The 57,671-nt window shown below is 38.7% G+C and carries 56 protein-coding genes (2 of these 56 cut by a window edge); 29 read left to right on the top strand and 27 right to left on the bottom strand.

Going from position 1 to position 57,671, the window contains the following annotated elements; translation table 11 throughout:
• The 4 genes in view from OC25_RS14965 to OC25_RS14950 are tightly spaced (at most 34 nt apart) and all read left to right on the top strand, a layout consistent with a single transcriptional unit that may run on beyond the window.
• Positions 1-1,299 carry the final stretch of a TonB-dependent receptor domain-containing protein gene (locus OC25_RS14965; protein WP_082018609.1) on the top strand. 1,482 nt of this gene lie to the left of the window's left edge, so only the last 1,299 of its 2,781 coding nucleotides appear in the window; its start codon lies off the left edge, out of view; it ends in the stop codon at positions 1,297-1,299.
• A gap of 5 nt (positions 1,300-1,304) precedes the next feature.
• On the top strand, positions 1,305-2,636 hold the full coding sequence (locus OC25_RS14960; RefSeq protein WP_052266231.1) for a DUF4876 domain-containing protein: 1,332 nt from the start codon (positions 1,305-1,307) through the stop codon (positions 2,634-2,636).
• A 34-nt stretch (positions 2,637-2,670) separates the two neighbouring features.
• Positions 2,671-4,224, top strand: a complete 1,554-nt coding sequence (locus OC25_RS14955) for a DUF6850 family outer membrane beta-barrel protein (RefSeq protein ID WP_039477506.1) — start codon at positions 2,671-2,673, stop codon at positions 4,222-4,224.
• A 3-nt stretch (positions 4,225-4,227) separates the two neighbouring features.
• Entirely contained in the window at positions 4,228-5,367 is a 1,140-nt protein-coding gene (locus tag OC25_RS14950; RefSeq protein ID WP_039477505.1) for a cytochrome-c peroxidase, read from the top strand.
• A gap of 690 nt (positions 5,368-6,057) precedes the next feature.
• Here the strand turns inward: OC25_RS14950 and murI are convergent.
• The 13 genes from murI to ubiE all read right to left on the bottom strand — a co-directional run bounded on the left by murI (position 6,058) and on the right by ubiE (position 18,250).
• Positions 6,058-6,876 carry a glutamate racemase gene (gene murI / locus OC25_RS14945; protein WP_039477503.1) on the bottom strand — a complete coding sequence of 273 codons (819 nt, stop codon included), beginning with the start codon at positions 6,874-6,876 and terminating at the stop codon, positions 6,058-6,060.
• A 322-nt stretch (positions 6,877-7,198) separates the two neighbouring features.
• Complete coding sequence (locus OC25_RS14940; RefSeq protein ID WP_039477502.1) at positions 7,199-7,777, bottom strand: OmpH/Skp family outer membrane protein; 579 nt, start codon at positions 7,775-7,777, stop codon at positions 7,199-7,201.
• Between the two features lie 66 nt (positions 7,778-7,843).
• Positions 7,844-8,374, bottom strand: a complete 531-nt coding sequence (locus tag OC25_RS14935; protein ID WP_039477501.1) for an OmpH/Skp family outer membrane protein — start codon at positions 8,372-8,374, stop codon at positions 7,844-7,846.
• Between the two features lie 104 nt (positions 8,375-8,478).
• Positions 8,479-11,019 (bottom strand): outer membrane protein assembly factor BamA, encoded by a 2,541-nt coding sequence (gene bamA, locus OC25_RS14930; RefSeq protein WP_039477644.1) that lies wholly within the window; start codon positions 11,017-11,019, stop codon positions 8,479-8,481.
• A gap of 149 nt (positions 11,020-11,168) precedes the next feature.
• The gene (locus OC25_RS14925) at positions 11,169-11,909 is read right to left on the bottom strand and encodes an undecaprenyl pyrophosphate synthase (protein ID WP_039477495.1); all 741 of its coding nucleotides are present in this window, start codon (positions 11,907-11,909) and stop codon (positions 11,169-11,171) included.
• A 19-nt stretch (positions 11,910-11,928) separates the two neighbouring features.
• Complete coding sequence (gene porG / locus OC25_RS14920; RefSeq protein WP_039477492.1) at positions 11,929-12,735, bottom strand: type IX secretion system protein PorG; 807 nt, start codon at positions 12,733-12,735, stop codon at positions 11,929-11,931.
• A gap of 2 nt (positions 12,736-12,737) precedes the next feature.
• The gene (locus OC25_RS14915; RefSeq protein WP_039477489.1) at positions 12,738-13,619 is read right to left on the bottom strand and encodes an NAD kinase; all 882 of its coding nucleotides are present in this window, start codon (positions 13,617-13,619) and stop codon (positions 12,738-12,740) included.
• A 9-nt stretch (positions 13,620-13,628) separates the two neighbouring features.
• Entirely contained in the window at positions 13,629-14,291 is a 663-nt protein-coding gene (locus OC25_RS14910; protein ID WP_039477487.1) for a CBS domain-containing protein, read from the bottom strand.
• Entirely contained in the window at positions 14,291-15,055 is a 765-nt protein-coding gene (locus OC25_RS14905; protein ID WP_039477485.1) for an alpha/beta fold hydrolase, read from the bottom strand. Before OC25_RS14905 ends, OC25_RS14910 begins: the two co-directional genes overlap by 1 nt.
• Before the next feature lie 196 nt (positions 15,056-15,251).
• A complete protein-coding gene (locus tag OC25_RS14900) occupies positions 15,252-15,698 on the bottom strand; it encodes a GatB/YqeY domain-containing protein (protein WP_039477478.1) in 447 nt (148 codons plus the stop codon).
• Positions 15,699-15,873: 175 nt separating this feature from the next.
• Positions 15,874-16,632: an SDR family oxidoreductase gene (locus tag OC25_RS14895; protein ID WP_039477477.1), complete on the bottom strand. Its 759-nt coding sequence runs from the start codon at positions 16,630-16,632 to the stop codon at positions 15,874-15,876.
• Positions 16,633-16,724: 92 nt separating this feature from the next.
• A complete protein-coding gene (porT, locus tag OC25_RS14890) occupies positions 16,725-17,522 on the bottom strand; it encodes a type IX secretion/gliding motility protein PorT/SprT (RefSeq protein WP_039477475.1) in 798 nt (265 codons plus the stop codon).
• Positions 17,519-18,250 (bottom strand): bifunctional demethylmenaquinone methyltransferase/2-methoxy-6-polyprenyl-1,4-benzoquinol methylase UbiE, encoded by a 732-nt coding sequence (gene ubiE / locus OC25_RS14885; RefSeq protein ID WP_209435599.1) that lies wholly within the window; start codon positions 18,248-18,250, stop codon positions 17,519-17,521. The genes porT and ubiE overlap by 4 nt, the downstream gene beginning before the upstream one ends.
• A 153-nt stretch (positions 18,251-18,403) precedes the next feature.
• On the opposite strand from ubiE, the gene yihA reads away from it, so the two are divergent.
• The 3 genes from yihA (at position 18,404) to OC25_RS14870 (ending at position 21,795) form a co-directional block, all read left to right on the top strand.
• Positions 18,404-19,027, top strand: coding sequence for a ribosome biogenesis GTP-binding protein YihA/YsxC (gene yihA / locus OC25_RS14880; protein ID WP_039477472.1), 624 nt, complete (start codon positions 18,404-18,406; stop codon positions 19,025-19,027).
• Between the two features lie 110 nt (positions 19,028-19,137).
• Entirely contained in the window at positions 19,138-19,995 is an 858-nt protein-coding gene (locus OC25_RS14875) for a UbiA-like polyprenyltransferase (RefSeq protein ID WP_039477471.1), read from the top strand.
• A gap of 93 nt (positions 19,996-20,088) precedes the next feature.
• Positions 20,089-21,795, top strand: coding sequence for a M3 family oligoendopeptidase (locus tag OC25_RS14870; RefSeq protein WP_039477470.1), 1,707 nt, complete (start codon positions 20,089-20,091; stop codon positions 21,793-21,795).
• Positions 21,796-21,914: 119 nt separating this feature from the next.
• On the opposite strand, the gene OC25_RS14865 is transcribed toward OC25_RS14870, so the two are convergent.
• Positions 21,915-23,135, bottom strand: a complete 1,221-nt coding sequence (locus tag OC25_RS14865; protein ID WP_039477469.1) for an MFS transporter — start codon at positions 23,133-23,135, stop codon at positions 21,915-21,917.
• 295 nt (positions 23,136-23,430) lie between these two features.
• On the opposite strand from OC25_RS14865, the gene OC25_RS14860 reads away from it, so the two are divergent.
• Entirely contained in the window at positions 23,431-25,380 is a 1,950-nt protein-coding gene (locus OC25_RS14860; RefSeq protein WP_039477468.1) for an amino acid permease, read from the top strand.
• 1 nt (position 25,381) lies between these two features.
• Entirely contained in the window at positions 25,382-25,927 is a 546-nt protein-coding gene (locus OC25_RS14855; RefSeq protein WP_039477626.1) for a transposase, read from the top strand.
• A 57-nt stretch (positions 25,928-25,984) separates the two neighbouring features.
• Here OC25_RS14855 and OC25_RS27940 read toward each other — a convergent pair whose 3' ends face one another.
• Together OC25_RS27940 and OC25_RS14850 are read right to left on the bottom strand one after the other, a co-directional pair.
• Positions 25,985-26,143: a hypothetical protein gene (locus tag OC25_RS27940; RefSeq protein ID WP_156131484.1), complete on the bottom strand. Its 159-nt coding sequence runs from the start codon at positions 26,141-26,143 to the stop codon at positions 25,985-25,987.
• Complete coding sequence (locus OC25_RS14850) at positions 26,143-28,122, bottom strand: KUP/HAK/KT family potassium transporter (protein ID WP_039477466.1); 1,980 nt, start codon at positions 28,120-28,122, stop codon at positions 26,143-26,145. The genes OC25_RS27940 and OC25_RS14850 overlap by 1 nt, the downstream gene beginning before the upstream one ends.
• 180 nt (positions 28,123-28,302) lie before the next feature.
• Here OC25_RS14850 and OC25_RS14845 point away from each other — a divergent pair, with 180 nt between their 5' ends.
• The 9 genes from OC25_RS14845 (at position 28,303) to OC25_RS14800 (ending at position 35,682) form a co-directional block, all read left to right on the top strand.
• Positions 28,303-28,833 (top strand): T9SS type A sorting domain-containing protein, encoded by a 531-nt coding sequence (locus tag OC25_RS14845; RefSeq protein ID WP_244154715.1) that lies wholly within the window; start codon positions 28,303-28,305, stop codon positions 28,831-28,833.
• 74 nt (positions 28,834-28,907) lie between these two features.
• Positions 28,908-29,519: a fumarylacetoacetate hydrolase family protein gene (locus OC25_RS14840; protein ID WP_039477460.1), complete on the top strand. Its 612-nt coding sequence runs from the start codon at positions 28,908-28,910 to the stop codon at positions 29,517-29,519.
• A gap of 3 nt (positions 29,520-29,522) precedes the next feature.
• The gene (locus OC25_RS14835) at positions 29,523-31,250 is read left to right on the top strand and encodes a M23 family metallopeptidase (protein WP_039477459.1); all 1,728 of its coding nucleotides are present in this window, start codon (positions 29,523-29,525) and stop codon (positions 31,248-31,250) included.
• A 253-nt stretch (positions 31,251-31,503) separates the two neighbouring features.
• Entirely contained in the window at positions 31,504-31,968 is a 465-nt protein-coding gene (gene bcp, locus OC25_RS14825) for a thioredoxin-dependent thiol peroxidase (RefSeq protein WP_039477456.1), read from the top strand.
• A gap of 57 nt (positions 31,969-32,025) precedes the next feature.
• Positions 32,026-32,871, top strand: coding sequence for a transketolase (locus OC25_RS14820; RefSeq protein ID WP_039477455.1), 846 nt, complete (start codon positions 32,026-32,028; stop codon positions 32,869-32,871).
• Positions 32,872-32,943: 72 nt separating this feature from the next.
• On the top strand, positions 32,944-33,900 hold the full coding sequence (locus tag OC25_RS14815) for a transketolase family protein (RefSeq protein WP_039477453.1): 957 nt from the start codon (positions 32,944-32,946) through the stop codon (positions 33,898-33,900).
• Positions 33,901-33,992: 92 nt separating this feature from the next.
• Positions 33,993-34,553, top strand: coding sequence for an RNA polymerase sigma factor (locus tag OC25_RS14810; RefSeq protein WP_039477452.1), 561 nt, complete (start codon positions 33,993-33,995; stop codon positions 34,551-34,553).
• 33 nt (positions 34,554-34,586) lie between these two features.
• Complete coding sequence (locus tag OC25_RS26965; protein ID WP_052266230.1) at positions 34,587-35,234, top strand: hypothetical protein; 648 nt, start codon at positions 34,587-34,589, stop codon at positions 35,232-35,234.
• A gap of 7 nt (positions 35,235-35,241) precedes the next feature.
• On the top strand, positions 35,242-35,682 hold the full coding sequence (locus OC25_RS14800) for a hypothetical protein (protein WP_039477451.1): 441 nt from the start codon (positions 35,242-35,244) through the stop codon (positions 35,680-35,682).
• Positions 35,683-35,771: 89 nt separating this feature from the next.
• Here the strand turns inward: OC25_RS14800 and OC25_RS14795 are convergent, their stop codons facing one another.
• From OC25_RS14795 to OC25_RS14780, 4 genes are all read right to left on the bottom strand, one after another.
• Entirely contained in the window at positions 35,772-36,794 is a 1,023-nt protein-coding gene (locus OC25_RS14795) for a BF3164 family lipoprotein (RefSeq protein ID WP_039477450.1), read from the bottom strand.
• Positions 36,791-37,372, bottom strand: a complete 582-nt coding sequence (locus OC25_RS14790) for a hypothetical protein (protein WP_039477449.1) — start codon at positions 37,370-37,372, stop codon at positions 36,791-36,793. Before OC25_RS14790 ends, OC25_RS14795 begins: the two co-directional genes overlap by 4 nt.
• A gap of 8 nt (positions 37,373-37,380) precedes the next feature.
• Positions 37,381-39,741 carry a TonB-dependent receptor domain-containing protein gene (locus OC25_RS14785; RefSeq protein WP_039477448.1) on the bottom strand — a complete coding sequence of 787 codons (2,361 nt, stop codon included), beginning with the start codon at positions 39,739-39,741 and terminating at the stop codon, positions 37,381-37,383.
• 117 nt (positions 39,742-39,858) lie between these two features.
• A complete protein-coding gene (locus tag OC25_RS14780) occupies positions 39,859-40,068 on the bottom strand; it encodes a hypothetical protein (RefSeq protein ID WP_039477444.1) in 210 nt (69 codons plus the stop codon).
• A 291-nt stretch (positions 40,069-40,359) separates the two neighbouring features.
• Here OC25_RS14780 and OC25_RS14775 point away from each other — a divergent pair, with 291 nt between their 5' ends.
• The 5 genes from OC25_RS14775 (at position 40,360) to OC25_RS14755 (ending at position 45,022) form a co-directional block, all read left to right on the top strand.
• The gene (locus OC25_RS14775) at positions 40,360-41,082 is read left to right on the top strand and encodes a LytR/AlgR family response regulator transcription factor (RefSeq protein WP_052266229.1); all 723 of its coding nucleotides are present in this window, start codon (positions 40,360-40,362) and stop codon (positions 41,080-41,082) included.
• Between the two features lie 17 nt (positions 41,083-41,099).
• Positions 41,100-42,299, top strand: a complete 1,200-nt coding sequence (locus OC25_RS14770) for an aspartate aminotransferase family protein (RefSeq protein ID WP_039477440.1) — start codon at positions 41,100-41,102, stop codon at positions 42,297-42,299.
• 52 nt (positions 42,300-42,351) lie between these two features.
• Entirely contained in the window at positions 42,352-43,029 is a 678-nt protein-coding gene (locus tag OC25_RS14765; RefSeq protein WP_039477619.1) for a response regulator transcription factor, read from the top strand.
• A gap of 99 nt (positions 43,030-43,128) precedes the next feature.
• On the top strand, positions 43,129-44,451 hold the full coding sequence (locus OC25_RS14760; protein ID WP_052266228.1) for a sensor histidine kinase: 1,323 nt from the start codon (positions 43,129-43,131) through the stop codon (positions 44,449-44,451).
• A 103-nt stretch (positions 44,452-44,554) separates the two neighbouring features.
• The gene (locus OC25_RS14755; protein ID WP_039477439.1) at positions 44,555-45,022 is read left to right on the top strand and encodes a hypothetical protein; all 468 of its coding nucleotides are present in this window, start codon (positions 44,555-44,557) and stop codon (positions 45,020-45,022) included.
• Positions 45,023-45,145: 123 nt separating this feature from the next.
• On the opposite strand, the gene OC25_RS14750 is transcribed toward OC25_RS14755, so the two are convergent.
• The 3 genes from OC25_RS14750 to panB all read right to left on the bottom strand — a co-directional run bounded on the left by OC25_RS14750 (position 45,146) and on the right by panB (position 47,257).
• Positions 45,146-45,571 (bottom strand): hypothetical protein, encoded by a 426-nt coding sequence (locus OC25_RS14750; protein WP_039477437.1) that lies wholly within the window; start codon positions 45,569-45,571, stop codon positions 45,146-45,148.
• A gap of 85 nt (positions 45,572-45,656) precedes the next feature.
• The gene (locus OC25_RS14745) at positions 45,657-46,343 is read right to left on the bottom strand and encodes an RluA family pseudouridine synthase (RefSeq protein ID WP_039477435.1); all 687 of its coding nucleotides are present in this window, start codon (positions 46,341-46,343) and stop codon (positions 45,657-45,659) included.
• Between the two features lie 98 nt (positions 46,344-46,441).
• Positions 46,442-47,257: a 3-methyl-2-oxobutanoate hydroxymethyltransferase gene (gene panB, locus OC25_RS14740; protein WP_039477433.1), complete on the bottom strand. Its 816-nt coding sequence runs from the start codon at positions 47,255-47,257 to the stop codon at positions 46,442-46,444.
• Positions 47,258-47,579: 322 nt separating this feature from the next.
• Here panB and carA point away from each other — a divergent pair, with 322 nt between their 5' ends.
• The 5 genes from carA to OC25_RS14715 all read left to right on the top strand — a co-directional run bounded on the left by carA (position 47,580) and on the right by OC25_RS14715 (position 52,660).
• On the top strand, positions 47,580-48,692 hold the full coding sequence (gene carA / locus OC25_RS14735) for a glutamine-hydrolyzing carbamoyl-phosphate synthase small subunit (protein ID WP_039477431.1): 1,113 nt from the start codon (positions 47,580-47,582) through the stop codon (positions 48,690-48,692).
• A gap of 209 nt (positions 48,693-48,901) precedes the next feature.
• A complete protein-coding gene (locus OC25_RS14730) occupies positions 48,902-49,666 on the top strand; it encodes an ABC transporter ATP-binding protein (RefSeq protein ID WP_039477429.1) in 765 nt (254 codons plus the stop codon).
• A gap of 66 nt (positions 49,667-49,732) precedes the next feature.
• Positions 49,733-50,848: an ABC transporter permease gene (locus OC25_RS14725; protein ID WP_052266227.1), complete on the top strand. Its 1,116-nt coding sequence runs from the start codon at positions 49,733-49,735 to the stop codon at positions 50,846-50,848.
• A gap of 118 nt (positions 50,849-50,966) precedes the next feature.
• The gene (locus OC25_RS14720) at positions 50,967-51,923 is read left to right on the top strand and encodes a Fic family protein (protein WP_039477613.1); all 957 of its coding nucleotides are present in this window, start codon (positions 50,967-50,969) and stop codon (positions 51,921-51,923) included.
• A gap of 56 nt (positions 51,924-51,979) precedes the next feature.
• Entirely contained in the window at positions 51,980-52,660 is a 681-nt protein-coding gene (locus OC25_RS14715) for an XAC2610-related protein (protein WP_156131483.1), read from the top strand.
• Between the two features lie 28 nt (positions 52,661-52,688).
• Here the strand turns inward: OC25_RS14715 and OC25_RS14710 are convergent, their stop codons facing one another.
• From OC25_RS14710 to kbl, 4 genes are all read right to left on the bottom strand, one after another.
• Complete coding sequence (locus OC25_RS14710; protein WP_039477424.1) at positions 52,689-53,264, bottom strand: TetR/AcrR family transcriptional regulator; 576 nt, start codon at positions 53,262-53,264, stop codon at positions 52,689-52,691.
• 1 nt (position 53,265) lies between these two features.
• Positions 53,266-53,673 carry a Rieske (2Fe-2S) protein gene (locus OC25_RS14705; protein WP_039477422.1) on the bottom strand — a complete coding sequence of 136 codons (408 nt, stop codon included), beginning with the start codon at positions 53,671-53,673 and terminating at the stop codon, positions 53,266-53,268.
• A gap of 3 nt (positions 53,674-53,676) precedes the next feature.
• Positions 53,677-54,717, bottom strand: a complete 1,041-nt coding sequence (gene pheS / locus OC25_RS14700; RefSeq protein ID WP_039477421.1) for a phenylalanine--tRNA ligase subunit alpha — start codon at positions 54,715-54,717, stop codon at positions 53,677-53,679.
• Positions 54,718-54,864: 147 nt separating this feature from the next.
• Positions 54,865-56,052, bottom strand: a complete 1,188-nt coding sequence (gene kbl, locus OC25_RS14695; protein ID WP_039477419.1) for a glycine C-acetyltransferase — start codon at positions 56,050-56,052, stop codon at positions 54,865-54,867.
• Positions 56,053-56,301: 249 nt separating this feature from the next.
• On the opposite strand from kbl, the gene OC25_RS14690 reads away from it, so the two are divergent.
• Positions 56,302-57,671, top strand: the 5' portion of a protein-coding gene (locus tag OC25_RS14690; RefSeq protein WP_039477417.1) for a DUF5686 and carboxypeptidase regulatory-like domain-containing protein. 1,078 nt of this gene lie beyond the right edge of the window; 1,370 of the gene's 2,448 nt are visible here — the first part of the coding sequence; its start codon is at positions 56,302-56,304; its stop codon lies off the right edge, out of view.

Raw genomic sequence — 57,671 nt, 5'->3', positions numbered from 1 at the left:
AAGGGGCTGGGGCAAACCATCGACCCAAATGAACCCAGAAGTGGTGCTAAAGTAGCAAGTACTTCATTAGGCACTAAAAGTTCGGAACGCTTTTATGATTTCCGTCTGGCAATTGCTCAAAAGGATATTGGCTTTTATGTTGAAGATCTCTTTACTGCCTCTCTGCTTGGAAAACCTTTGAATGTAAGGGCTGGCGTCCGGTCTGATATCCAAAATGGCTATGCTTCGTTCTCTCCGCGAACAAATATGAACTATGAGTTAAGTAAAACTTTTAGATTGGGGTTCGCTTATGGTCTATCGTATAAATCTCCGGGACTGGCTCAACGTTATCCAGGACCTACATTTTTCGAAATTCCACTATTAAATGCTTATAATGGAAAAGTTAACGAGAGTACCTATCTGGTTTATGTTGAAAGATATGATCCTACAAATATTGGTTTAAAACCAGCCAAAAGTGAAAGCATTGAGCTATCGGCACAAATTAAAATACACAAATTCAACCTCTCTGTTTCAGCTTATAATAAAAAATCAAGAAACGGCATTTCAACTGTTCAAAATTTGCAAACTATTGATTTGCCCACCTACACTGCTACAATAAACCCCGGAGCAAAACCAACCATTACACAGAATGGTACTAAGCCTTATGCCATTAACTATTTTACGTTTAAGAATGACCTCTCTTCAGATAATCAGGGTTTCGAAGTAATTTTAAACACTCCGGAATTAAAGGCCATAAAAACCTCGTTTAATTTAAGTGGTGGTCTCTTCCGGACGGCTTATGGGGCTATAGCGAATACCTTAAGCAATAAAATTCCAAGCACCATTCCAACCGATCCAAACTATGCCTATATTGGGGTTTATGAGCCGATCAGCAAAAAGGCATACTATAGTAATGGCCGGGTTACCAGTGTTACCCATATCCCGAAATTAAGTCTTGTGGTTTCTTTTGTAGCAGAATTTGATCTTTTAAACAAAACTATCAGTAACGCCAGTTCAAGGATACCTATTGGTTATTACAACAGGTTTAATCAATATACTGCAATTACGAATTTCGATAAAAACAATGCATCTTATGGCCACCTGTATATTACTCCTGAGGAACAGGCAGAGAATGATCTCCCGCGTATTATCTCCAACTACCACTTAAGTATTGCCAAAGAAATCAAGAAACGTTTCAAGTTTGCCTTTAACGTTTATAATGTGTTTAACCACCGCCCCTATTACATTACCACATCCGGCACTTACAAATATCCCAACAGCAGCCCAACATTTGGCGCAGAATTATCGATTAAACTTTAAAAGATATGAGAAAATTATTATTTCTATTATTATCAGCAGCAACGATCTTAACGGCCTGTAAAAAATACCAGGGTGATGCTACCGGAATACATCCGGTAAAGTTCCAGGTTATCGCCTCATACGCATCAGAAGATTTAGGGAAATTACTACCTAAAGCTAAAATTGTGATAACTTTTAAAAGTGCTAAAAACAATCTCATTCAACAATACATTACCAAAAGCGACGGTACAGTTTCACTCGATTCGATTTCTCCGGGTGTTTATGATATATCAGCATCAATTAAAATCCAACCTGCTGAATACACAGCTTTAACGGGCGAGAAGGTAGATAAAGAAATTGTTTTTAACGCTTCAGAAAAATCGCGGGCCATTACCATCGAAGATCAGCAGCATATTGAGCTAAAACTGATTTCTGGATCAACTGGTCCGTGGGTAATTAAGCAGATTTATTACGCTGGCTCTAATACAACAACCGGGGCATCATTCCGTGATCAGTTTATCGAAATTTATAACAATTCTGATTCGGTGCTCTATGCAGATAGTTTGTATGTAGCGGAAGCTTTGGGGATTCAAAACTTTACTTCAACCAACATCTACAGGCAAAATAATGGACAATATGATTGGAGCAAATCGCAGGATATGCCTACAACTATCGACGCAAATAACAATTATATATACACCAGAGCATTGGTTATGATTCCAGGAACAGGCAAACAATACCCTGTTAAACCTGGAGAAAGTATAGTTTTGGCTCAAACAGCGCTTAATCATAAAGCACCTTTTACCGGTTCTGATGGAAAAACCATTACTGTGCGCGACCCTTCTTTAACCGTTGATTTGAGCGGTGCAGATTTTGAAGCCTATTATGCTCCTTTTCTGGCTAAACCACTAGCTTCAGACATCGATAACCCGAGTGTGCCAAATGTTGATGTACTATCTTATAACGGTACCGACCTCATTTTTGATAATCCAGGTAGAATGGGTTATGTCATATTCAAAAACAAAGGAACGGTAGATATTAGAAAATTACCTCAGTATCCTTACCCAACGCTTGCTCCACCAGCAGCAAGCACTGATAAATATTATCAAATCCCTATTGATTTTATCATCGATGGTGTAGAAGTACAACCAAGCAGCGCAGCATCGCGAGTGCCTAAAAAACTCGGAGCCACACTTGATGCATTATATACCTATGCTCCCAATGGGGCATACTCTTCACAATCTGTAATCCGGAAAACAGAAGCCATTGTAAACGGAAGAAGGATTTTGAAAGATACAAACAATTCTGCTGAGGATTTCGACTATTTACCACTTGCAGCGCCAAGGGCATTTAAATAACCTTTAAGCTGTAGATATACCGAATAAAATAAAAATGAAGCATACTATACTATACATACTTTTAGTTTTTAGTACTGTTACAGTACGTAGTCAAACAAGAGACACCACGGGTATCAGCACCAGAAACAAATTGTTTTCTGCTGATTCTACCCTTCTGAGTGCCTACGATTTTGCTAAATTGAGCCCTTTTTACCTTAAAAATCTAATGCCTGTAACTTATAACAATTTACGGCTTGGCTATAATTATGAACAAGGGCATTTGAGAAAAGCTCAGGATGCCACAAAACTGAATAATGCCTTTCTGAGTACGGAAGGTATTTCACAGCTCAAATCCGTAAGTATATGGGGACAATTTTCTTATAACCGAACAGTTGAAGACAGCGTGGCTTTTGCGCATCAGACCCGAAATAATCTTGCTAATCCTTATTATTTTGGTTCTGTACGAAATGTTAGTTACCAAAGAACCGTTTATAGCCTGAAAACATTGGCGAGTAAAAATTTACTTGGTAAAAATCTTCCTGTTGGATTAGGTGCCGATTACAGAATTGGCGATCACTATTCGACTAACGATCCCAGAGGAGAAATAAGTGACTATCAGTTTAACCTGATTGGTTCTCTTGGATATCACCTCACTGATCATTTAGCAATTGGTGCAGCCTACCGCGTTGGATATGGTTTGGAAAAAGCGAATGTTGCTTATAAAAACAACAGCCTTAACCAAGGTAGGGTTAGTCCGGAATTTACTAATTATCTGATTAATGGTTACGGGGAGCCGGGCGAATATAACGAAAACAGAACAGTACAAAATAATCAGAAAAGAAATGGATTGGATGCTTACCTGACTTTTGAAAATGATGTTTTGGGTAGTTTTAATTTTCTTTACCAAACGGTTAAAGACAATCAGAAATTCGATTACCGAACCGGTGATGGCATAACGGAGTATACAAAATTCCACTTAACAAGTGAAAATTACCGGCTCTTCTGGTTGAAAAAAGGAAAGACCAACAAATTTAGTGCAGATTTAGCCTATTCCAGAAATGACGGCGACAACTATTTAAATGTTTATCTCGCTAATAGCTATTTGTATAAAAACAATACTATCGCAGCAAAAGGCTATTTCTCGTTAATTAAGGATCAAATCACCCATAATTTTGGCTTAGGTTTAAGTAAATACGAAGAACGTAAGCAAGACGGTATTGCCGGAAATGATATTAGATTTAACCAGCTAAATTACTCGCTTAGCTATGGTATAAACCACCAGAATAAAAACAACCATAATTGGGGCTTCAGCTTAACTGGTTTATACAATCAGTACCTTGATTCAGACTTTAGTGTATTGTTGGCTAATGAAGGTGTATTCACCAGAAATGTAATTTACTACGACTACGCTTACAATACAGCTTCGAAATTTGGCGCTAACCTATCTGGAGATTACAGTATCCCTATGTTTAAACAAATTCAGGCAGGTATTAAAGTTGCCCTTACTTACTGGAGAAGAGAAGATTTAAAAGATTTTGGACGGGCATTAACAAATACCCCCGGCAAAGACCGTTTTTCTTCCAATATCAGCTTAAACCTGTATTTTTAACCCATGAATAAAATTTTTGCCCTTCTTGCTCTTGCCCTCACCGGATTAATCTTATTTTCTTTTCAATCGGCTAATTTTAATAACGATGATGAGTTGAGTATTGATAGTCTGCGCAAAGTTTATTCAAAACCAACCAGCGAGTGGCCTAAACCTACGGTAGATGCAGGTGCGGTATTTCAGGAACTGGGCGAACTTCCACCCTCCCCTGTCGATTTAAAGAATGATTCGGTTAAAAAGGTGGTTGAGCTGGGTAAGATTTTATTTTTCGATCCGCGTTTGTCGGGTTCGAACCAGATTTCGTGCTCGAGCTGCCATGCGCCAGATTTGCACTGGACAGATGGCCGACAGGTTTCCATTGGTCACGATCATTTGGCCAATATCCGCAATGCACCTTCTTTAGAGAATGTTTGGTTTTACAAGCGCCTGTTTTGGGATGGCCGCGCCAACAGCCTCGAGGAGCAAGCCGGTAGTCCGGTGGCGGCACATAACGAGATGCACCAGGACATGAAAGTTTTGCCTAAAAAGCTGAGTAAGATTAAAGGCTACCAACCTTACTTTACGGCCGCATTTGGCTCCAAAGAAATTACCAATAAACGCATTTTCGAAAGCCTGGCAACCTTTCAGCGCAGCATTGTAAGCAGAAGAACCCCTTTCGACCGTTTTCTGGCCAAAGATAAAAAAGCACTTACCGATCAGCAATTGGTGGGTTTGCATTTGTTCCGCACCAAAGCGCGTTGTATCAATTGCCATAATGGTCCGTTTTTTACCGATAACGAGTTCCATAACGATGGTTTAACTTATTATGGCCGTAAATACGAAGATTTAGGCTTGTACAACGTAACTAAAAAGGCCGAAGATGTGGGTAAGTTTAAAACCCCGGGCTTGAGGAACGTGATGAAAACCGCCCCATGGTTTCACAACGGTTTATTCCCCGATATGGATGGTGTAATGAACATGTACAATGTGGGCATGCCGGTACAAAGGGTAAAACCAGAGCAGGTAAACGATCCGCTTTTGCCTAAAAACGATAAGCTGTTAAAAGGCTTAAAGCTAAGCATTGCCGAAAAAGATGCTGTTGTAGCTTTTTTAGAAGCATTGTCATCGCCAACGGTATTGGTTAGGGTTGAGCAGTTACCGCAATAGTTAGTTGGCAGTTATCAGTTTGCAATTGACAGTTGGCGGTTCTCAGTTAATCAATTAAAACAATTAACCAGTTAATCCCTCCAGTTTGCAATTGACAGTTGGCGGTTCTCAGTTAATCAATTAAAACAATTAACCAGTTAACCCTTCCAGTTTGCAATTGACAGTTGGCGGTTCTCAGTTAACCAATTTAAACAATTAACCAGTTAACCCTTCCAGTTTGCAATTGACAGTTGGCGGTTCTCAGTTAACCAATTTAAACAATTAACCAGTTAACCATTTAGATGGGAGTTGGAAGTTTGGAGCTTGGAGTGAGCTAACGAAATAGCCTAAATCCATATTTTACTTTGAAAGCTTCCTGCAGTGTGCAGCAACCAATCAAAGTTACTTTGAAACCTTCCTGCAGTGTGCAGCGACAAATCAAAGTTACTTTGAAACCTTCCTGCAGCGTGCAGCGACAAATCAAAGTTACTTTGAAACCTCCCTGCAGTGTGCAGCGACAAATCAAAGTAAAAAGTCTGGAGTTTGGCGTTTAGCGTGTTTTAACCAATTAAACCTGAAGAACCTATAAAAAAGATTGCTTCGGCTCGCACTAATCCGGCCTCGAAAGGACGATATTTCTTTTGAGTTTGCAGTTCTCAATAAACCAATGACCAATGAACAAATGACTATTGAACCAATGAACCAAAAAAATTACATCTTCCCCGATTTCAATGCTTCGCCGAAAAAGATAGAGGCATGGGCATCAAATGCAGCCGGATCGCCGCTGGTATAAAAATGTCTTTCACCTTGCTTACCTAGTTTCGCTTCGATTTCTGGATGCCTTGTCAAATAATCGGCTAAACTATTGGCCACGATCTCACCCTGTGCCAGAACGTTGATATGATCAGGAAATACCTTTTTCAGTTTAGGCATTAATAAAGGATAGTGCGTACAGGCCAGCAACACACAGTCTATATCGGTAGATTGGTTTAACAGTTGATTGCAGTATTCGTTAATAAAAAAATCGGCTCCGGGTTCCAGGTGTTCGTTATTTTCAATCAACGGTACCCACATCGGGCAACTCTGCTGGTATACTTGTATTTCGGGGAAAAATTTATTGATTTCTAACAGGTAGGATTGCGAATTAACCGTTCCCCTGGTACCCATCACCCCTACTTGTTTGGTAGTGGTATACTGATCTATTACTTCGGCTGTAGGCCTGATTACACCGAGTACACGTCTATCGGGATACTTAGCTGGCAAATCGCGTTGCTGAATAGTTCTAAGCGCCTTTGCCGAAGCGGTATTGCAGGCCAGGATCACCAAATGGCAGCCTTTGGCAAAAAGCCATTCTACGCATTCTAAAGTATATTTGTAAATGGTATCGAAAGCATGATCGCCATAGGGCGAACGGGCATTATCGCCTAAATAAATGTAATTGTATTCGGGCAACTGATCGGCAATTGAGCGGAATACTGTTAAACCTCCATAACCTGAATCGAAAATACCTATCGGGGCCTTACCTTGCATGCTTATTTAGGGTTAGTTGTTTATTCTGGTTGTAAAGGTAGTTTTAATTTAGAAGTTAAATGTTGGAAAGTTGAAACGTTTGAATGTTCAGGGAGCAGAGCCTTGCAACAGAAAAATCGTCATTTCGAGCGGAGTGCAACGTAGTCGAGAAATCTATCTAGTATAGATCTCTCCATTTCGCTGCGCTTCAGTCGAGATGACGAAATTCTATACAAATCTATAATGGGTAAAACCTCTAAAAACAAAAAAGCGGAACTAAGTTAAACTTAATTCCGCTTTATATTTTGAACCGGGAAGGAGACTTTGGTCTCCAGACTCAGGACTACTTTTTAGGTGCAGCTGGTTTTGCAGCAGTTGCCGAAATACCTAATTTAGTTTTAACTGCAGCTGTGATATCATCACCACCATCCCAGAAAACTAAGTTGTTACCACCTTGTCCGTTTGCGATATCGAAAACGTAAGCTAAACCTTTTTCTTTAGCTACAGCTGAAATTGCAGTTGCAACTTTAGCCTGGATTGGCTGGAACAATTCGCCTTGTTTAGTACCGATATCTTGTGAAGCTTTTGTACGGGCATCAGTGATACGTTTCTCTAAATCCTGCAATTCAACACCAGCAGCCTGTAATTCTTTACCTACAGTTTCTTTGTTTGCCTCGCTTAAAGTTTTTTCTTTGTCTTGTGCGTTTTTCAATTTAGTCTGATATTCTTTGATCATTGCATCAATATCAGCTTGTTTTTGTTTACCCAAGGTTTCTAAAGTTGTTTGAGCTGCTTTAGCATCAGGTAAATTTGCAAATACCTCTTCAGAATTAATGTGCCCTAATTTTTGTTGTGCACTTGCCATATTCGCTGTAAACAATAAACCTGCTGCTACAAAGAATACGTTAATTAACTTTCTCATCGTTCTATTTTACTTTTTTTATTTTTTCTAATTGTTTGTTCCTTAAAATTCAAAGGGCCGAATATACTAATTATTTACAGTCCCTGGTTTGTAACCTAATTTTACCACTACATCATTACTTACATCGTAACTGCTGCTGGCATAAATCATCATGGTTGCTTCGCTGCTCTTATCGAAAATGAAATCCAGATATTTCGCTTTAGCAATTTGTTTAATGGCATCCGCAACTTTATCCTGTATGGGTTTAATCAGTTTGCTTCTGCTTTGAAAAAGCTCTCCGTCAGGTCCAAATTTAGAACGTTGAAATTCTTTAGCCTGCTTTTCTTTTTCAATAATTTCATTCTCACGGCGCTTGCGCATATCGTCGGTTAATAAAACCTGATCGGCCTGGTAAGCTTTGTACATGCGGTCTATTTCAGAAAAGTTCTGATCAACCTGTTGTTGCCATTGTTTAGAAGCTACTTCTAACTGGCTTAAAGCGGATTTATATTCCGGTAAATGTTTTAAAATATACTCCGTGTCTACATAAGCAAACTTCTGTGCAAAGGCACCGAATGATGTGCAAAGCAGGAATGCGATAAAAAGATACTTTTTCATTTGTAAGTGTTTGTGTTTTAATGATCTTTAATAACCTAAGCTTTGTTTAAACTCAACTTGCAACGATTTATTGCATAATTAGTTATTTTTTTACTCTTTATCAATTAAAATCCACCTAATTGTTGTGCGATACTAAAATGGAACTGTCCTTTGTTCGCATCTGGCAATCCAGGGATCGCATCGAAACCATAACCATAATCAATACCCAATAAACCAAATATAGGTAAGAAGATACGTGCACCCACACCTACCGATCTGCGGATATTGAACGGATTAAAATCGCTGAACCTGTTCCAGGTGTTACCACCCTCAGCAAAAGCTAAAACAAAAGCTGTTGCCTGCTGACTTGCAATAACCGGATAACGCGCCTCTAATACATACTTGGTATAAATCGGGCTACCAGATTGTTGTGCAATGTTTGGATCAGAACCTACAGGGATAACGGTATTGTTCGAGTAACCACGCATGGCAATCAGCTCAGATCCCTGTAAGAAATCGAAACCTTGCATACCATCACCACCCAGTTTAAAACGCTCGAATGCTGATTGACCTACGGCTTTGTTATACTGACCTAAGAAACCAAACTGTGCCTGTGCCTTGATAACCAAATTGCCTACTACGCGTTGGTACCACTGCGAATCGAATTTCCATTTGTGATATTCGGTAAAGCGGTATTTTTCTTTATCAGATGCGGTTGCATAGTTGGTTTTGTTAAACAACGAGTACGGTGGCGTAGCCTGAATAGTGAAACGCAGGAATGAACCTGATTTCGGGAAAATAGGCGAATCTCTTGAATCGCGGCTTATCTCTTGTGATAAGTTTAAGTTATAAGAGGTACCGGTGCTGAACAAATAACCTGCATAGTTATTTAAGATGTACTGCTGCAAGTTAATGGCATGGCTTAACTGGAAATAGTTATCTGGCCAGTTTAACCTTCTACCCAAACTTACGGTTACACCATTTAAACGGATTTTCTGGAATGAAGCATTATCAGAGCTTAAACCGTTTGATTGAAGTGAAGTAAATGCACTTACACCAAAGCTTACCGGTTTCTCGCCACCAAACCAGGGTTGAGAGAATGAGAAACTGTAAGACTGATAATATTTACCGTTGGTTTGTCCACGTAAGCTTAATTTCTGTCCATCCCCTTTTGGAAGTGGTTTGTAAGCTTTTAAGTTAAACAGGTTACGCAACGAGAAGTTGTTGAAAGTTAAACCCAGTGTACCGATAATACGGCCACCACCAAAACCACCTGAAAGCTCAATCTGATCTGAAGGTTTTTCTTCAACCGCATATTCGATATCTACGGTACCATCGGCCGGGTTAGGGCGCGGGGTTGGTACTGTTTTAGACTCATCGAAGTTACCCAGCTGACCAATTTCACGAATGGTACGGATTAAATCACTTTTGTTAAACTTTTGTCCCGGCTTGGTACGGATCTCGCGCAATACTACTTTATCATTCGTAATGGTGTTACCTTTTAAAGTAATGCGGTTATTGGTATACTGCGGGCCTTCGTACATGCGCAGCTCTACATCAACTGTATCGCCACGAATGGTTTTAACCGGATCGATGTTGAAAGTTAAATAACCATTATCGGTATACAAACTGTTAATATCGCCACCGTTTTCGCCACCGCCGTTTAGTTTTTTGTTTAAACGCTCTTCGCTAAATACATCACCTCTTTCGATGGTTAATACTTTATTTAAAATACTATCCGGATAAATGGCATTACCGGCCCAGGTTACACTACCCACATAGTATTTCTTTCCTTCGTAAAGGTCCATGCGGATATTTACCCTTTTGCTGTTGTACTGGTAAATGGTATCTTTTAAAAGCGTAGCATCAAGGTAACCCTTTTCCTGCATTTTGCCGATCATTTTGATCTTGTTCTCTTCGTATTTCTCTTTTGAGAATTTTCCTGAGCCCCAGAAACGCCACCAGGCAAATTGCTTAGGATTTTTAAGAAATTTTCTAAGCTTGGCCGATTTAAACTCTGTATTTCCGGTAAAATCGATATGCTGTACTTTTACACGGCTTCCTTTGTTAATGTTTGCCTCTAAAACCACACTGTTTTCGGCATTCGGATCTTTACGGGTTTTATAATCGATAGTGGTAAAGAAAAAGCCTTTATCCAGCATGTATTTTTTTACAATAGCCGAGGTGGTATTGTATAAGTTATCGTTTACAATTTTACCTGTTTTATCGTTCAGTTTTTCCTGAATAGCAGTTCTTTGCGATTTGCTGATTCCTTTTAAATCGATAGAGCTTAAACGCGGACGCTCAACCACTTCAATTTCAAAAAAAACTGAATCCTGAACAAACTTTTCAATATTAAGTTTTACATCATCAAACAAGCCCTGTGCCCAAAGCGTTTTAATCGCATCAGAAGTAGCTTCGCCCGGAAGTACAATTTTATCGCCTTTGGTTAATTTAGAAAGGGTAATTAAAACCTCCTTATCTAAGTATTGGGTTCCGGTTACTGTGGTACCACCAATGATATATTCTTTTGGACTAAAATAATCGAGATCTAAGCCACCAACCTTTAAAGAGGGGGTTGCCGGCGCCTGACCTTGTGGACGTATTTGAGCGAAGGCCGGAGCGGCTAAAACTAGTAGGATTAAAACTTGAAATATTCTTTTCATTAAAATAATTTGTTCAGTAATGGCCACTAAGGCAACGATGTTTTTCTAGCAAATTTTCTTTGAACCGTTACCCCGTTATGGTTTCATTTATCGTATAAAAGTGGTGCTAAGTTAGTTTAAACGCTTGTTAAAAAGTGTTAAAAGAAAAATTAGTTTAATTGTTCGCTAATTTTACCAAAACGGCGTTCGCGTTTTTGATAGTCAACAATGGCCTCGAAAAGATCTTCGCGACGGAAATCCGGCCACAAAACATCAGTAAAATAAAACTCGGTATAAGCCATCTGCCAAAGCAGGTAATTGCTAATCCGGTGCTCGCCACTTGTTCTGATCATCAGCTCCGGATCGGGGATATTTACTGTTGTTAATTTAGACGAAAACAGGTCTTCGTTTATATCTGCTAAAGAAATGGTATCGTTTTTAACTTCGGCAGCAATTTTTTTGGCTGCTTCTAAAATTTCCCACTTGGCACTGTAGCTCAACGCCAATGTTAAGGTACATTTTTCGTTGTGGGCCGTTTTCTCCATAGCTTCTTTCAAATCGTTGATACAGGCTTGCGGTAACGACTCGATATTGCCAATGGCATTAAGCTTAATATTGTTTTTATTAAGTGTTTCGGTTTCGTTGTTGATGGTCGAAATCAGGATCTGCATTAAAGCATCAACCTCTTCTTTCGGCCTGTTCCAGTTTTCGGTAGAAAAAGCATACAGGGTAAGGTATTCAATACCCACCTCTACGCAACCTTCTACAATATCTTTTACAGAAAGTACACCTTGCTCATGTCCGAAAACCCGCACTTTTCCCTGGCCTTTTGCCCATCTTCCATTGCCATCCATAATTACAGCAATGTGCTTTGGCAGGCGGCTATAGTCTATTTGTTCTTTAAATCCCATTAATTATGTCAAAATCAGCTTAAAAGGAATAGCATTTTGAGGATACAAAGGTAAAAGATATGCCAACACTAACAAATAGATAAGTATCCCTTTTTCTAAAATCGCCTCTTTGGGTACCAGGATATCCGATTTGATTAGCGGAAGGATCGGATAAATTCACCCAATTCTGGCCACTTCTTACTAAAACGGGGTTAACCGGATAGCGGCCACTCACATCATCAATATAATCTGTCATAGGTGTTCTGTAGCCCAGTTCGGTAAAAACACTCCAGGTATCTTTATAGTTATACCTTAAGCCCAGGCCATAGGGAATGGTTAATACCACATTGTTATAGCCATTTTCCTGACCTTCGGTAGCCAGGCGATCTAAGCGGTATTTTTCGCCATCAACCTTTACAGTGGGTTTAAAAACCACTAAGCCAGCACCTGCATACAAATATGGCGTAAACTGACGGGTTCCACCTCCAAGGTTAAAATTGAAGAAATTAAAATCTATGATTCCGCTAAATTCGTTCAGGGTAGTTTTAAAACGCAGGTTCCTTTCGCGAAACTGCGCATTACTTGAATTGGCATCATCTGCCTGTACCTGCCCCAGGGTATAATTTAAACGCACCCCCAGATACTGGTTAAAATTGCGTTTAACATAGGCTCCACCAGAAAGTCCGCTGATTTGTAAAGGGTTATTCTGGTTCAAATCGCCCATATAACCTGCACCACCTGCCATTAAACCCAACTCCCATGATGGCTCTCCCATCTCCTGCGCACGAACAAGCTGTCCGCTCAAAAGAAAAAAGAGGATTAAGAAGAGTGGTTTATTTGGCGTCATATCTAGTAGTTACGGGTATCTATTCCCCATAATAATTTATTCCTTAACGTGTTTAAATACGTTTCATTGTTGAGGCGGATAAGATTTACACAAAAATCGGCTTTTTTGATGGTAATTTTTACCGAACGCTCTACGGTAACGGTACGGCTATCGCACGAAACCAAAAATTTAGATTCCCTGGCTTCGACCTCAAACGAGAGTTTATTATCATCAGGTACCACTACCGGCCTTACATTTAAATTGTGCGGTGCGATAGGTGTAATCACAAAATTTTCGGAATCGGGATAAATAATAGGACCACCGCAGCTTAAAGAATAAGCGGTAGAGCCTGTCGGCGTGGCAATAATCAATCCATCGGCCCAATAAGAGTTGATAAACTCATCATTCATTGAGGCGTGGATAATCATCATCGCCGAATTATCGCGACGGTGAATGGTAATATCGTTCAATGCGAAGTTTTCTTCGCCGAACAAACCGTTTTCCGACTCCAGAGTAAGCAGTGAGCGGGTATCTAAGGTATATTCTTTATTAATCAGGGCGTGTAATGCCTCGCCGATTTCATTTTTGTTGATACTGGCCAAAAAGCCTAAACGTCCAAAATTAATCCCGATTACGGGAATACCGGAATTTCGGATGAGCGACAAGGTATCTAAAAGTGTACCATCACCTCCAAGGCTCAGCAATACGTCTGCCCGCTCTTTTAACTCGCTATGGTTATGAAAAACAACTGTGTTTTCGGGCAGTTTAATTTTGCCCTGAAGTGAAGTTTTGAATTTCGAATATAAAACGGGCTGGATATGATGGCTGGCCAGATGATTAAAGACCTCCTGAACGTATGGTAAAACCGTATCGTTAAAATCTCTCCCGTAAATTGCAATCCTCATAAAGTAGGTTTATACATTTAAATAATTCATGAACGAATCGTAACGCTCCTGCGACCCATCATCAATCTGTGTGTTGTTGTATACTTCTTTTACCTGATAATCATACCTTTCGAAAGAAGCTACCAATGAAGTAATTTCAGTTTTATTTACTTTTAATGTGACTTCTAAACGTGTAGAATCTGCAAAAGAACTCACGTAAGAAGAAAGAATCTGTGCATTATCGGCTTCTACAATCTGCGAAATGTGTGCCAGCGAATTATCGCGGTTACTGATTTCGAGTACAATAATGCCTCCAGGCTCGTTTACGGCATATTGCTGTGCCACCGCATCAACCATATTGCTGATGGGAATGATACCTGCATAATTTTTCTGCTGGTCTAAAACCGGAACAGCGGTAAGCTTTAACTGGCTCAACAGCCTGATTACATCGTAAGTATGTGCATCACTCTGTACAAAAACGTTAAGCAGGTGTACTGATGCATCATTTAAAAGGGTATCGTGATCTAAAATGCTCAACAAATCATCTTCAGCTACGAGCCCAACAAAAGCACTTTCGTTAACAACTGGCAAATGCTTTAGTTTAAAATCGTTCATCCGATCTAAAGCCTTTTGCACCGTGTCATCGCTGCTTAGTGTGGGTATAACATTCGATATGATTTCCTGAGCAAACATTATTTTAACAATATCCTGTCTAAAAATTTCTCTAAAAAAGCATTAAATATTCCGGGATGTTCCATCATAGGTGCATGCCCGCATTTATCTACCCAGTTCAATTCTGAATTGGGCAACAGTTCGTGAAATTCTTCTGCCACTTCTGGTGGCGTAACTTTATCATTTCTACCCCAGATTAACGAAACCGGTATGGTAATTTTCGATAATTCTTTAGCCATGTTGTGGCGTATAGCCGATTTTGCCATGGTTAAGATCCGAATTACGCGCGATCTGTCGTTAACTGTTTTAAATACGTCGTCAACCAGCTCTTTGGTTGCCGTAGCCGGATCATAAAATGTAAATTCTACTTTCTCTTTAATGTAATCATAGCTCTCTCTACGCGGGAAAGAACCACCAAAAGCGTTTTCGTATAAACCAGAACTACCTGTTAAAACCAAGGCTTTAACAAATTCCTGATGGGCTACGGTAAATACCAAACCAACATGGCCACCAAGTGAGTTACCTACCAGCACCACCTGACTTAAGTTCTTAAATTTTAAAAATCTGTGCAGGTAGCGCGAAAGGGCTTTTACGCCCAGTGTTAAAATGGGTAAATCGTATATCGGCAAAATAGGGATTACCACATGGTAACGATCTTTAAAATGATCGATAACCGGCTCCCAATTACTCAGTTCGCCCATTAAGCCGTGCAGCAATACCAGCGTTTCGCCTTTTCCAGCTTCGATGTATTTAAATCCGTCTTCTTCTATTACCTGGTATGTCATATGTATAAATAGGATGGTACTGTGCTACTAAGTTAGTAGAGTAAAATTAAATTTTTGCATTTCTTTGCCATTTTTCTGAAATAAAATCGAAAACGGTCTAAAAACTTGCCTTAGGGCATTAAGAAGTGGAATTACCATCTTGATACAAGTATCGGGTATCAAGATATGCTTTAATAAGCTTTCCGCTTTGTCCTTTCTAAGCTAGTTTTTCTTTAACAATTTCGGCAATCAATTTACCATCGGCTTTGCCAGCCAGTTCTTTGTTTGCCATGCCCATTACTTTCCCCATATCCTTAACCGATGTAGCGCCAGATTGTTTGATTACGGTTTCAATGATTGCCGCAACCTCTGCCCTATCTAACTGCTTAGGTAAAAACTGGTTAATTACCGCAATTTCTTCTTCTTCTACCTGATACAAATCTTCGCGGTTTTGTTGCCTGTAAATATCGGCCGATTCGCGACGTTGTTTAATCAGTTTCTGAAGGATTTTAAGCTCTGTTTCTTCTGTAATTTCTTCTGAAGAACCTTTTTCAGTTTTAGCCAAAAGTAAAGCAGCTTTTATTGCCCTTAAACCTCTTAACTGTGCATTATCTTTAGCCAACATGGCTTTTTTTATTTCCTGATCTATTGTTGTTGATATCATTGTTTTTTTAAAATGGTTAATCGGTTAACTGTTTAATTGGTTAATTGTTCAAATCGGTTAACTGTTCGATAAGTACAATTGTTTAATTGCAGGATTGTTAAATTGTTGGCTGTAAATTGCCAGCTGCGCACCAGTTACAGTTAAGCAGTTTATACAATTTAAACGATTAACCTAACTATCCTCTATTTATAATCGTGGCTGTTGCCTGTACACTTGGCATAATCAGCATATCGTTAATGTTTACATGCTTAGGTCTGCTTACTACATACCAAATGGCATCGGCAATATCATCTGCAATTAATGGTTCCAGGTTTTCATAAACCTTTTTAGCCCGGTCTTCATCACCTTTAAAGCGCACCACCGAAAATTCGGTTTCAACCATGCCCGGATTAATCTCTGTGACCTTAATGCCGTGAGGCAAAAGATCAATCCGCATCCCTTTGCTTAGCGCATCAACGGCGTGTTTGCTGGCACAATATACGTTTCCGTTTGGATAAACTTCTTTTCCGGCAATAGAACCAATGTTGACAATATGCCCTGATTGGTTAGGGATCATCCAGTTGGAAACAATTTTGGTTACATAAAGCAATCCTTTAACGTTGGTATCGATCATGGTATCCCAATCGTCGGTATTACCTTTATCAATCGGGTCCAGGCCCTGGCTTAATCCTGCATTGTTTACCAACACATCAACCTTTTTCCAGTCGGCCGGTAAAACTTCTAAGGCAGCAGTTAAGCTTTCCCTGTCACGTACATCGGCAATAACCTGTTTAATTTCAATCGCATATTTATCTGCCAAATGATGGGCTATTTTGGCCAGTCTCTCTTCCCTGCGGGCCAAAAGTATTAATTGATAACCTTGTTGGGCAAATGTATGTGCGCAAGCTTCGCCAATACCAGAAGTTGCACCTGTAATTAATGCGATTTTAGACATGTTTATGAATTTAAGTCATGGTAAATTTTTCGGTTAAAAACCGGTTTAATCTACCTAGGTAGACAAAGATAAGTTTTTTTGAATGGTATAGCCTATTGAAAAATCAAACTGAACGTGAATTGACGCAATTTCAACTTATCGATCGGATTGGCATAAGCCGTATCGTCGTGCTTCAGGATATCGCTGGTAGAATACGAAAGTTTAAATTCTGGCGACATTTTAAAATATTCGAAGTACAGATCGAAACCAATTCCCGTTTCGTATGAAAAGTAATTGCGATCGTTTTTGAGCAATTTGTTTACTGCAGTTTCACCTTCATCAAAAGTTTTCTTTTTTGAGGCAATATCGATTGAATATTTCATCCCGCCTAACCAGTAAGCCCTGAAATTATTTAAGCGGTTCGATTTGACTTTAATCCCCAGTGGAAACTCGAACATGGTAGCCTGCACCTTCTTATCAACCAGGGTTTGATAGTTTTTGGTTTGTCCGTTACCCACATTTACCGGATCGGTTGGCACATATTCGTAACTTACTACCCTATCGCTAAAAATGAGTGAAGGGGTAGAACGGATATCAAAATTCTCGGAAATATTCCGGTTCATGACAAAGCCCAAACCAAAGCCCTGCGAAGGTTTACTCGAGATCGAATTTAACGAATTGGTAACCATCGTACCCGAAGCAGGATCGTACGATACGCCGTTGCTGTTGGGCACTTCGTAAAATGGCGAACGCCAGTTCTGTTTTTTAAGGATTTTATATTCCGCCGAAATGTATTGAAAATTAAAACCAAAACTCCAGTCCTCATCATCTATACCTCCACCCCAGTTTTGAGCAAGAGCGGCTGTAGAAATGGTAATGAGTGAAAGAATGAGGCTTAATTTTTTTATCATTTAGTTCCGGTGTATATCGAACTTATTCCAAACGTTAAACTTTTGTGTTTGGTACTTTTAAAACCAACTTTTTGCATCAGGGCTGTAAAATCTTCTCCGTCAGGGAAAGCCGCTACCGATTCGGGCAGGTAAGTATAAGCCCGGTGATCTTTAGAAAACAGCTTACCAAAAAAAGGCGTTACCTGTTTAAAATAAAAACTGTAAAGCTGCTTAACCGGAAAAACCTTTGGTTTCGAAAATTCGAGGATCACCATTTTTCCATTAGGCTTTAATACCCGGTACATATCAGTCAGGCCTTTTTCAAGGTTTTCGAAATTACGCACACCATAGGCACAGGTAATCGCATCAAAGGTATCGTTTTCAAAATGTAAACCTTCCGAATCGCCAACCTGAACCGAAAATACTTCGTTTAAACTGCGTTCGTTAATTTTCTTTTTGGCTACTTCGAGCATACCTTCAGAAATATCTACACCAATTACCTTTTCGGGGTGAAGTTTTTTAATGGCTTCAAAAGCAAAATCGCCGGTCCCGGTAGCTACATCAAGCATTGTTCTCGGGTGAATAGAAACCAGTTCTTTAATCGCCTTTTTGCGCCAAAGCACATCAATACCCAAGGAAAGAAAGTGGTTTAAAAAATCGTAAGTGCCCGAAATATTATTGAACATGGTTGCAACCTGTTCTTTTTTGGTTGCATCTGCTACCTGGTATGGAGTGATATTCTGATTCATGATATGTGGCAAAGATAGAGAAAAGAGTTTGCAGTTGGGAGTTTAGAGTTTACAGTTTAGTTATTCCTCTAAACTTTACGAATTGCTGACCAGCGTTAATTTCAACGCCTAACTCCAAACCCTCAACTCAAAACTAATTGTTACCTTTGCCCTATGGTTATCAAAACAGCAACATTTGTATGCAGTAACACTCAGGTTTCGGCTTTGCCACCTCCAACATTGCCCGAGTACGCTTTTATTGGTCGTTCCAATGTAGGTAAATCCTCTTTAATCAACATGTTGGTTAACCAGCATGGTTTAGCCAAAACTTCGCAACGCCCGGGAAAAACACAGCTAATTAACCACTTTTTGGTTAACGAAGCCTGGTACATTGTCGATTTGCCAGGTTACGGTTATGCAAAAGTTTCGAAAACAAGTCGCGAAAAATGGGAGAAATTTATCCGCGCTTACCTTACCAAAAGAGAAAGTTTGCAATGTGTTTTTGTTTTAATTGACAGCCGTTTGGAACCCCAGCAAATTGATATTGAATTTTGCTACTGGCTGGGCGAAAGACAAATCCCCTTCTCTTTAATTTTTACCAAAGCCGATAAACAAGGTATGACCACTACACAAAAAAATGTTGCTGGTTTTAAGCGGAAATTAGGTGAGTTTTTTGAAGAAATTCCGGCAACTTTTATTACTTCAGCCGAAAAAGCCGTGGGTAAAGATGAAGTTTTGAATTTCATTTCTGAAGTAAATAAAGATTTTGTAGTACCTACAGATTATAAGCGGTTTTAACATTTGATGTTCAATGGTTCATTAGTCATTGGTTCATCAGTATCGGCAATCTGCCATTAACCATCAACTATTAACCATCAACAAACAGAACAGTTAACCATTACCAATTCATGAAAAAATACTTTTCACTCGTATTATTTGCACACTCGGTTTTTGCATTGCCCTTTGCCATGATCGGTTTTTTTCTGGGCGTAACCACTACCGATAATCCATTTTCGTGGTATAAACTCATATTGGTTTTGCTGTGTATGGTTTTCGCACGCAACTCGGCCATGGCGTTTAACCGCTATCTCGACCGGAATATTGATGCTAAAAACCCGCGCACTAAAATGCGTGATATCCCGGCAGGAAAAGTTTCGGCAAGCGAAGCGCTCACTTTTGTGATCATCAATTGTGTATTATTCGCCATTGCTACCTATTTTATTAATCCACTTTGTTTTTATTTATCTCCGGTAGCGCTTTTTGTGGTATTATTTTACAGTTATACTAAAAGGTTTACGGCGCTTTGTCACCTGGTATTAGGTCTTGGCTTATCACTGGCGCCTATAGGTGCATATATTGCTGTGACCGGTCAGTTTGCTTTGGTACCGGTTTTATATTCGTTAACCGTATTATTTTGGGTTAGTGGTTTCGATATTATATATGCCTTGCAGGATGAGGATTTCGACCGTGAAGAAAATTTACATTCCATTCCATCGGCACTTGGCATAAAAAATGCACTGAATGTTTCGGTTTTATTGCATGTATTTTCGGCAGCCTGCGTAATCTTACCCGTGTTCTTTACCGAATTTAGCTGGGTTTATTATGTAGGAATTGTATTTTTCTGCTCGATGTTAATTTATCAGCACCTGCTTGTAAAACCAAACGATATCAGCAAGGTAAATCGTGCATTTCAAACCTTAAATGGTTATGCTTCGGTTGTTTTTGCCATTTGCTTTTTAATTGACGCATATTTGAGACATAAATAAAAATGAATGAAAGATAGAATTTTGAATAATTGACTGTTTAGCATTGAGCCTAACTACAACTATTCATTCTATCATTCCATAATTAAACTAAACATGATCATCACCAAAAAACCAAGAACATATATTCCGCAGGATTTAACCATTACCTGGGAGAGTTTAGCGCCAATTTTTGACGAGCTCCAAAACCGCAGCATTGAAAATAAAACAGCATTAGAACAATGGCTAAAAGACCGCTCTGAACTGGAAGCTGCTTTAGAAGAAGATTTTGCCTGGCGCTACATTAAAATGACCTGCGATACGGCTAACGAAGAACTGGTTAAAAGTTTCCAGTATTTCGCGACAGAAATTTCGCCTAAAATCTCTCCGCTATCTAATGAGCTGAACAAGAAGTTTGTAGAAAGTCCTTATATGGATGAGCTGGATAAGGAAAAATATTTTGTTTACAACAGGTCGGTTAAAAAAGCGCTGGAGCTATTCCGCGAAGAAAATATCGAATTGTTTACCGAACTGCAGGTTAAGCAACAAAAATACCAGAGCGTTACCGGCGCCATGAGCGTTACCATTAACGGTCAGGAATACACCATGGAGCAGGCTTCTATCCTGGTAAAGGATTTGAACCGTGAAGTACGCGAAAATGCCTGGAAAACGATCCAGCAACGCCGCCTGGTTGATAAAGATGATTTAAACATCCTTTTTGATGAATTGATTAAATTGCGCAATCAGGTAGCCTTAAACGCAGGTTTCGAAAACTACCGCGATTATATGTTTCAGGCTTTGGGCCGTTTTGATTATACCCCTCAAGATTGCTACGATTTTGCCAATGCCATCGAAAAAGAAATTGTTCCGATTCTGAAAGAGCAGGCCGAAAAACGCAGGGAAGCACTGGGTTTAGACGCTGTAAAACCATGGGATTTAGAAGTAAGCGTAAGCGGTAAACCTGCATTAAAACCTTTCAATAATGGTGCAGAACTGATTGATAAGAGTATTATCTGTTTTAATGCCATTGATCCAAAACTGGGCGAAAAGCTGGCAACGATGAAAGCCAACAACCTTTTTGATGTAGAGAGCAGAAAAGGTAAAGCTCCTGGTGGCTACAATTATCCTTTGGCCGAAACTGGCGCACCGTTTATTTTCATGAACTCGGCCAACTCACTTCGCGATTTGACAACCATGGTACACGAGGGTGGTCATGCTGTGCATACTTTCTTAACAGCAAATTTAGAATTGAACGATTTTAAACACTGTCCATCAGAAGTTGCCGAATTAGCCTCGATGAGTATGGAATTGATTTCCATGGACAAATGGGATGTTTATTTCGATAATGAAGAAGATTTAATCCGCGCCAAAAAAGAACAGTTGGCAGATGTGTTAAAAACATTGCCTTGGGTAGCGGTGATTGATCAGTTTCAACACTGGATTTATACCAACCCTAACCATACTGCTGCAGACCGCGAAGAAACCTTTAAACAAATTTACAACCGTTTTGGCGCAGGTTTTGCCAACTGGGATGGACAGGAACAACAATTCGGCAATGTTTGGCAAAAACAGCTGCATTTATTCGAAGTTCCGTTCTACTATATCGAATATGCAATTGCTCAATTGGGTGCCATTGCCGTATGGAAAAACTACAAGGAAAACCCTGAAAAAGCATTAGACCAATATCTGGCAGCCCTTGCTTTGGGTTACACTAAACCCATGAACGAGATTTATGAAACTGCCGGCATTAAATTCGATTTCAGCGCTGAATACGTTAAAGAACTGGCCAGCTTCGTAAAAGGAGAACTGGACAAACTGGGATAGTACAAGGTAACAGGCTTAAAGGTGAAAGACTGAAGGTTTTCCGCTCAAAAAAACAGAAAAGTCGTAGCAAAATGCTACGACTTTTTTATTGATGTTTAAATCCGAAAAATCAAGCTGTTTTAATTTAGCTCTTCCCTTTTTCTCACCCTCAAAATCATAAACATTACGATTAACGATATAACGATCATAATCAAATAACTATAGCTTAGGTTGCGCTCATCTTTTGCCGGCACAAGGCTTACCACTGCATAACTCAAAAACGATACAATAACGTAGGTAATTCCACCCGTTAAGCCCCCGGCAATACCTGCATTTTTCGGAAATTTGCTCAAACAGAAAGTAAAATAGTTGTTAAAAGTAAAACCAGCCCCAATGTGAATGATAAAGGCAAAAAAGATCAGCGAGTAAAGATTACTGATAAAATTAAGGCTCAGCATCATCAATATCACAAATACCAGCTGTAAAACCGAATTAATGGCCAGTCGTCTAAAAAACGGGCGATTTATAGTAGCCTTACCTATAAAGCCACCTACCATCCAGGCAAAACCCAATACCAGTGAGCTATAGCCTGCAATCACGGGCGAGAGATGCAAATGGTGCTCAATAATAAATGGCCCCGTCATGTTGTAAACCATTACCATACAATAAGCCAGTCCGAGCATTACAATACCTAAAGTAAAACTGGTGGTTTTAATCATTGTGGCGTAAATATTGGCTATTTTCTTCAACTGAAAATCGGTAAAATGTTTCAGGGTTTCGCCACTGAACATAAACTCGAGTAAAGCAAAAACCAAAGCAAAACCACCCAGAAAATAGAAGTTAGATTCCCAGCCAAAAACCGTTTGCAGGTAGCCCCCGATAAAAGGCGCTACAATAGGTCCGGTTGACCAGATAATGGAAAACAAACTGAGGTAATGCTTAAGCTGATCACCTTCAAAAAGATCGACAAAATAGGCGCGTTTAGCCACCACAATAGCCCCAACAGTGAGCCCATGTATAATTCTCATTAAATAAATGAGGTAAATGTTATGTGTATTGGCAATGATAATGCTCGCTGCAGCAAAAATCAACAGCGAATACAAACCAATTTTATAACGGCCAAAGCTATCGAGCACACTCCCGATAAACAATTGTGCAACGCCATAACTAATCAGAAATATACTTAACGTAAGCTGAACCTGAACGTTGCTAACCTGCATTTCGCCAGCCATGGTGGGCAATGAAGGAATGTAAATATCGGTAGCAAAACCCGATAAGGGAATTAAGGCAAAGGCCAATATAGTGGCTATCCCCTGATGACCTTCTTTAATGTATTTAATGTCTAAAGTGCCCGTATTCATAAATATAAAAAATGTAGTTGTTTATATTCCAATCAAACAGAATTTTATGTATGTATATTCGCTGTTTATATTGGATGAGGCAAAATTAATGCTTTCGTACCGCTTAAAATTATGCAAATCAAACAAAGGCTTATGACGAGCAAATAATCGAACTTTTTGACATTAATTTCATAAAACACGGGCGATTAAGTTAAGTTGCATTCCCATCCGTCCAGACGTGTAATGAAATTAATATCCTGCTTTAAACGTTTTTAGCCAAACTTTTTATAAGTTTGAAGAAACAATCAAACAACAAATGTTCGAAAAGCTATTCAGAAAGAAATCCATTTCCAAGATATTACAAGATGCAGCAAAAGGCTATGGCGATCACGAAAACACTTTACATAAAACCCTCGGTGTACGCGATTTAACCGCTTTTGGTATTGCAGCTATTATTGGCGCTGGTATTTTTAGTACGATTGGCAAAGCCAGTGCCGATGGTGGCCCGGCGGTAATTTTCCTGTTTATTTTTACTGCTGTTGCCTGTAGTTTTGCAGCCTTTGCCTATGCCGAATTTGCCTCAATGGTTCCGGTTTCGGGCAGTGCCTATACCTATTCTTACGTGGCTTTCGGCGAATTAATTGCCTGGATTATTGGCTGGTCGCTCATTATGGAGTACTCCATTGGCAACATTACCGTAGCCATATCCTGGTCTGATTATTTTACAGGTTTACTCTCCACCATTAAAATACCACCTTTAGGCATTGATGGTATCCATGTACCCGATTGGATGACTATGGATTACCTGAGCGCTTATAACGGCCATAAACATGCCGAAGCTTTATTGGCTGCAGGCAAAAATTTAGCCGATTTAGATTCGGCCACAGCCCTGGCTAACAATGCCTGGCTTACTGCACCTAAAATTGGTGGTTTCCACCTGGTAGCCGATATCCCGGCTTTAGCGATTATCATTTTAATTACCTGGTTAATTTACCGCGGTATGAAAGAAAGTCGCAACGCCAGTAATGCTATGGTTGTGGTTAAACTGGCTGTAATTTTACTGGTATTGGCTGTAGGTATATTTTACGTAGATACTAAAAACTGGAATCCGTTTGCACCAAATGGCGTTTCGGGTATATTAAAAGGTGTTTCGGCGGTATTTTTTGCCTATATCGGCTTCGATGCTATTTCTACCACAGCCGAAGAATGTAAAAACCCACAGCGCGATTTACCACGTGGGATGATGTGGGCCATTATCATTTGTACCATTCTTTACGTAGCCATTGCATTGGTTTTAACAGGTATTGTAAAGTCTGATACCTTAGCCGTTGGCGATCCATTAGCCTTTGTTTTCGATCAGATTGATCTTAAATTAATGAGTGGAATTATTGCCGTGAGTGCTGTTTTTGCTATGGCCAGTGTACTTTTGGTTTTCCAGATGGGACAGCCCCGTATCTGGATGAGTATGAGCAGAGATGGCTTGTTACCGAAATCTTTTTCAAAAATCCACCCAAAATACAAAACACCTTCGTTTGCTACTATTGTGGTAGGCTTTGTGGTTGCTGTGCCATCCTTATTCATGAACCTCACCATCGTTACCGACCTTTGCTCTATCGGAACGCTTTTCGCTTTCGTATTGGTTTGTGCCGGTGTATTGGTATTGCAAAACAGACCAGATGTACAACGTGGAAAATTCAAGATTCCTTATGTAAACAGTAAATTTATTGTTCCGGTAATTTTTATAGCCAGCATTGCCTTTGCTTTCACACAATATGGAAAGGAAACCAAAGCTTTCTTTTTTAACTCCCCTAAAACGGTTGAAACCATAAATTTTGTCACTTCATTAAATGGAGAAGAGCTTAAAATTGTTAAGGAAGAAATTGTAAAAAATTCAGCTCCGCAGATCATCCTTGCGGAAAAAGTAGATGCAGAATCTTACCTGAGCGCATTACCTGGTGATCGGTACGAGCAATTTATCGCTGCATCGAAGGTTAGCATTGAAAAGAAATATGAAAGCGGCTGGAGCCTCTTTAAACACAAAATACCAATGTGGATTTTCCTGATTATCTGCGTAATCATTACCTTTTATTGCATTACTAAAAATCTTTCCCTAATTCCAGTTTTAGGATTAATCAGCTGTTTATACATGATGTGCGAACTGGGCATCTCGAACTGGATTGGCTTTGGTATCTGGCTGGTTGTAGGTCTGGTTGTTTATTTTGCTTATGGGTATAAGCATAGTAAATTGGCACAGCCTGAAAATTGAGATGAAGTACAACCCTTTAATACATCATCGACGATCGATCAGGTTAAAGGGTTATGATTACTCTAAAGCTGGAGCTTATTTTATTACAATCTGTTGCGAAGATAGGCTACATAGATTTGGAAAAGTTTCAGATAATGAAATGATCTTAAATGAATTGGGAACCATTGCTTATAATGAATGGATTAATTTAGCAAATAGATTTTCAAATTTTGAACTCGATGTGTTTCAGATCATGCCGAATCACATGCACGGTATTATCGTCTTGTCAGATGTCGGGGCGACCCTTGCGGTCGCACAAGAAGAAAGCGCACTAAATCGGGCGACCGCAAGGGTCGCCCCGACGATTTCTGATATTATTGGAGCATATAAATCAATCGTTTCAAATGCTTGCCTTCAATTATTTAAATCGCATAACAAAATAATGGGCAAGTTATGGCAGCGCAATTATTACGAACACATCATCCGCGATGCAAGAGCATATCAAAACATCTCAAATTACATCATCAACAATCCAAATAAGTGGAACGAAGATAAACTCGATCTTTAAACAATAAATCCTCTTTCCGTAACAGAAAGAGGATTTATATTTATTTAGTTTAACAATCTAAGACGACTTTTTCTTAAAAAGAAAAGTCGTCAAAATAACCAAACCAATTCCCGAAAGGATGAGGTAGTATTCGCTATGCGGCAAGCCATTTACTTTGGCTGCAGGGCCTGCAATAAATAAAACTATCGCAAGTAAAATAATTAGATTCCTGCCCATTAAACCGGTAATCTGTTCAGTTCAATATCATCTGGTGTAACAAAAATCAGCGGTACTTTCTCCACATCTACGTAACTGCTATCCAAGCCAAAACTTCGTTCTTCTGATAAACTTAAACGCTTCAGGATAAAGTAATAATCCATAATTGTACGTTCATAGAAGCTCAGTTTGGTAAATTTAGATAGATGTTTTTCTAAAAGCACGAACCTGAAATCGCCGGCAATTTTATGTTTGTTTAACGAGGTGTATTGACTCGTGATGTCAATTTCACCGTTCTTAACCAGTTCTTCAACTACTTTACGGTACAGCAGGTTTACACGTTGTTCAATTCTGAAACCTAATTTAAAATCGATCCTGATCAGTTTACCAGGAATCAGGAACTCTACCTTATAATCTAAAGTATAAGGCTCATCCATTACATCAACGTGCACCAGCCAATACACATCGGCACGTTTGGGCTCTTTTTGAATAATAGAATAGATGATCTTCGATTCAATTTCAGTTTTGAAATTGGCGCTGGTTAAATACACAAGCTGTGAAGAATATTTCGGCACAGATTCATCACTACTCAATTCGCTCAAGATCTGATAATAATCTTCTATTTCTACGTATTTTACAAATCTGTTTTTGATTTTCCGGGCTACAAACCAGCTCCACATTACGGTAAAGAGTGCCGAACCAATAAGTACAGTAAGCCAACCACCATCAGAAAACTTATGCAGGTTACTAAAAAGGAAAGTACCTTCAATCAATACATAAATTGAAATAAAAATGGCGATGAGGTATTTGGGGAATCGCTTGCTCCTCAAATATACGCTGACCAAAATGGTTGTCATTAACATCGCGATGGTGATAGAAAGCCCGTACGCGGCATCCATTTTAGAGGATTCTTCCCAAAAGAATACGATACTGCAACAGCCTAACCAAAGCATCCAGTTAATAGAAGGTACATACAACTGTCCTTTTGAAACAGATGGATAAACGATTTTAATCTTCGGCCAAAGGTTTAAACGTACAGCTTCCGAAATCAGCGTAAAAGAGCCACTAATTAAGGCCTGACTGGCAATTACTGCTGCCATTGTGGCCAGTATTACCATTGGCACCTGAAAATGACTCGATATGATCTGGAAAAACGGATTCATTTTAGAGCTGGGTACGAAAGTACCTTCGTTCTGTAAAATCCATACACCTTGTCCCAGGTAGTTTAAAATGAGTGTAATTTTAACAAAAATCCAGCTGATCCTAATGTTATTACGCCCGCAATGCCCTAAATCCGAATAAAGTGCCTCGGCTCCGGTTGTACACAGGAAAACGCCACCCAGAATAATAAAAGCTTTGCTGTTGGTAGCCAATAAATGCACGGCGTAGTAAGGATTAAGCGCATGTAAAATGCTAAAATCTTTAACGATAAATAATAATCCGGCTACCCCCAAAACGGTAAACCACACAAACATTACCGGTCCGAAAAGTTTTCCAACCAGGTTGGTACCAAATTGCTGAATGATGAAAAGCACCGTTAAAATAGCGATTACTACCGGTACAACAGGAATATCGAACTTATTGGTTAATCCCTCAATAGCCGAAGTTACCGTAATACTCGGAGTAATAACCCCATCGGCAAGCAAGGCACAACCACCCACTATGGCCGGTAAAATTAACCATTTGGCCTTTTTACGCACCAATGAGAACAGTGAAAATATCCCTCCCTCACCCTTATTATCGGCCCTTAGGGTTATAATAACATATTTAACAGTTGTTTGTAAGGTTAGGGTCCAGATGATACAGGAAAGTACCCCGAGTACAATATCGTTGGTAATTGTTCCCGGATGTGAAGCCACGCCATCTTTTACGCCTAAAATACTGGTGAAAATTGCGTTGAGGGTATACAATGGTGATGTACCAATATCGCCGAATACAATTCCCAAACTAATTAGAATCCCACCAGCGGTTAACGCGTTGACATTTTTATGATTTGACACTTCGTTGATTATTTAAGTGGGGCAAAAGTAAACTAACTATAACAATTTAACAACCAAATTATTGTGTATTTTCAACACTTTGAAATTTAAATATTATTGTTAAATTGTGTTAAATTATGGCTTTTAAACAAAATGTTTAATTTCTTTGTTTTAAATTAATACATTTGCATTACCAATTTGATGAAACTCTACACTAAGACAACGTTGCTCACCAAACTAGCCTGCACATTGTGCATGGTTTTGTTATGCAGCGTAAATTCTTGGTCGCAACAGGCTGATAGCATTAAGATTAGCCTTAAAAACAGAGCCAAAAAAGTAAGCAGAATCCCCGAAATTAAAGCCAACATTACTCCTTACAAGCCGCTTTATATGTCAATCGGAGGCAGTGGTTTATTCAATTCTTATTCTACTACGCCTAGGGCTGCAACCGTTACTCCAAAAGATAAATTACTGACGATTGTAAAAATATACCCCAATCCAGTTGAAGATCAGCTAAATATTATTCTTTCTATTGGTAAAGATGGTACACAAACTACCATAAAAATTATCGATTTACTGGGTAATGAAGTAGCTACTTTATCAAATGAGCGCTTAAACGCCGGCGAGCAAACCAAATCCTTTACCATCCCGAGTAGAATTAATGCGGGCATCTATTTTTTAAGGGTTATTGCCGGAACAGAAAGCCAGGTAAAACGCATCTCAGTTTTATAACACCATTTTCTTTTCTATTTTTGAATTGACCCGGGTTTAACCCAGTCTATTTGCTTACACCACAATTTTTAAAAATGAAAATCATAGCCATTGGCCGCAATTATGCCGAACATGCCAAAGAACTGAACAATCCGATTCCAACTACACCGGTAATTTTTTTGAAACCCGATACCGCGGTCCTAAAAGACAACAAACCTTTTTACCTGCCCGATTTTTCGGATGACGTACATTACGAACTCGAAGTAGTTTTAAAAATCTGTAAGGAAGGAAAACACATTGCCGAAAAATTTGCAGCCAATTACTATGACGAAGTAGGCTTAGGTATCGATTTTACTGCGCGCGATATCCAAAGCAAACACAAGGAAAAAGGATTACCATGGGAACTGGCCAAAGCGTTCGATAACTCTGCCCCCATCAGCCTTTTTAGTCCTAAAAACGATTTCGAAAACCTTTACAATTTAAATTTCGAATTAAAAATAAACGGAGAAAGCCGTCAGGTTGGCCATACTAAAGACCTGCTCTTCTCGTTCGAGAAGATAATCAGCTTTGTTTCGCAATACATTACTTTAAAAAAAGGCGATTTAATTTTTACCGGAACCCCCGAAGGTGTTGGTAAAATAAACAAAGGCGATAAATTGGAAGCCTGGCTGGAAGGCAAACAACTCTTAAATTTTGATGTAAAGTAACGAATGACAAAAAATCCGATCCTCCTTTTCAGTAAACTTGCGCTCTTATTTTTATCTGCTATTAATTTCGCACAGGCACAACAGATTTTCAGCACCAATAAATATCCCATTACCGATTTCAGGCAACCGTTAGACATTACCCCTCCTGCCCTTGCAGGTTCTTTTGGCGAAATCAGGGGAAACCATTTCCACTCTGGTATCGATTTCAGAACCAACCAGCGGGAAGGTTATCCGGTATACGCCGTTGCCGATGGTTATATTTCGCGGTTAAGGGTACAAAACAGTGGCTTTGGTCAGGCACTTTACATTAACCACCCAAATGGTTTTACCACAGTTTATGGTCATTTGCAACGTTTTGCACCTAAAATTGCAACTGTGGTTAAAAATCTTGAATACGAAAAGAAATCGTTCGAAATTGATGAATTTCCTGATGCGACTTTAATCCCGGTGCACAAAGGCGAAATTATTGCCTGGTCGGGCAACCGTGGCAGCTCTGGCGGGCCACATTTACATTTCGAAATCAGGGACACCAAAACTGAAGAAACCATCAATCCACAGTTTTTTGGCATTATCATTCCCGATAATATCCCCCCGGTTATTCATGGGCTTTATGTTTACCGTTTAAATGGAAAAACCTTTAACGAGTTTACCCCAAAACAAGCCATCGCCATTTCGGGTGCAAGCGGCGAATATAAAACTACAGCACCAATCAGTTTAACCGGCGAGGTGGGCTTTGGCATCGTAGTTACCGACAGGCACAATGGTTTATCGGGTACCAATGGGGTTTATTCTATCCAGCTGGAACTCGATGGAAAGAAAATCTATACTTCTGCATTAGAACGTTTTGCCTTCGAAGACAGTAAGGCCATTAATTCTCATATCGACTATCCAACTTATATCAATACGAAAAGAAGTATTCAAAAAAGCTTTGTTGATCCGGGTAACCCATTAAAAATATACAGCAGTTTGGTAAATAACGGCAGAATCAATTTTAACGATGGTGCTACCCACCAGCTGCGTTATATCATTACCGATTCGAAAGGAAATTCGGCTGTTTTGCCCTTTACGGTAAATGCAGGCACAGCGCCTGTGGCAGCACCAACTGTTCCTCCAGGTATCATTTATCCATACAACAAGGTTAACGAGTTTAACAATGAAGATATTAAGGTGGTTTTCCCGATGGGTACTTTATACAACGATCTTAATTTCAGCTATAAAAAACTACCCAAACCAGCCGGCAACGCCTGGTCGTCCATACACCAGATCCATAACCGCTATACCCCACTTCATATTGGTTTCGATTTATGGATCAAAGCAGATAACCTGCCAGAAAATTTAAGGAGCAAAGCACTGATTGTAAGCACTGGTGGTTCATCACAAGGCGGTAGTTTCGATAACGGTTTTGTTAAGGCCACTCCAAAAAACTTTGGCAGTTTTTACATCGCTGTTGATACTATTGCGCCGAGAATTGTACCAGTCAATATTTCCGAAGGCCGTAATATGGCAGGTTTATCGAAAATGACTTTCAAAATCAGCGATAATTTATCAGGGATTAAAAACTTTAACGGTTATATTGATGGCAAATGGGTTTTAATGGAATTTGATGCCAAAACCGCTACCCTTTGGCACAGTTTCGACGAACGGACAAGCAGTGGTAAACACAGCCTCGAACTGGTGGTAACCGATATGAAAGAAAATACCAGAAGGTATAGGATTGATTTTTCGAGGTAAATCGGAAATAATCAAACCACAAGCACCAATTATCAAGCCTAGCACAAACCTTTAGTTGGTTAGTTCTGTTAACAGGAACTTTGATAATTGGTTATTGGTATTTGATACTTGGTGCTGGTTATTGGCATTTAAATATCGGTTATTAATTAATGTAAAGTCATCTTTTAACATATATTGAACACGATAATGGTTTAAACTGTTTAACTTGCAACATTCAATCATTTTACCAGTCAAAAATTCAATCATTTATAATATGGCAGAGTTAAAAGAAGGTGATCAGGCACCTGCAATTACATCAAAAGATCAAAATGGCATTGAGGTATCGTTAAGCGATTATAAAGGAAAAACTGTTGTGCTGTATTTCTATCCGAAAGACGATACTCCGGGCTGCACCGCTGAAGCTTGCGATTTTAGAGATAACTATCAGGGCTTACAAGCCAAAGGCATTGTGGTTTTAGGCGTGAGTGTCGATGACGAAAAATCGCACCAAAAGTTTGTAACCAAACACAATTTACCCTTTACCCTTTTGGCAGATACCGATCAGAAAATCGTAAATGACTATGGCGTTTGGGCCGAAAAAAACATGTACGGCAAAAAATATATGGGTACCGTACGTACAACTTTTATTATTGATGGTGAAGGCAAAATTGCACATATCATTAAAAAAGTTGACACCAAAAATTCAACACAACAAGTACTCGATTTAATCAATAACTAATTATGATATAGCAAGTAAAATATTACCTTTGCTATGTAACAACAACCTCTAATTTTAATGAAACATACAATTAAAGAGCTAGAAGATATTGCCTCTCAGATCAGACGAGATATCGTAAGAATGGTTCACGGATGTCAGTCTGGCCACCCTGGTGCCTCACTTGGATGCACAGACTTTTTTACTGCTTTATACTTCGAAGTAATGAACCACAAAACCGACTTCACTATGGAAGGTGCAGGCGAAGATTTGTTTTTCTTATCTAACGGTCACATTTCTCCGGTTTGGTACAGTACTTTGGCTCATGCGGGCTATTTTGACAAAAGCGAATTGGCAACTTTCCGTAAGTTAGACTCTAGATTGCAAGGCCATCCAACTACACACGAACATTTACCTGGAATCCGTGTAGCTTCAGGTTCTTTGGGTCAGGGCTTATCAGTTGCTATTGGAGCAGCTTTAGCCAAAAAATTAAACGGCGATAAATCTATCATCTTTGCATTATTGGGTGATGGAGAATTACAGGAAGGCCAAAACTGGGAAGCAGCAATGTTTGCGCCTTTCAATAAAGTAGACCACTTAATTGCTTCTGTTGATTATAACGGCCAGCAAATTGATGGCCCTACAAGCAAAGTACTTGCTTTAGACGATTTACAAGCTAAATTCGAAGCTTTCGGATGGCATGTAATCAATACCGATGGTAACGATATGCAATCAATTGTTGAAGGTTTACACTATGCAAAAACTTTAACAGGAAAAGGTAAGCCAATCTTAAATTTAATGAGCACACAAATGGGTGCAGGTGTAGATTATATGATGGGTACGCATAAATGGCACGGTACAGCACCAAACGACGAACAGTTAGCTGCTGCATTAGCTCAATTACCAGAAACTTTAGGGGATTACTAAATTAGATTGGAGATGTGAGATATGAGATTTGAGTCTCATATCTAATATCTAAAGTCGCATATCAAAGAAATAATGAAAAAATACACATATACAGAAAAAAAAGATACACGTTCGGGATTTGGCGCTGGCTTACATGAAGCAGGCAAGAAAAACGAAAATGTGGTTGCCTTATGTGCCGATTTAGTTGGATCGCTTAAAATGGATGCTTTTATTAAAGATTTTCCAGAGCGTTTTACACAGGTTGGTATTGCCGAAGCGAACATGATTGGTATTGCAGCCGGTATGACTATTGGCGGTAAAATTCCTTTCACCGGTACTTTTGCCAACTTTTCTACAGGCCGTGTTTACGATCAGATTCGTCAATCTGTAGCTTACTCAAACAAAAACGTAAAAATCTGTGCTTCACATGCTGGTTTAACCCTTGGCGAAGATGGTGCAACACATCAGATTTTAGAAGATATTGGTTTAATGAAAATGTTGCCGGGTATGGTGGTAATTAATCCTTGCGATTATAACCAAACCAAAGCAGCAACGATGGCTATTGCCGAGTACGAAGGACCAGTTTACCTGCGTTTTGGTCGCCCGGTTATTCCTGTGTTTACAGACCCTGATCAGAAATTCGAGATTGGTAAAGCCTGGATGGTTAACGAAGGTACCGATGTAACCATTATTGCAACCGGTCACATGGTTTGGAAAGCAATCGAAGCTGGTGAGAAATTGGCAGAGCTAGGTATTGATGCGGAAATTATAAATATCCACACCATTAAACCTTTGGATGATGAAGCAATCTTAAAGTCAGTGAAAAAAACTGGTTGTGTAGTAACCTGCGAAGAGCACAACAAATTTGGTGGTTTAGGCGAAAGCGTTGCCCGTTTGTTAACTACCGAATTGCCAACTCCACAAGAGTTTGTAGCTACTAACGATACTTTCGGCGAAAGCGGAACACCAGATCAATTAATGGCTAAATACGGATTAGATGCCGTTAACATTGTTGAAGCTGTGCAAAAAGTAATCGGCAGAAAAAAATAGCATTAAAAATTTAACCGCAAAGACACCAGGAGCACTGAGCATAACCAAACCTTTGTGTTCTTAGTGTCTTTGTGGTTTTATAATTATCATAAATGAGACAAGTTGAAGATTCAGAAATTCTTGAAATGTTTGCCGTCGAGAAGACCCGAAATGAAGCCTTTAACCTGCTTTTAAAAAAATATCAGCAAAAAATTTACTGGCACATCAGGAGATTGGTACTCAACCACGACGACTGCGACGATCTTTTACAGGAAGTATTTGTTAAAGTTTGGAAAAACCTCGATAAATTCAGAAGTGATTCGCAACTGTACACCTGGATATATCGCATTGCTACCAACGAATCGATTACTTTTTTAAACAAGCAAAAGCAGAAAAACAATACCCCTTTAGATGAAGTTTCATCTGAGCTAGCCGATAATCTGATTGCTTCATCGTATTTCAACGGTGATAAACTCGAATTAAAACTGCAAAAAGCCATTCTCACTTTGCCCGAAAAACAACGCATTATCTTCAATATGAAATATTTTGATGACATGAAATATGAAGAAATTTCGGAGGTACTTGGCACCTCTGTAGGTGCTTTAAAAGCATCGTTTCATATTGCGGCAAAAAAAATTGAAGCTTTTATTACAAATGATGAAATTGAATATTAAACCTTTTCACCTGAATTGTATCATATATCTGTGATGAACGAAAATTTAGAAAATAACGATTGGATAAACGAAGCCCCTACCCTTGCAGCAATGGGCAAACGGAATCCTTTTGCCGTTCCGGATGGATATTTCGAAAGTGTTGAAGAGCAAGTTCTTTCTGCTGTTTTTTTAGATGGCCTGAAGGATAAAACAAACCAGAATAGTTTTGAGGTTCCGCAAAATTATTTTGAAGATTTAACGGAACGCATTGAAATACGGATCAGCCTGTCGGAAATGCCAAAAGCACAACCGTTTGCTGTACCGGAAAACTACTTTGATAGTTTACAAAGCAGAATTAATAGTAAAATTGCAGCAGAAACACCTAAAAAGGCAGCTAAGATTGTTCCGCTATGGAGGAGAAACATAGTTAAATATGCAAGCGCGGCCTGTTTTGTTTTAATGGCAACATTTGGGGCTTACTTTTATCAAAACAATCCATCGGTACCCGTTGCAAAAACACCAACAGCCGATCTTGCGAATGAACAATTGCTTTATGATATTGATGAGAATACCATTATAGAACATTTAGAGGCTCAGAATACCAACTCATCAAAAACGAATGCTGCGTCAGATACAGAAATGGAAAACTATATCCTGAATCATTTTTCATCAAATGATTTATCTCAGGAACTAAATAATTAATTAAGAAATGAAGAATTTACTTTTTGTTGCTTTAATGTTTCTATTACCCGCTACAGTTTTGGCACAAAAACCAAAAGGAGAAGAAATAGAATCGCTTAAAATTGCCTTTTTTACTCAAAAACTAGATTTATCACCCGAAGAGGCGAAGATTTTCTGGCCAATTTATAACGATATGCAGGCCGAACAAAACGCTTTACGTAAAGAGCGCATGCAAAAGATGATCTCGTTCAGAAAAGTGGATGAAATAGATAACTTAAGCGATGCACAGGTTCAGACCTTAATCACCAGCGAATTTGATTTTAAACAAAGAGATCTTAATCTCGATAAAAAATATTACAACAAGCTTAAGTCATCGCTACCGATTAAAGTTGTTGGTAAATTTTACCGGGCGCAGGAAGCATTTAAGCGCGAACTGCTTAACAGATTTAGAGGTGGCCAAAGGCCCTAAATAAATAAGACTTACAGCGATGTAGGTCTTTTTTGTTTAAACGGAGGGTACTGTTAAAATTAAGGAAAACGGATATATAATAATATTGTTTAAAGGTTCTTAGTGTCATATACAAGAATCTGAGTTTTGGGATTATTATCAATAAAATAACAATACAATGCATGCGAATTTTCATCAGCTTTAATTAAACCAATATCAACTCTTACTAGAATTTTCTTGATAGGGATACCTTGTTTATTAAAAATAAATATTGTTTTACTTAAATCTTTTACCTGTTGGCTTATTGTTTTACCAGAATATAGCGCATAAACATATTTTTTATCACAGGTAATAGAAATAAATGCATCCTTTGTATCAGGAGTATTAATAAAAACTTGGTCTGACTTAACTTTTTTAACTTTATAAACTGGGTTAAAGCCATCTGGGCCATAAATTTGAAATTTAAGTTTCCCATTTATGCCATAACATTCAACTTTGTCAGAATAGAAATTCCCAACAAAAATATTGTTTGTCCATTTATCATAAACACATGAAGAGCGGTTTATCATTCCAGTGATATATTTGTTTTCGGAAGTTTTTTTGTCAATTTTTCCGATATATTTTACAATAACTGGTTTTGGGGCAAGTTTGCCAATAATAATTTTTCCTTCAATATTATTCAGTGAAGTGGCTGCAAATTTATTGCCGGACACAGGAGATATACTTGGTAATCCATGCAAAGGAAAGTAGAGCTGGTTGCTTTTACCAATACTCCATCTATTCCCACTTCGGAGATATTCAAAAAAAGAATCACTTGTCAAATCATATACAACAAATCTTGATGGACTAACCGCAAAGATTTCTTTAGGAGAAATGAAATCTACAGGTGCAGTTTTTTCAGACACAATTCTTCTAGTCTGTTTTGTATCAATATTATAACTTAGGAGGTTATTAGCGTCATCAATAGCAATTACTTCGTGATTAACAACCTCAAGGCATTTGATTGGTGCTTTAACAGAATCCAGATTAAGCCATGTCTGTTTAGGAGTAACTAATTCAAAGTCTTTAGTTACGAAGTCCGGCGATTGCTTACATGCACATAAAAAGACGCAAAATATTAAGAGTTTTCTCATTCCTGTAGAAGTTTAACAAATTGTGGTTTGATTTTTTGATCAACAAATGGATCTTTTTGAATGAGGATATTCAGGGATTTATCAACGATTAGTGTTTTAAGGTCACTATCTTGTCCTATCTTATTTAATGTACCCAATAAATAGGAATTATCTACATAGATTTCACAATCGAGCTTAACAACTTTCTTCATCGAATAGTTAAGTTGTTTTACTGATGCATCATACCCAATAAAAACGATACGGTTTTTATCAAGATGGTTTTCACCTATAAAAATCTTCCAATTAAATAATGTTTGAAGACACACAGAACATCCGCCATCAATCAATACAACTGCAAAGTTTTTTCCTTTCTGATTTGCAAGAAAGTTTTTAAGTGTGTTTGTTGTATCAGAAATATTTTGAAGTTGAAGTATCTTATCGTCAGTTTTCAGTTTTTTAGAAAGTGCCGGTAAAGGTTTCGGATTGGCTATAGTCGGTTTAGGATTGATCAGGTTTGCAACCAAAAAATATATTCCTGCACTGATAACCATAATCAGTGGATAAAAGATGAAATCTTTTTTATACCAAGGTTTTTTCATTTGAATTTTTAATGAGATTTTAGATCATCATTGGTGATGGTCTTACTGCTTTCCTTTACCATTTCTTTTTGCTTGCCGAACTTGTAATTAATTCCCAATGAGAATTGACGGGCATAATTTTGTAGCCTCATAGTCTGGTAAGAATCAACTGTAAATCTTTCATTATCAAGATATCGATACTTGCGGAAAGGGTTTGTTGTTGATGCAGTAATATTAAGGTTGTTTTTTAGTAGTGATTTTGTAATGGAGGCAGAGTAGGTAAAAATTTGGGAAGTTTTACCCTGAAGCAGTATGATTCCATTATTATACGAACCATTTATATTTACTCTAAAGTTTTTATCAAATCTTTTAGAAATAGAGCTGTATATATTATAAGTTGTACCCGAATTTGAGTAATAATTGTTATTAAGCTGTCCCTCAATCTTGTTGTTTGTAGCAGAAGCGTTGAGATTTGTGCTTATCGATTTACTAGGCTTAAAGCTTAAGCTGATATTAGCACCCAAATTTCTTTTTCTGCTGCCATTTTGATAGGTAGATTGAAATACATTCGTAATGGGGTCAAATAGATTTACAATTTCAATATTCCCCTTTGAGAATGAATAGTCTGCCCCCATATCAAGTGACACTTTACCGGAATAGTTGTAATAAAGTTCAAAATTATTGGTCATGGAAGAGGTAAGGAATGGATTTCCGAAAGATATATTCCGAGGATCGATATTATTGATAAACGGATTAAGCTCCCAAATACCTGGACGCTCTAGTCTCTTCGTATAGCTTGCTGTAATTGAATTAGCTTCAGAAAGTTTCTGTTGAACAGATAATGCCGGAATAAAGCTGAAATATGGCTTTAGGGAGGAATTGTTCGCAAATCCGTCGATGTTTGAGGTTGTTCTCTCGAGCCTGAACCCTGCTTTTATGTCTGTTGACTTGGTTGTGATCAGGTAGGAGTTATAAAAGCTGTAAACATTTTGATCATAAGCGAAATTATTGTCGATGTAGTTGGTTGACGTTCGAGACCAATAATCACTGAAATTGGTTCTTAGTATCGATTTTACCCCTACTTCTATCTGAACTTTTTTGATTGAATATGATAAATCTACCTGAAATGTGTTTTCTTTTCTGCCTGCTCCATTGAACTGTGTACTATTTAATAGTTGATTATTGGAAAACTGGTCCGAATTATTATCCAGTTTGTCATTTCCTTGCGCATAGCTGTAGGAAAAAGTAATGAACCTTTCGCTGTTTTTTCTGAACTTAATCTCATAGTTAGTGTTAACATCGAATGATAAAGAGGAATTGATATCATTATAATTTAGATCATAACTTTCCAAGAGAGCATTGTTATTTGACAACCTCGAAGCTTGTCTTGTATAATTCTTACCATTATTACCATTTATGCTTGCCGATACTGTTAATAGTTTCAATGAATCAAATTGATAACTCGAACTAAACTGGCCGTATTGGAAATTGTTATTAGAGCGGTTCAAACTGTTTTGAATAAAGCTATTGTTATTTGCTTTTGATAGACGAGTCAGAATGCTTTCTGTTTCAGGTGATTTAATTTGGGAAACCCCACCGTTTACAGAAAAGCCAAATTTCTCTTTGGCGTATGAGAAGGCGGCGTTCCCTGATGGGCCATCAGGAGTAACATATCTTACACCAAATTTTGCAGTATATAGGTCACTTTCCTTTTTAATCATAACAATATTAATGATCCCTCCTAGCCCTTCTGCGTCGTATTTAACAGGCGGAGAAGTGATAACCTCAATTCTTAAAATTGAACTAGCAGGAATGTTCCTTAATGCATCAGCAATGTTTCTTACAAACAACGCGGATGGTTTGTTATCAATGAAAACTTTAAAGTTAGCAGATCCCTTGATGCGTATATTCTTTTCACCATCTATCGATATTAATGGAACTTTTCTCAATACTTCGAATAGTGACAGGGATTTGCTATCAGGATCCTCCGATACTTTATAAATAAGTCGGTCTATTTCGCGCTTTATGATTTTTTTCTGGGTTGAGATATTGACATCTGAAAGACTTGTAGATGTTTCAGTTAAAGCAATATTTATAACCAAAGTATCTTTAGGGAAATCAGTTATTTCAAATGATTTTTTGGCTTTCTTATAACCCACCGCTGTAATGGAAAGTTCATATTTCCCATTGACTGTTGGATTTAACAGCGCATTTCCTTTGGAATTGGTTATGGCATTGGTGTGTTTGTTTGTCACCTTACTTTTCAATTCGGCTGAAGCGTTGCTAATAGGCTGCCTGGAAATTGAATCTGTAAGTTGTATTTTTATCGATTTGGTTTGGCTAAATGATGCGAATGGCAGTAAGAATAGTATTGTATATAGGAGTTTCATCTAGTCATTTTAGCTCTAACGAGTATTGTTTCTTGTTTGGTAATCTGGGGATATTTTACATTGCTTAGTCAGCTTAAAAAATAATGAGTCCGAAAATTTTCGGACTCATTATTTTGACTAACCGCCTTGGTAAGATTTGTCGTTATAGTTGTGTCCGTTAAGACCGCAAATATGACTTTTAGCAGGATAGCAGCTGCCGTTTTCAGGAGCTACAATTTCGGATTCTAATTCTGTTGCAGAGGCGGTTTTAGGAGTAACCAAGATTGCTGCTTGAGCGAACATTGCTCCTAAAGCAACGAACAATAGAGTTTTTTTAGTGCGTAACATAGTTTTGAGATTTTGCCAATCAATTTGGCTTGTTATTTAGCTTACTCTTTGAAAGGTTTTCAGCATCCCCTTATGTTGGCCTAACATGAAACGAATTTATATCCATACACTTTAAAATAAAATTTTCTGCACCGATTACACTCTAATCGACACGAACAACCATCGAGTAGACATGAACGACCGTCTAAGGTTTTTTGGAGATTTTCTCCATTTGGTAATTTGAAGTCGAACGATTAACTTAGTTGTCACATCCCTGAATTAATTAATTGTTGTCTTAAATATTTAGGGATTATGTATACCTGTCTTATTATCGATGATGAACCATCAGCCTTAGAAATTATTACCGATTATGTTGCGGCACATTCACAATTAAAACTCCTGAAATCCTACAGCATTGCAGAAACTGCACGCAAAGAAATTGAGCATATAAAAAAGACGGTTGATGTAATTTTTCTCGATATCGAAATGCCGGGCATAAACGGCATTGATCTCGCCAAACTGATCAAACATAAAACAAGAAAACTTATTTTTACTACTGCTCACGCCAATTATGCTATTGATTCGTATGAACTGGAAGCCGATGCATTTTTATTGAAACCATTTTCACAACTAAAATTTGATCAGACAATTAAGAAGATATTCTCATTACCTACCCCTTCACAAACGAATAAAACTGAAGATTTTGTCCTTTTAAAAAGTTCAGAGCAAAGAAATAGGTTTATCAAAATTAAACTGGATAAGATTTATGCTGTTGAAGCCCAGCAGCACGAAATCAAAGTTCATTTAGAGCAAGAGATTATTTTCTCCAATTCAAGTTTTGCAGAAGCTTTAACTTTATTACCTCCCGAAAAAGGTTTTTCGCAAATCCACAGGTCATTTATTATCGCTGAAAATCAAATTAAAACGCTCGAAAGGTCCTATGTGATTTTAAATAATGGTACGAAGCTCAACATTGGCAGAAAGTATCTCAATTTTTACCATAAGCTATCCAGGAAAGACCAGAATTTTCCGTAAATGCTTACTTTTGTGGTATGCTTACCCAACGTCAGTTGTTTTTACAACACAATGCGCAAACCTCTCCGGAACCTTTAATGCTCGAATTTGTAAGGGCAAAAGGAATTTACATTTACGATGCACAAGATAAGAAACACATCGACCTCATTGCGGGTATCGGTGTAAGTAATGTTGGCCATTGCCATCCAAACGTGGTTAAGGCCATAAAGGAACAGGCAGATACATACATGCATTTAATGGTTTACGGCGAATATGTTCAAAGTCCGCAGGTAAATTTTGCCAAAGCATTAGCCGATATTTTGCCTGCAAGCTTAAGTTGCACCTATTTTTTAAATTCAGGCACTGAAGCAGTAGAAGGTGCCATGAAACTGGCCAAACGTTACACCGGCAGAAAAGGCTTTATTGCCTGTAAAAATGCTTATCATGGCAGTACACAGGGAGCCGAAAGCTTAATGGAAAGCGATTTCTATTCATCAGGATACGGCCCCTTTCTCCCTAACGTAAGCTTTATTGAGCATAATAATATTGCTGATCTGGACAAGATAACAACTGATATAGCCGCAGTTTTTATCGAACCTATACAAGGCGAGGCTGGCATACGTGTAGCAGATTTAAGCTATATGCAGGCCCTAAAAGCCAAATGCCAGGAAACCGGAACATTACTCATTTTCGATGAAATACAATCGGGTTTTGGCCGAAGTGGTAAAATGTTTTCCTTTGAGCACTATAATGTGATACCCGATGTATTGCTTTTGGCAAAAGGCATTGGTGGTGGTATGCCTATCGGAGCCTTTATCAGTTCGCTAGAAATTATGTCGGTACTCTCACACAGTCCGATTTTAGGCCACATGACTACTTTTGGCGGTCACCCGGTTTGCTGTGCTGCAGGATTGGCCACTTTACGCACCCTCGTTGATAATGACATTGTAGCCGAAGTGGAAGAGAAAGGACAATTGTTTAAACAGCTGCTTCAACATCCGGCGATTAAAGAAATACGTGGTAAAGGTTTAATGCTGGCGGTCGAATTCGAAAATTTCGAAATCAACAAGAAAATTATCGATGCCTGTATTCTTGATGGGATCTTGTCTGATTGGTTCTTACATTGCAGCAATTCTATGCGCATTGCCCCTCCTTTAATTATCACCAAAGAAGAAATTGAAGAAGCTTGTGCCATCATCCTTAAAAATGTTAACTTCGTTTTAGGGATAAGCGCATAGCGTTGTTTGAATGAACAACGCGGGTAAACTAAAATGTAAACTAAAAACCGAAATGAACGTACTCATAGTTGAAGACGAAAAGAGCCTTGCGCTTGAAATGGACGAATTTTTAAGTAAGGAAGGCTTTATTGTAGAGCATGCCTGGAAAAAAGCATCGGCCGAAGAAAAAATCTTTGTAAACAATTACGATTTCATTTTATTGGATCTGGGCTTGCCTGATGGTGATGGATTTGAAGTATTAAAACAACTTAAAGCCATTAAAGACCGCGATGATGCCGTAATTATTTTAACTGCCCGTAGTGCTGTAGACGACCGGATTAAAGGCCTTGATGAGGGTGCTGATGATTATTTGCCTAAACCATTTTCGCTAAATGAACTTTTAGCGCGCATGCACGCCATCACCCGCCGCAAGCACAAACTCGAAAAAAACGAAATCAACGTCCACAACTTTTTACTGAACATTCAAAACAGAACGGTTTCTTTTGGCGAGGAACGGCTGAACCTAACTAAAAAAGAATTCGAGATTTTTAACTACTTGGTATTGAATAAAAATCGGGTGGTGTCGAGAATGAGCTTAACGGAGCATGTTTGGGGCGATATTCTGGAGGTAAACTCCGATTCGAACTTTGTTGATGTGCACGTTAAAAATTTGAGAAAAAAACTAGCCAACATCACACCGATTGATTGGTTCGAAACGGTAAGAAGTATTGGCTACAGGATAAACTGTTAACCATCAGTTCTCCGTTTACAATTGACAGTTTTCAGTTAACCAATTCGAACAATTAGCCAGTTAACTTAATATCATTTTACCTAAAACATCTTATATATCATGAAGTTACAGGTTAAGTTTTCTTTATATAATGCGATCACCAAAATTGCCATTATCCTGGTTTTGGGGGCTATCATTATATTTTCGCTGGATAAACTTGCCTACAACCAGTTCGATAACCGGCTAATCAAAAAGAAAAACAAAATCATCAGGAATCTTACGGATAATGAAATTGACAGCCTGCTAAACAAGGAACAATCATTTACAGATTACAATATATTAAAGGAAGAATTTATTGTTTTAACCGACATTCCGGATAATCAAACTGACTCAAGCGCCAAGGTTTTTACCGAGAAAAGGGAAATTGAAGGAGATATAGAGGTTTACCGGATTTTAAACTATAAATTTTCTTACCATACCAATTGGTATAACCTCGAAATTGGAGAAACCATGACAGCGCTCCAGTCGATTAAAAACTCCATCCGTTTTTATATGCTGGTGGTATTGGTGGCTGCTTTATTGGTTACCCTTGTTGCCGATTATACTTTTTCCAATTTTCTGTTAAAGCCTTTTTATCTCATTATTGATAAGAAAATTAATCGGGTAGACGATCCAACCCACTTTAATTACCAGAACATTCCTACCAATACCGACGATTTCAAGATTCTCGATAACAGCATCAACTCCTTAATGCGCAAAATAAACACGCTTTTTGCCTTAGAAAAGCAGTTTATTGCCAATGTTTCGCACGAGTTGCTCACACCAATCTCTATCTTAAGTACGCGTTTCGAAAATATGCTCAGCACTCCCAATATTCCGGTTGAGCACGAGAATAAAATATACGCTTCTTTAAAAACCCTAAATCGCTTAAGGGTAATTATCAATAGCCTGCTTTTAATTTCGAAGGTAGAGAACAATCAGTACCTGAAAACGGAAGAAATTAGCTTGAAACAAGAAATTGAAGATATTTATGAAGATCTGGAAGACCGGATTATCGATAAAAAAATTATTTTCAAGGTTAACCTGTTAAAAGATTTTCATTTTACCGGCAATAAAGCGCTGATACATACGCTTTTGGTAAACATTATTAACAACGCTATAAAATATAATGTAACCGGCGGTTCAATTGATATTTCAGATAAAACAGAACAGGGGCAATATATCCTTACTATAGGCGATACCGGACAAGGCATGAGCCCGGCTTTGGTTGAAGATGCTTTCGACCGTTTTAAAAGAGGAAACAGCGAAGAAAATGGGTTTGGCTTAGGACTGGCAATTGTTCAGAGTATTGCAAAATTCCATAAAATTGATGTTGATATTCAATCGGAAGAGCACAAAGGCACCCATATCTCTCTTCTTTTTAAAATGGACTCAATCGGATAAAGGCATATCTAATAAAAAAAAACAGCGCTGATTAATTTACCTTACTATTTGTGATATATTTTGGCAAAGCCTTTGCTTAATATAAAAATCAAACCGTAAAAAAATGAAAAACATCTTTGCAATATTAGCTATAGCCCTGTTTGCATCGTGCCAGGGTGGTACAGCCAAAAAGACACAGGCTAAAATTGATTCGGCAATTGTAAGCAATGCCTCAACTCCTGAAAATGCCGTAGCCTGTTATCAATACATTAAAAATCGTGATACAGCTACCTTAACTGTAAAAACAGCAGGAAATCAGGTTAGCGGAAGCTTAGGCTACAATCTTTACGAAAAGGATAAAAATTCGGGCACTTTTAGTGGCCTTGTAAAAGGCGATACATTAATTGCCGATTACACTTTCCATTCAGAAGGTAAAATTTCCGTGCGAGAAATTGCCTTACTCAAACAAGGCGATAAACTGATTGAAGGTTTTGGTGATGTGGAGGAAATTAAAGGAAATGTTAAATTTAAAGACATTACTAAACTGAAATTCGACAATTCAATAGTATTCAGCAAAATAAATTGCAAATAAAAGAATGTCGTCATTGCGAGAAGGCTTTTTCAGCCGACGAAGCAACCTTTATAGCAAGAATTACCGGCATGAAAGATTGCTTCGTCGTTCCTTCTCGCAATGACGATTTTTCGAGTAATTTAATTACTTGATGGCTTCTTTTGCTGCTTTCGACCATTCCTCACTAAGCTTTAGCACATAGTCTGAATATTTTTGTATCTCATCAGGCTTAAGCTTGCTGGCCCATGTTGTTGCCTGGTTGGCCCATGCGGTATATTTCTCACTAACGGCCTTAATTTCGGCCGCGTTTTTTGTTTTCAATGCCGCCACGTAATCATCCTTTAGTTTAGCATATTCCGCTAAACTTTTGTTCACTTCTTCACTCGAAAAAGATGGGGCATCGGTTTTAACAATTTCGGTCGTTTTTGTAGTAATCTTTGTAGTCGTGTCTCCATCAGCAGAAACGATACTCGAATCTTTAGTCGTCTCAGTTTTCCGGGTATTTTCGCACGAAACAAGTGTTACAGCAAATAAAGCTATTGCAGTAACAGCGCAGATGGTATTTTTCATTGTTCTTTGGTTTTTATCGGATTATGATTAAAGATTGTGCCAAAAAATCTTAATCCTTTCAAAACCAGAAAAAAGCAAAATAAAATTAAAGATTTTCGAATCTTTCCCAGAAACCATCGACAGGTAATTTGGCAAAAATATTTACGGGTTCTTTTTTAACCGGATGAATAAACTGCAGGCGGCGTGCATGTAAACAAATACTTCCTTTTCTGCTTCCGCGCGGGTAACCATATTTGTTATCGCCCATGATGGGGCAGCCCATCGACGAAAGCTGTACTCTAATCTGGTGAGACCGTCCTGTTAAAGGATCAACTTCCAATAAATAATAATCGCCAACTTTAGCTTTTACTTTATAAGATAGTTCTGCCCGCTGGCTACCTGTAACTTCGGTATTGTAATAAGAAACCACATTTTTCTGCGGGTTTTTAACCAACCAGTGCACCAGCGTGGCCGATTCTTTTTCGGGTTTATTTTTAACCACTGCCCAGTAGGTTTTCTTTACTTCCCTGTTTTTGAAAACAGCATTCATCCGCTCTAAGGCCTTGCTGGTTTTGGCAAATAGAATCACTCCACTAACCGGGCGGTCTAAACGGTGTACCACCCCTAAAAAAGCACCGTTGGGTTTGTTGTACTTTTTAGCGATGTACTTTTTCACTTGCTCGTCTAGCGGCTCATCGCCGGTTTCATCAACCTGCACAATATCTCCTGCCCTTTTGTTTATGGCAATCAGGTGGTTATCTTCAAAAAGTATGTCGTTATCGGTAATTGGCATTTAACCCTCCGCCCCTAGAGGGGACTCAAATTATTTAAAAATTGTTTATTATTTAAAACATTAACCTCATCTCATAAAGCTCCTTTATGAGGTTCGGATTAATATTGTTCTTTTTCGTTTGGAAAATCGTTTGCTTTCACATCGCGGATGTACGATTGTGCAGCTCCCAAAATTTCATCGTACAAATTAATATACTGGCGTAAGAAACGGGGTTTAAAACCTTTGGTAAGCCCAATCATATCGTTTACTACAAGCACCTGGCCATCGCAATGCGGGCCTGCGCCAATGCCAATAGTTGGAATATTAAGGCTTTCGGTAACCTCTTTACCCAATACCGCCGGAATTTTTTCTAAAACAATACCAAAACACCCTGCAGCTTGCAAGGCCAGGACATCGGTTTTCAGTTTATTGGCTTCAGCCTCTTCTTTTGCACGTACGGTATAGGTACCAAATTTATAAATAGATTGGGGCGTTAAACCCAGGTGCCCCATAACCGGTATTCCCGCGGTAATAATACGCTGCACCGATTCTATAATTTCCTCGCCACCTTCTAATTTAACTCCGTGCGCACCCGATTCTTTCATAATCCTGATGGCCGAATTCAGTGCTTCTTTCGAGTTGCCTTGATAAGAACCAAAAGGTAAATCGACAACAACAAAAGCACGTTTAACGGCTCTGATTACCGAAGCTGCGTGGTAAATCATCTGATCTAAGGTAATTGGCAAAGTGGTTTCGTGACCAGCCATTACATTCGAGGCCGAATCGCCCACCAGTAAAACGTCCAAACCTGCGTCATCCAGAATGGTTGCCATAGAATAATCGTAGGCCGTTAGCATAGATATTTTTTCACCACGTTGCTTCATTTCCTGTAGCGTATGTGTAGTGATTCGTTTAATTTCTTTATGTACCGACATGGGATTTGTTTTGTGTTGCCAAAAGTATTGTTTTTTATTTAATTAAGCCGAAAAGACCAAAGCTAAAAGACCAAAGCAATCTCAAGCTAAAATCATTTTTTGCTTAAATCCTGTTTCATTGCTTTCTGCTTTAGTCTTTTTGCTTTCCGCCCCAATGTTATTTCACTTTTCTCTTTAAATTATAAATCTAAAATCCTATCTTTGTACCCCGAAATGGAAGGGATATATTCATCTTTTTTTGCAGCCCGCAAATACAGCTTTAATGCTGAGAGCAACCCTTTTTTCAACTCTTTTTTAAATCAAAATCCATATTGTAATTACCATGACTAACTACACCAAGTTACCTGCGATTTTATTACTGGCCGATGGCACAGTTTTTTACGGCAAAGCGGCCGGAAAAATTGGTACCACAACTGGCGAAATTTGTTTTAATACCGGGATGACAGGTTACCAGGAAATTTTTACCGATCCAAGTTATTTTGGACAGATAATGGTTACTACCAATTCACACATTGGTAATTATGGTATCCATAAAGACGAAATCGAATCAGGTTCGATTAAAATTGCCGGTTTAGTTTGTAAAAATTACAACATCATTTATAGCCGTAAACAAGCTACCGAATCCATTCAGGATTATTTCCAGAATGATAATCTGGTTGCTATTTCTGATATCGATACCCGCGCTTTGGTTCGCCACATCAGAGATAAAGGCGCAATGAACGCGATCATCTCTTCAGAAATTACTGATTTAGAAGAATTAAAGCAAAAATTGGCTGAGGTTCCATCGATGGAAGGTTTGGAACTTTCTTCAAAAGTAAGTACTACCGAACCTTATTTTTATGGCAACCCTGAAGCAAGCCTAAAAGTTGCTGCTTTGGATTTGGGTATCAAGAAAAACATTTTGCGCAATTTCGAAAGCCGCGACATTTACGTTCAGGTTTTCCCTGCCAAAACTACATTTGCCGAAATGGAAAAATTTAACCCGGATGGTTATTTTATTTCAAACGGCCCTGGCGATCCTTCGGTTATGCCTTACGCTGTAGAAACCATTAATGCAATTCTTGCTGCAGATAAACCATTATTCGGGATCTGTTTAGGTCACCAGTTATTGGCCGAAGCTAATGGCATTGGTACCATGAAAATGTTTAACGGTCACCGCGGTTTAAACCACCCGGTTAAAAATATCATCAAAAACCACTGCGAAGTAACTTCTCAAAACCATGGTTTCGGTGTTGTGCCAGAAGAGGTAATGAAATCGGATAAAGTTGAAGTTACCCACGTAAACCTGAACGATAAATCAATTGAAGGTATCCGTGTTAAAGGTAAAAAAGCATTTTCGGTTCAATATCACCCTGAATCGTCTCCAGGCCCACACGATTCGCGCTATTTATTCGATGATTTCGTATCAGTAATTAAAGGCGAATTAACCTGGTAATATTAAGGTAGAAAAAACCAAAGCTTAAAGACTAAAGTCCAAAGCACCATATTTACAATCTGCGGATCTACGGCAAATTTTAAGCTGGAGATTCGCAGATTTCTTTTTTAAACCTTTTTCACCTGAATAAAACATCATTTTACCGACATTTTAGGTCATAACTGATAAAATTCATTTTCAATTCATTTAAAGCTCCTTACATTCGCAGCATGGAAACACCCAAAGCTATTATCAGTGTTAAAAACCTGGTAAAAAAGTACGATGATTTTGTGGCCGTTCAGGGCCTTAGTTTCGACGTTTACGAGCATGAAATCTTTGGTTTGCTTGGCCCAAATGGTGCCGGCAAAACCACTACCCTCGAAATTATTGAAACTTTAAGAGATAAAACATCGGGCGAAATTACAGTTGATGGCTTTTCGGTAGATAAACAGGCACAGGAAATAAAACAAATTATTGGTGTACAGCTACAGGCTGCAGGCTATTATCCTAACCTTAACCTCGTAGAACTTATTGAGCTTTTTGCGGGATTATATGGCGCAAATATTAAACCGATGGAAATGCTGGAGAAAGTAAACCTTCAGGATAAAGCCAAAGCCAAATATAAAGCCCTTTCGGGTGGACAGAAACAACGCTTTTCTATTGCTACCACGCTTATTAACCAGCCTAAAATTATCTTTCTTGACGAGCCAACAACAGGCTTAGATCCACAGGCCAGGAGAAATTTATGGGATTTGATTACTGAAATCCGTAATGCTGGTACAACTGTGGTAATCACCACGCACTACATGGATGAGGCCGAACAGCTTTGCGATCGTGTAGCCTTTGTAGAGCGCGGTGAAATTATTGCGCTTGACACCCCCGATAACCTAATCGATCAGTTGGTAAACAGCGGCTTTGAGCGCAAAAAAGAAGTTAAAAAAGCCAATCTGGAAGATGTTTTCATCAACCTGACCGGTAAAGAATGGAGAGAATAACCTTCTTCCCCTAAAAGGGAGCTTATATTACAATATTTGATTCGAAACAGCATCCAGCAAAAAGATATGCAAAAAGATATACAAAATTCAAATGCTCCTTCAGGAGCAAACGGATACAGCAATACCACAGCTACCCTGGCTTTGGCAAAAGCAAGTTTCCGTTCAATTATGCGCAGCCCCTCGGCAGTGGTTTTCACACTTGCCTTCCCCTTGATATTTATACTGGTTTTCGGCTTTTTAGGTGGTGGCGGCACCCATATCGATGTGGGCATTACTCCCGGATCTGATGTCAACAATCCGGTTATTGGTATGATGGAGAAAACAGGCATGATTCGTTTGGTAAAAGACAAAACCAAAGCGGAGTTTGACAAGCTGCTTGAAAAAGGAAATGTTGATGCTATGATTGATGTGCACCGGAAAGTAAATGCACCAGCCTATTCGGTAAATGTCGTTTACACTTCGGCATCAAGAGATAAAGGCGGCATTCTAAAATCGGTATTGAATAACTTGTTTTACGATAAAACCTTAAAACCATCGGTTGCTGAAATACGCGAAAGTACGATAACTGGTCGCGAGTATAAAACGATCGATTTTATCCTGCCGGGTCAGTTAGGCTTCTCATTATTAAGTACCGGCGTATTCGGAACAGCCTTTGTATTTTTAAGCTTGCGCCAAACACTTGTGATTAAACGCTTTTTTGCTACTCCTGTAAAACGATCGAGCATAGTAATTGGCGAAGGCATTGCGCGTATAGGTTTTGCATTAATAGGCGCTTTATTTATCATCTTATTAGGCCACTTCTTTTTTGGCTTTACGCTTATTCATGGAGCAGTCACGGTCGTCAATATGCTATTACTTGCAACACTGGGGGTAATTGTTTTTATGGGCTTTGGTTTTATTATTTCGGGTATTGCAAAAAACGAAAGCATGATCCCTCCTATTTCAAATATTGTAACCCTTCCGCAATTCTTATTATCGGGAACCTTCTTTTCAATTGAAGCCTTCCCGAACTGGTTGCAACCTATCAGCAGAGCTTTACCACTCACCTATTTAAACGATGCAATGCGTAAAGTAGCCTTTGAAGGACTTGGTCTTTGGGATGTGAAATTCCAGATCATGATCCTGTTAATCTGGGGAATAGGTATTTATGCCGTTGCCGTAAAGGTTTTTAAATGGGAGTAATCAGAAAAAAATAAATCTGCTACCGGGTAACCACAAATTATCCGGTATTTTTTTTGGAAAATTTTTTAATATCGGATTAAATACTTTTTAATCCGAAACGATATTAGTAAATTTGGGTGTGTGGAATTTAGATTTAGAAAATTTAGCAGAGCTCCAACCTACTATAGATCGGTTGTACGAGAAAAAAGCAAGGCTTGATTCATCAAGGCCCTTGCCCTCTAGCGCGCTACACCGCATTAAAACCGATTTAAGCCTCGAGTGGACATACAATTCTAACAGTATTGAAGGGAACACCCTTACCCTGCAAGAAACCCAAATGGTGTTACAGGAAGGCATTACAGTTAAAGGCAAATCGCTACGCGAACATTTCGAAGCATTTAATCACGAAAAAGCCATCGATTACCTTTACACCCTGGTAAAAGAAAATTATATCCTTAGAAGCATCGATATCCTCTCACTTCATGGCCTCGTATTGCGCAGCATAGAAGATGATTACGCAGGCCGTTTAAGAAACGGAGGGGTACGCATTGTTGGAGCTAATTTTACTCCTCCAAATGCAAACAAAGTTTCTGATTTATTGGATGAACTGATCATTTTTGTAAATGATAACCCATTAGGTTTAAATGATATTGTATTGAGTACCATTTTCCACCATAAACTGGTTTGGATCCACCCATTTTTTGATGGGAACGGGCGTACGGTCAGGCTTGCCATGAACCTGCTGTTAATGCGGAAGGGCTTCCCTCCTGCTATTATTTTAAAAGCAGACCGTAAAAAGTATTACGAAGCATTAAACCAAGCCAATAAGGGAAATTACAGCAAACTTTGTCTGCTCATGTTACAAGCATTAGAACGTTCCTTAAATATGTACATTAATGCCCTGCCCGGAAACAGCTACGGAGATTACGAACCCATATCATTTATCGTTTCGGAACCCGATATACCATACGGTCAGGAATATGTAAGCCTACTGGCCCGTCAGGGTAAAATTGATGCCTACAAGGAAGGGAAAGACTGGCTAACTACCAAATCAGCGGTAAAATCGTACATAACCAACCGCAAAAGGAAACGTTAACCTTTTTTAACTTTTTAGCGAGCGAATATTGCAGTAATTTTATCGAAATTTTTTGAATGAAGAACTTAATATGCGCTTGCGCTTTTTTATTGATTGGCCACTATGCAAAAGCACAATTTAAATTTACAGCCAATAACAGCTCAAACAATTTTAAAGCTAAAATATTTGTAGAAAATTGCACTACAGGGCGTTGCAATGGAAAGGCAACCATCATTTTGTACGATAAGATTACAGACCAGGAAATGCAGACTTTTACTTCAAAAGACCTGGATTTTGGCTTAACCGAAATGCAAAACGCCCAACTGGGTTGGCTCGATCTGGGCAAATACCAAACTCCGCTGATATTTGGCGATTTCAATTTTGACGGTATTGAAGACCTTGCCATTAGAAATGGCAATAACGGCGCTTATGCCAGCCCGTCTTACGATGTTTATTTGTCGGCAAACAACAAATTTGTGTTAAGTGCGCCATTAACCAAGTTAGCCAGCGAAAATCTCGGATTGTTTGATGTTGACAAGAAAAACAAACAGCTTTCTATTCATATCAAAAATGGCTGTTGTTTTGATAAAACCATCAATTATAAATATGATGCAAAGCAAGGGCTTTATGAAGATTCTTCGGTTATCGAAGATTCGAGTATACCAGATTATGTTACTGTAATTACCCAAAAACTGGTTGATGGAAAGATGAAAAAAACCGTGCAAAAATTTAAGTTTAAAGATTATTACAACCAATAAACATTGAATTTATGCACGGTTTTAAGTACTAAAGTGCTGCTTTTACCAAAAATGGCAATATTTCTTTTTGAAAACTTACGAAGTTCTTGCGCACATCCGAATCGCTAACAGATGTGAAAGCGAACGAAAATACAATGCTTTTACTTGCTTTAAGTAAGAAAGCTAATCCTTCGCGACGGGCCGGATTGTTTTTAAAGTTATCTAACTGCAAATAAGCGGCTAGTAATAAAGCCTCCAGCTGATCAGACAAGTGCTTTAAAAACTCTTGCGAGTTTGCATTCTCGCGCACAAAATCCCAACCGATAAATTCGTTACAAGCCGTAAAAGACAAACGGCTGGTTTTCATTACCAGGGCTTTTAAATGCTCTTCTTCAGTAGTGTAACTTACTTTATTATTTAATATTTCGTAAAGGTTTTGATCCAGATAATCCATCAGAATACTATCTAAAACCTGTTCTTTACTTTCAAAGTATTTATAAATGGTTGCTTTAGCAATACGTGCTTTTTTAGCAATTTCGTTTACACTGGTTTTATGATAACCGTATTTTCTGAAAAGTTCTTTGGCCGCCTTTTTTACTGTTTCTTTTATTTTTTCAGCTTCCATTCTAATTGCTTACGTGTATTAATGTGTTACCCTGTACCGAAACGTTGTAGCTTTTCAAGCTTCTTTCGGCCGGGGCTTTTTGCGGGCTGCCATCGAGCAATGAAAACTTTGCTCCTGAACAGGGATCTGTTGCCGTAACGCCGCTATCATCGGGTGCTACTTTACAAATCTTTTCTGGATTTACCGTGCTACAGCGATCAAAAGCGACATAGGTATTGAGTGGTGTTTTAACAATCAGTAATCCACCAACGCCATAACCAGATACAACCAAAACGTTATTAACAGCCTTAATACTAAATTCAGTTAATGTTACATTGTAGTTCACCGGAACTTCAGGAATGTAGCCCTGATCCTTACCACAACCTGTAGTCAGGATCAAAACGAACAATATGCTGAACAGGTACCTCATGGTTTAGATTAAAGCTGATTTAAATTGTTTTAAAAAACGGGCATCGTTTTCTGAGAACAAGCGCAAATCTTTAATTACGTATTTCAGGTTTGCAATACGCTCGATACCCATTCCGAAGGCAAATCCACTGTATTTTTTCGAATCAATACCGCAGTTTTCCAACACATTCGGATCTACCATACCGCAACCCAAAATCTCTACCCACCCGCTGTGTTTACAAAGCTGGCAACCTGCACCTTTACAAATGGTACAAGAAATATCCATTTCTGCAGAAGGCTCTGTAAAAGGGAAATATGATGGACGGAAACGCACTTTAGTACCTTCGCCGTATAACTCCTGCACAAAGTAAAACAGGGTTTGTTTTAAATCAGCAAATGAAACATTTTCATCTACATATAAACCTTCTATCTGGTGGAAAAAGCAATGTGCCCTTGCCGAAATGGCTTCGTTACGATATACACGGCCCGGCATAATGGCCCTGAAAGGCGGCTGTCCCTGCTCCATCATACGCACCTGTACCGAAGAGGTATGTGTACGTAAGGCAATATCACCTTTTTCGCCACCTTTTTTAATGAAGAAAGTATCCTGCATGTCTCTCGCCGGGTGCTCTTCAGGAAAGTTCAACGCCGAGAAGTTATGCCAGTCGTCTTCAATTTCAGGTCCTTCGGCAACGGTAAAACCCAGTTTGGCAAAAATCTCTACAATCTCTCTGCGTACCAAGGCCAGTGGGTGACGGGAACCTATTTCGAAACCTTCGCCCGGCAAAGTCATATCCAGCTGAGCGCTGTCTGTTTTCTGCTCCGAACTTTCTGTCGATTCTTTCAACACCTGGTATTTCGATTCGGCAAGTTGCTTAAACTCGTTCAGCACCTTACCTAAAGATCTTTTTTCTTCGACAGAAACTGTTTTAAATTCTTCGAAAATCTCTTTAATGATGCCTTTGCTTCCTAAATATTTAATACGGAACTGCTCTAACTCATCTGCTTTTTCAGTTACAAAAGCATTGATTTTTTCGGTATATTGTGTTATTTTATCCTGTAACATGGCTCCAAATATACAGCAAATTATCTAATAATTTTATGCTTGCAGGGTTCAAATAATGAGTTTACACTAGCATTATAAAAGAAAATGAACCCGAAACAAAAAAAGCCGCAAGAAGCGGCTTTTGAATGATATCATATTTAAGGAGCATTAAATTACGCCCAATTCTTTACCAACTTTGGTAAAGGCAGCAATGGCTTTATCTAAATGATGTTGCTCATGACCTGCAGATAGTTGTACCCTGATTCTGGCTTTACCCTGAGGTACAACCGGATAGAAGAACCCGATTACATAAATGCCTTCGTTAAGCATCTTAGCTGCAAACTCCTGTGCAATTTTTGCATCGTAAAGCATAACCGGTACGATTGGGTGGAAACCAGGCTTGATGTCGAAACCTGCCGCTGTCATTTTTTCGCGGAAATATTTTGTGTTTGATTCTAATTTATCTCTCAAGGCCGTAGTTTCGCTCAACATATCCAGTACAGCAATAGAGGCACCTGCAATAGCCGGAGCCAAAGTATTAGAGAATAGGTACGGACGTGAACGCTGACGCAACATATCGATAATTTCTTTCTTACCTGAAGTAAAACCACCTGATGCACCACCTAAAGCTTTACCTAAAGTACCGGTAATGATATCGATACGATCCATCACATCAAAATGTTCGTGTGTACCACGACCATTTTTACCAATAAAACCTGTACAGTGCGATTCATCAATCATAATTAATGCTTCGTATTTATCGGCCAGATCGGCAATTTTATCTAAAGGCGCAACAGAACCATCCATAGAAAAAGCACCATCGGTAACAATAATGCGGTGCCTGCAATCTTTAGCCGCAATTAATTGTTTCTCCAGATCTTCCATATCGGCGTTTTTATAACGGAAACGTTGTGCTTTACACAAACGAACCCCATCAATAATTGAAGCATGGTTCAGCTCATCCGAAATAATGGCATCTTCTGCATTGAACAAAGGCTCAAAAACCCCACCATTGGCATCAAAGGCAGCAGCATATAAAATGGTATCTTCAGTGCCTAAAAACTTAGAAATCTTAGCTTCCAGCTCTTTATGTACATCCTGTGTTCCGCAGATGAAACGAACAGACGACATTCCATAACCATGATCATCGATCGCTTTTTTAGCAGCTTCTATCACTTTTGGATGAGAAGAAAGCCCCAAATAGTTATTTGCACAGAAGTTAACCACTTCAGTTCCGCCACTTACCTGAATGTCGGCACCCTGAGGGGTAATAATAATCCGTTCGCGCTTAAATAATCCAGCGTTCTCAATTTCTTCTAGTTCTTTTTGAAGAACCGGTTGTAATGTTTTATACATGGCCTTTAATATGGTTGATTGTTGGCTCCAAAGTTATAAAAAAAAGCCTTACAGAAACAAAAACGCAATTTCGACGCCTTTATTAAAGAGACAAACGTTTGATATAAAGCGAAACCATTACCTCAGCAATATATTGTTTTATAAAAATTAGCGTTGTTATTATTTTTTTGCCAACTTAACAAACTTTAACACATACCTATGTGTATAGTCTTAAAAGTTATTCGATATTTATAGTTTACTAATCTAAATATGATAAGAATTTGCGCGCTCCTGTTATTTTGTGGTCTCACCAACATTGTATTCGCCCAGCAATTCTCGGTAACCGGTACAGTTAAAGACACCAACGGGCAGCCGGTTCCTTTTGCTTCAGTATATTTAAAAAACACCACTACGGGCACATCAGCCAATGTAGATGGCAAATATTCAATCAAATTAAAAAATGGCCAGCAAACCCTGAGTTTCAGGGCTGTGGGCTACAAGCAACAAGACCACATTATTAACCTTAGCGATGATATTAGCCTGAATGTAACGCTGACAGCAGAAAGTTATACTTTAGAGAATGTAAATATCAGGGCAAATGCCGAAGATCCTGCTTATGCCATCATCCGTAAAGCTATTAAGGAGCGTAAAACACATTTAAACGAAGTTAAAAGCTTTAGTTGTGATGTTTATATCAAAGGAGTTCAGCGTTTAAAAGGTGCACCCAAAAAGTTTTTCGGGCAGGATATTCAAAAAGTTTTAGAGCTCGATACGAACCGCAAGGGGATTATTTATCTTTCAGAATCGCAAAGTAAATTTAACTTCAGCAGGCCAAACAGTATCCACGAAGAAATGATTTCTTCGAAAGTGGCCGGGCGTAATAATGCTTTCAGTTTTAATAAGGCTTCTGATCTGATCATCAATTTTTACGACAATTACCTGCTTGAAAACAAATTAAGTGCAAGAGGTTTTATATCTCCTATTGCCGACAATGCCTTGTTTTATTACAAATACAAACTGCTTGGCGAAAGCACTGAGAACGGGGAATTGATCCACAAGATACAGGTAATTCCACGCCGCGAAAACGACCCGGTGTTCAGAGGCATAATTTACATCATAGATAATAGCTGGCGGATTTACAATACGGATCTCTTCCTGACCAAAAATGCAGGGATCAACTTTATTGATACACTGAATATCAATCAGCAGTTTACCAAGGTAAAAGAGGTGTACATGCCTACCTCCATCAATTTTCAGTTTGCCGGTAATGTATTGGGTTTTAAAATTGCGGGTTATTATGTAGGCGTGTATAGCAATTACAATATCGATCCTAAATTTTCTAAAAACTTCTTTAGCGGTGAAATATTAAAGGTAACCGAAATGGTTAACAAAAAAGATTCTGCCTACTGGGTTAACAACAGGCCTATACCTTTAACTGAAGACGAAAAAATAAACTATATCAAGAAAGATAGCATAGCCAAGCTAAAAGAATCGAAGAAATACCTTGATTCGTTAGAAAAAGAGAATAACAAATTTGGTATTGGCAAGCTTTTACTCCGTGGACACAGCATTAACGATCGCTACGATAAAGAATACTGGTATTTTGACCCGGTACTGAGGGCTATTTTTTACAATACTGT

The organism is Pedobacter kyungheensis (assembly GCF_000812965.1).
GTDB classification, from domain to species: Bacteria; Bacteroidota; Bacteroidia; order Sphingobacteriales; family Sphingobacteriaceae; genus Pedobacter; species Pedobacter kyungheensis.
This window is presented reverse-complemented; position numbering and strand designations above follow the sequence as displayed.

Excerpts from the sequence above, each read along its gene's own strand:
- OC25_RS14960 (WP_052266231.1), top strand. The coding sequence starts at position 1,305 with ATGAGAAAATTATTATTTCTATTATTATCAGCAGCAACGATCTTAACG.
- OC25_RS14955 (WP_039477506.1), top strand. The coding sequence starts at position 2,671 with ATGAAGCATACTATACTATACATACTTTTAGTTTTTAGTACTGTTACA.
- OC25_RS14950 (WP_039477505.1), top strand. The coding sequence starts at position 4,228 with ATGAATAAAATTTTTGCCCTTCTTGCTCTTGCCCTCACCGGATTAATC.
- murI (WP_039477503.1), bottom strand. The coding sequence starts at position 6,876 with ATGCAAGGTAAGGCCCCGATAGGTATTTTCGATTCAGGTTATGGAGGT.
- OC25_RS14940 (WP_039477502.1), bottom strand. The coding sequence starts at position 7,777 with ATGAGAAAGTTAATTAACGTATTCTTTGTAGCAGCAGGTTTATTGTTT.
- OC25_RS14935 (WP_039477501.1), bottom strand. The coding sequence starts at position 8,374 with ATGAAAAAGTATCTTTTTATCGCATTCCTGCTTTGCACATCATTCGGT.
- bamA (WP_039477644.1), bottom strand. The coding sequence starts at position 11,019 with ATGAAAAGAATATTTCAAGTTTTAATCCTACTAGTTTTAGCCGCTCCG.
- OC25_RS14925 (WP_039477495.1), bottom strand. The coding sequence starts at position 11,909 with ATGGGATTTAAAGAACAAATAGACTATAGCCGCCTGCCAAAGCACATT.
- porG (WP_039477492.1), bottom strand. The coding sequence starts at position 12,735 with ATGACGCCAAATAAACCACTCTTCTTAATCCTCTTTTTTCTTTTGAGC.
- OC25_RS14915 (WP_039477489.1), bottom strand. The coding sequence starts at position 13,619 with ATGAGGATTGCAATTTACGGGAGAGATTTTAACGATACGGTTTTACCA.
- OC25_RS14910 (WP_039477487.1), bottom strand. The coding sequence starts at position 14,291 with ATGTTTGCTCAGGAAATCATATCGAATGTTATACCCACACTAAGCAGC.
- OC25_RS14905 (WP_039477485.1), bottom strand. The coding sequence starts at position 15,055 with ATGACATACCAGGTAATAGAAGAAGACGGATTTAAATACATCGAAGCT.
- OC25_RS14900 (WP_039477478.1), bottom strand. The coding sequence starts at position 15,698 with ATGATATCAACAACAATAGATCAGGAAATAAAAAAAGCCATGTTGGCT.
- OC25_RS14895 (WP_039477477.1), bottom strand. The coding sequence starts at position 16,632 with ATGTCTAAAATCGCATTAATTACAGGTGCAACTTCTGGTATTGGCGAA.
- porT (WP_039477475.1), bottom strand. The coding sequence starts at position 17,522 with ATGATAAAAAAATTAAGCCTCATTCTTTCACTCATTACCATTTCTACA.
- ubiE (WP_209435599.1), bottom strand. The coding sequence starts at position 18,250 with ATGAATCAGAATATCACTCCATACCAGGTAGCAGATGCAACCAAAAAA.
- yihA (WP_039477472.1), top strand. The coding sequence starts at position 18,404 with ATGGTTATCAAAACAGCAACATTTGTATGCAGTAACACTCAGGTTTCG.
- OC25_RS14875 (WP_039477471.1), top strand. The coding sequence starts at position 19,138 with ATGAAAAAATACTTTTCACTCGTATTATTTGCACACTCGGTTTTTGCA.
- OC25_RS14870 (WP_039477470.1), top strand. The coding sequence starts at position 20,089 with ATGATCATCACCAAAAAACCAAGAACATATATTCCGCAGGATTTAACC.
- OC25_RS14865 (WP_039477469.1), bottom strand. The coding sequence starts at position 23,135 with ATGAATACGGGCACTTTAGACATTAAATACATTAAAGAAGGTCATCAG.
- OC25_RS14860 (WP_039477468.1), top strand. The coding sequence starts at position 23,431 with ATGTTCGAAAAGCTATTCAGAAAGAAATCCATTTCCAAGATATTACAA.
- OC25_RS14855 (WP_039477626.1), top strand. The coding sequence starts at position 25,382 with ATGAAGTACAACCCTTTAATACATCATCGACGATCGATCAGGTTAAAG.
- OC25_RS27940 (WP_156131484.1), bottom strand. The coding sequence starts at position 26,143 with ATGGGCAGGAATCTAATTATTTTACTTGCGATAGTTTTATTTATTGCA.
- OC25_RS14845 (WP_244154715.1), top strand. The coding sequence starts at position 28,303 with ATGAAACTCTACACTAAGACAACGTTGCTCACCAAACTAGCCTGCACA.
- OC25_RS14840 (WP_039477460.1), top strand. The coding sequence starts at position 28,908 with ATGAAAATCATAGCCATTGGCCGCAATTATGCCGAACATGCCAAAGAA.
- OC25_RS14835 (WP_039477459.1), top strand. The coding sequence starts at position 29,523 with ATGACAAAAAATCCGATCCTCCTTTTCAGTAAACTTGCGCTCTTATTT.
- bcp (WP_039477456.1), top strand. The coding sequence starts at position 31,504 with ATGGCAGAGTTAAAAGAAGGTGATCAGGCACCTGCAATTACATCAAAA.
- OC25_RS14820 (WP_039477455.1), top strand. The coding sequence starts at position 32,026 with ATGAAACATACAATTAAAGAGCTAGAAGATATTGCCTCTCAGATCAGA.
- OC25_RS14815 (WP_039477453.1), top strand. The coding sequence starts at position 32,944 with ATGAAAAAATACACATATACAGAAAAAAAAGATACACGTTCGGGATTT.
- OC25_RS14810 (WP_039477452.1), top strand. The coding sequence starts at position 33,993 with ATGAGACAAGTTGAAGATTCAGAAATTCTTGAAATGTTTGCCGTCGAG.
- OC25_RS26965 (WP_052266230.1), top strand. The coding sequence starts at position 34,587 with ATGAACGAAAATTTAGAAAATAACGATTGGATAAACGAAGCCCCTACC.
- OC25_RS14800 (WP_039477451.1), top strand. The coding sequence starts at position 35,242 with ATGAAGAATTTACTTTTTGTTGCTTTAATGTTTCTATTACCCGCTACA.
- OC25_RS14795 (WP_039477450.1), bottom strand. The coding sequence starts at position 36,794 with ATGAGAAAACTCTTAATATTTTGCGTCTTTTTATGTGCATGTAAGCAA.
- OC25_RS14790 (WP_039477449.1), bottom strand. The coding sequence starts at position 37,372 with ATGAAAAAACCTTGGTATAAAAAAGATTTCATCTTTTATCCACTGATT.
- OC25_RS14785 (WP_039477448.1), bottom strand. The coding sequence starts at position 39,741 with ATGAAACTCCTATATACAATACTATTCTTACTGCCATTCGCATCATTT.
- OC25_RS14780 (WP_039477444.1), bottom strand. The coding sequence starts at position 40,068 with ATGTTACGCACTAAAAAAACTCTATTGTTCGTTGCTTTAGGAGCAATG.
- OC25_RS14775 (WP_052266229.1), top strand. The coding sequence starts at position 40,360 with ATGTATACCTGTCTTATTATCGATGATGAACCATCAGCCTTAGAAATT.
- OC25_RS14770 (WP_039477440.1), top strand. The coding sequence starts at position 41,100 with ATGCTTACCCAACGTCAGTTGTTTTTACAACACAATGCGCAAACCTCT.
- OC25_RS14765 (WP_039477619.1), top strand. The coding sequence starts at position 42,352 with ATGAACGTACTCATAGTTGAAGACGAAAAGAGCCTTGCGCTTGAAATG.
- OC25_RS14760 (WP_052266228.1), top strand. The coding sequence starts at position 43,129 with ATGAAGTTACAGGTTAAGTTTTCTTTATATAATGCGATCACCAAAATT.
- OC25_RS14755 (WP_039477439.1), top strand. The coding sequence starts at position 44,555 with ATGAAAAACATCTTTGCAATATTAGCTATAGCCCTGTTTGCATCGTGC.
- OC25_RS14750 (WP_039477437.1), bottom strand. The coding sequence starts at position 45,571 with ATGAAAAATACCATCTGCGCTGTTACTGCAATAGCTTTATTTGCTGTA.
- OC25_RS14745 (WP_039477435.1), bottom strand. The coding sequence starts at position 46,343 with ATGCCAATTACCGATAACGACATACTTTTTGAAGATAACCACCTGATT.
- panB (WP_039477433.1), bottom strand. The coding sequence starts at position 47,257 with ATGTCGGTACATAAAGAAATTAAACGAATCACTACACATACGCTACAG.
- carA (WP_039477431.1), top strand. The coding sequence starts at position 47,580 with ATGACTAACTACACCAAGTTACCTGCGATTTTATTACTGGCCGATGGC.
- OC25_RS14730 (WP_039477429.1), top strand. The coding sequence starts at position 48,902 with ATGGAAACACCCAAAGCTATTATCAGTGTTAAAAACCTGGTAAAAAAG.
- OC25_RS14725 (WP_052266227.1), top strand. The coding sequence starts at position 49,733 with ATGCAAAAAGATATACAAAATTCAAATGCTCCTTCAGGAGCAAACGGA.
- OC25_RS14715 (WP_156131483.1), top strand. The coding sequence starts at position 51,980 with ATGAAGAACTTAATATGCGCTTGCGCTTTTTTATTGATTGGCCACTAT.
- OC25_RS14710 (WP_039477424.1), bottom strand. The coding sequence starts at position 53,264 with ATGGAAGCTGAAAAAATAAAAGAAACAGTAAAAAAGGCGGCCAAAGAA.
- OC25_RS14705 (WP_039477422.1), bottom strand. The coding sequence starts at position 53,673 with ATGAGGTACCTGTTCAGCATATTGTTCGTTTTGATCCTGACTACAGGT.
- pheS (WP_039477421.1), bottom strand. The coding sequence starts at position 54,717 with ATGTTACAGGATAAAATAACACAATATACCGAAAAAATCAATGCTTTT.
- kbl (WP_039477419.1), bottom strand. The coding sequence starts at position 56,052 with ATGTATAAAACATTACAACCGGTTCTTCAAAAAGAACTAGAAGAAATT.